Source organism: Leptothrix mechoopdaensis (SeqCode) (assembly GCF_053893855.1).
Map to the genome: position 1 here is coordinate 1,986,197 of NZ_CM132699.1, position 56,630 is coordinate 2,042,826.

General features: G+C 70.4%; 46 protein-coding genes (2 of these 46 running past the window's edge). 25 read left to right on the forward strand and 21 right to left on the reverse strand.

Translation table 11 applies throughout. From position 1 onward, the window contains the following. From ACWA7K_RS08800 to ACWA7K_RS08830, 7 genes are all read left to right on the forward strand, one after another. On the forward strand, window positions 1–1,008 hold the 3' portion of the coding sequence (locus ACWA7K_RS08800; protein ID WP_456167644.1) for an ABC transporter substrate-binding protein. The gene continues 102 nt to the left of window position 1, outside the view; 1,008 of the gene's 1,110 nt are visible here — the last part of the coding sequence; the start codon falls outside the window, past its left edge; its stop codon occupies window positions 1,006–1,008. A 77-nt stretch (window positions 1,009–1,085) separates the two neighbouring features. Next, on the forward strand, window positions 1,086–2,063 hold the full coding sequence (locus ACWA7K_RS08805) for a Bug family tripartite tricarboxylate transporter substrate binding protein (RefSeq protein WP_456167646.1): 978 nt from the start codon (window positions 1,086–1,088) through the stop codon (window positions 2,061–2,063). A 31-nt stretch (window positions 2,064–2,094) separates the two neighbouring features. Continuing rightward, window positions 2,095–3,147: a 4-hydroxythreonine-4-phosphate dehydrogenase PdxA gene (locus ACWA7K_RS08810; RefSeq protein ID WP_456167648.1), complete on the forward strand. Its 1,053-nt coding sequence runs from the start codon at window positions 2,095–2,097 to the stop codon at window positions 3,145–3,147. Window positions 3,148–3,166: 19 nt separating this feature from the next. Continuing rightward, window positions 3,167–4,363 (forward strand): L-rhamnonate dehydratase, encoded by a 1,197-nt coding sequence (locus ACWA7K_RS08815; protein ID WP_456167650.1) that lies wholly within the window; start codon window positions 3,167–3,169, stop codon window positions 4,361–4,363. A 14-nt stretch (window positions 4,364–4,377) separates the two neighbouring features. Next, window positions 4,378–5,295, forward strand: a complete 918-nt coding sequence (locus tag ACWA7K_RS08820) for a dihydrodipicolinate synthase family protein (RefSeq protein WP_456167652.1) — start codon at window positions 4,378–4,380, stop codon at window positions 5,293–5,295. A gap of 32 nt (window positions 5,296–5,327) precedes the next feature. Next, on the forward strand, window positions 5,328–6,935 hold the full coding sequence (locus tag ACWA7K_RS08825) for an aldehyde dehydrogenase (NADP(+)) (RefSeq protein ID WP_456167654.1): 1,608 nt from the start codon (window positions 5,328–5,330) through the stop codon (window positions 6,933–6,935). A 79-nt stretch (window positions 6,936–7,014) separates the two neighbouring features. Continuing rightward, complete coding sequence (locus tag ACWA7K_RS08830; protein WP_456167656.1) at window positions 7,015–8,535, forward strand: GMC oxidoreductase; 1,521 nt, start codon at window positions 7,015–7,017, stop codon at window positions 8,533–8,535. A 13-nt stretch (window positions 8,536–8,548) separates the two neighbouring features. Here ACWA7K_RS08830 and guaA read toward each other — a convergent pair whose 3' ends face one another. The 3 genes from guaA to guaB are packed head-to-tail and all read right to left on the reverse strand — an operon-like array spanning window position 8,549 to window position 12,881. Then, window positions 8,549–10,150 carry a glutamine-hydrolyzing GMP synthase gene (gene guaA, locus ACWA7K_RS08835; protein WP_456167658.1) on the reverse strand — a complete coding sequence of 534 codons (1,602 nt, stop codon included), beginning with the start codon at window positions 10,148–10,150 and terminating at the stop codon, window positions 8,549–8,551. Window positions 10,151–10,158: 8 nt separating this feature from the next. After that, a complete protein-coding gene (locus tag ACWA7K_RS08840) occupies window positions 10,159–11,406 on the reverse strand; it encodes an MFS transporter (protein ID WP_456167660.1) in 1,248 nt (415 codons plus the stop codon). Window positions 11,407–11,408: 2 nt separating this feature from the next. Continuing rightward, the gene (gene guaB / locus ACWA7K_RS08845; protein WP_456167661.1) at window positions 11,409–12,881 is read right to left on the reverse strand and encodes an IMP dehydrogenase; all 1,473 of its coding nucleotides are present in this window, start codon (window positions 12,879–12,881) and stop codon (window positions 11,409–11,411) included. 68 nt (window positions 12,882–12,949) lie between these two features. Here guaB and ACWA7K_RS08850 point away from each other — a divergent pair, with 68 nt between their 5' ends. Then, complete coding sequence (locus ACWA7K_RS08850) at window positions 12,950–13,489, forward strand: DUF4124 domain-containing protein (protein ID WP_456167663.1); 540 nt, start codon at window positions 12,950–12,952, stop codon at window positions 13,487–13,489. 16 nt (window positions 13,490–13,505) lie between these two features. Here the strand turns inward: ACWA7K_RS08850 and ACWA7K_RS08855 are convergent, their stop codons facing one another. Both ACWA7K_RS08855 and ACWA7K_RS08860 read right to left on the reverse strand, forming a co-directional pair. Continuing rightward, window positions 13,506–13,877: an RnfH family protein gene (locus ACWA7K_RS08855; RefSeq protein ID WP_456167665.1), complete on the reverse strand. Its 372-nt coding sequence runs from the start codon at window positions 13,875–13,877 to the stop codon at window positions 13,506–13,508. Next, window positions 13,864–14,331 (reverse strand): type II toxin-antitoxin system RatA family toxin, encoded by a 468-nt coding sequence (locus ACWA7K_RS08860; RefSeq protein WP_456167667.1) that lies wholly within the window; start codon window positions 14,329–14,331, stop codon window positions 13,864–13,866. The genes ACWA7K_RS08855 and ACWA7K_RS08860 overlap by 14 nt, the downstream gene beginning before the upstream one ends. Before the next feature lie 57 nt (window positions 14,332–14,388). On the opposite strand from ACWA7K_RS08860, the gene smpB reads away from it, so the two are divergent. Continuing rightward, window positions 14,389–14,856, forward strand: coding sequence for an SsrA-binding protein SmpB (gene smpB, locus ACWA7K_RS08865; protein WP_456167669.1), 468 nt, complete (start codon window positions 14,389–14,391; stop codon window positions 14,854–14,856). Between the two features lie 30 nt (window positions 14,857–14,886). Here smpB and ACWA7K_RS08870 read toward each other — a convergent pair whose 3' ends face one another. Together ACWA7K_RS08870 and rimO are read right to left on the reverse strand one after the other, a co-directional pair. Beyond that, complete coding sequence (locus ACWA7K_RS08870) at window positions 14,887–16,140, reverse strand: trans-sulfuration enzyme family protein (protein WP_456167671.1); 1,254 nt, start codon at window positions 16,138–16,140, stop codon at window positions 14,887–14,889. 19 nt (window positions 16,141–16,159) lie between these two features. Beyond that, window positions 16,160–17,536 (reverse strand): 30S ribosomal protein S12 methylthiotransferase RimO, encoded by a 1,377-nt coding sequence (gene rimO / locus ACWA7K_RS08875; RefSeq protein WP_456167673.1) that lies wholly within the window; start codon window positions 17,534–17,536, stop codon window positions 16,160–16,162. A gap of 56 nt (window positions 17,537–17,592) precedes the next feature. On the opposite strand from rimO, the gene ACWA7K_RS08880 reads away from it, so the two are divergent. Genes ACWA7K_RS08880 through mnmC form a run of 3 tightly spaced genes read left to right on the forward strand, consistent with a single transcriptional unit; the run spans window position 17,593 to window position 20,281 of the window. Then, a complete protein-coding gene (locus ACWA7K_RS08880) occupies window positions 17,593–17,913 on the forward strand; it encodes a nucleotidyltransferase family protein (protein WP_456167675.1) in 321 nt (106 codons plus the stop codon). Next, entirely contained in the window at window positions 17,906–18,262 is a 357-nt protein-coding gene (locus ACWA7K_RS08885; protein ID WP_456167677.1) for a HepT-like ribonuclease domain-containing protein, read from the forward strand. The genes ACWA7K_RS08880 and ACWA7K_RS08885 overlap by 8 nt, the downstream gene beginning before the upstream one ends. A 24-nt stretch (window positions 18,263–18,286) precedes the next feature. Next, window positions 18,287–20,281 (forward strand): FAD-dependent 5-carboxymethylaminomethyl-2-thiouridine(34) oxidoreductase MnmC, encoded by a 1,995-nt coding sequence (mnmC, locus tag ACWA7K_RS08890; protein ID WP_456167679.1) that lies wholly within the window; start codon window positions 18,287–18,289, stop codon window positions 20,279–20,281. On the opposite strand, the gene ACWA7K_RS08895 is transcribed toward mnmC, so the two are convergent. The 6 genes from ACWA7K_RS08895 to ACWA7K_RS08920 all read right to left on the reverse strand — a co-directional run bounded on the left by ACWA7K_RS08895 (window position 20,282) and on the right by ACWA7K_RS08920 (window position 27,291). Beyond that, complete coding sequence (locus ACWA7K_RS08895; RefSeq protein ID WP_456167681.1) at window positions 20,282–21,640, reverse strand: MFS transporter; 1,359 nt, start codon at window positions 21,638–21,640, stop codon at window positions 20,282–20,284. Beyond that, the gene (locus ACWA7K_RS08900; RefSeq protein ID WP_456167683.1) at window positions 21,637–22,953 is read right to left on the reverse strand and encodes a DNA recombination protein RmuC; all 1,317 of its coding nucleotides are present in this window, start codon (window positions 22,951–22,953) and stop codon (window positions 21,637–21,639) included. The genes ACWA7K_RS08895 and ACWA7K_RS08900 overlap by 4 nt, the downstream gene beginning before the upstream one ends. 81 nt (window positions 22,954–23,034) lie before the next feature. Then, complete coding sequence (locus tag ACWA7K_RS08905) at window positions 23,035–23,463, reverse strand: acyl-CoA thioesterase (protein WP_456167685.1); 429 nt, start codon at window positions 23,461–23,463, stop codon at window positions 23,035–23,037. A 30-nt stretch (window positions 23,464–23,493) separates the two neighbouring features. Further along, window positions 23,494–24,192 (reverse strand): YceH family protein, encoded by a 699-nt coding sequence (locus ACWA7K_RS08910; RefSeq protein WP_456210423.1) that lies wholly within the window; start codon window positions 24,190–24,192, stop codon window positions 23,494–23,496. 2 nt (window positions 24,193–24,194) lie between these two features. After that, window positions 24,195–24,977: an SDR family oxidoreductase gene (locus tag ACWA7K_RS08915; RefSeq protein ID WP_456167689.1), complete on the reverse strand. Its 783-nt coding sequence runs from the start codon at window positions 24,975–24,977 to the stop codon at window positions 24,195–24,197. Between the two features lie 157 nt (window positions 24,978–25,134). Beyond that, on the reverse strand, window positions 25,135–27,291 hold the full coding sequence (locus ACWA7K_RS08920; protein WP_456167691.1) for a putative bifunctional diguanylate cyclase/phosphodiesterase: 2,157 nt from the start codon (window positions 27,289–27,291) through the stop codon (window positions 25,135–25,137). A 262-nt stretch (window positions 27,292–27,553) separates the two neighbouring features. On the opposite strand from ACWA7K_RS08920, the gene ACWA7K_RS08925 reads away from it, so the two are divergent. From ACWA7K_RS08925 to ACWA7K_RS08940, 4 genes are all read left to right on the forward strand, one after another. Beyond that, window positions 27,554–29,224, forward strand: coding sequence for an electron transfer flavoprotein-ubiquinone oxidoreductase (locus ACWA7K_RS08925; RefSeq protein WP_456167693.1), 1,671 nt, complete (start codon window positions 27,554–27,556; stop codon window positions 29,222–29,224). A 400-nt stretch (window positions 29,225–29,624) separates the two neighbouring features. Continuing rightward, window positions 29,625–31,913: a cellulose biosynthesis cyclic di-GMP-binding regulatory protein BcsB gene (gene bcsB / locus ACWA7K_RS08930; protein WP_456210425.1), complete on the forward strand. Its 2,289-nt coding sequence runs from the start codon at window positions 29,625–29,627 to the stop codon at window positions 31,911–31,913. Window positions 31,914–31,916: 3 nt separating this feature from the next. Continuing rightward, the gene (gene bcsZ / locus ACWA7K_RS08935) at window positions 31,917–33,074 is read left to right on the forward strand and encodes a cellulose synthase complex periplasmic endoglucanase BcsZ (RefSeq protein WP_456167697.1); all 1,158 of its coding nucleotides are present in this window, start codon (window positions 31,917–31,919) and stop codon (window positions 33,072–33,074) included. After that, on the forward strand, window positions 33,062–36,883 hold the full coding sequence (locus ACWA7K_RS08940) for a cellulose synthase subunit BcsC-related outer membrane protein (protein WP_456167699.1): 3,822 nt from the start codon (window positions 33,062–33,064) through the stop codon (window positions 36,881–36,883). Before bcsZ ends, ACWA7K_RS08940 begins: the two co-directional genes overlap by 13 nt. 40 nt (window positions 36,884–36,923) lie before the next feature. Here the strand turns inward: ACWA7K_RS08940 and bcsG are convergent, their stop codons facing one another. The 4 genes from bcsG to ACWA7K_RS08960 form a co-directional block, all read right to left on the reverse strand. Continuing rightward, entirely contained in the window at window positions 36,924–38,489 is a 1,566-nt protein-coding gene (bcsG, locus tag ACWA7K_RS08945) for a cellulose biosynthesis protein BcsG (RefSeq protein WP_456167701.1), read from the reverse strand. Window positions 38,490–38,491: 2 nt separating this feature from the next. After that, window positions 38,492–41,155, reverse strand: coding sequence for a UDP-forming cellulose synthase catalytic subunit (bcsA, locus tag ACWA7K_RS08950; protein ID WP_456167703.1), 2,664 nt, complete (start codon window positions 41,153–41,155; stop codon window positions 38,492–38,494). Between the two features lie 179 nt (window positions 41,156–41,334). Next, window positions 41,335–42,117, reverse strand: a complete 783-nt coding sequence (locus ACWA7K_RS08955) for an enoyl-CoA hydratase (protein ID WP_456167705.1) — start codon at window positions 42,115–42,117, stop codon at window positions 41,335–41,337. Between the two features lie 40 nt (window positions 42,118–42,157). Then, window positions 42,158–43,840, reverse strand: a complete 1,683-nt coding sequence (locus ACWA7K_RS08960; protein ID WP_456167707.1) for an acyl-CoA synthetase — start codon at window positions 43,838–43,840, stop codon at window positions 42,158–42,160. 121 nt (window positions 43,841–43,961) lie between these two features. Here ACWA7K_RS08960 and mltB point away from each other — a divergent pair, with 121 nt between their 5' ends. From mltB to ACWA7K_RS08985, 5 genes are all read left to right on the forward strand, one after another. After that, window positions 43,962–45,044 (forward strand): lytic murein transglycosylase B, encoded by a 1,083-nt coding sequence (gene mltB / locus ACWA7K_RS08965; protein ID WP_456167709.1) that lies wholly within the window; start codon window positions 43,962–43,964, stop codon window positions 45,042–45,044. A gap of 74 nt (window positions 45,045–45,118) precedes the next feature. After that, a complete protein-coding gene (locus ACWA7K_RS08970) occupies window positions 45,119–47,098 on the forward strand; it encodes an ATP-binding cassette domain-containing protein (RefSeq protein ID WP_456167711.1) in 1,980 nt (659 codons plus the stop codon). 66 nt (window positions 47,099–47,164) lie between these two features. Next, complete coding sequence (locus ACWA7K_RS08975; RefSeq protein ID WP_456167713.1) at window positions 47,165–48,310, forward strand: hypothetical protein; 1,146 nt, start codon at window positions 47,165–47,167, stop codon at window positions 48,308–48,310. 87 nt (window positions 48,311–48,397) lie between these two features. Further along, a complete protein-coding gene (locus tag ACWA7K_RS08980; protein ID WP_456167715.1) occupies window positions 48,398–48,868 on the forward strand; it encodes a MarR family winged helix-turn-helix transcriptional regulator in 471 nt (156 codons plus the stop codon). A gap of 110 nt (window positions 48,869–48,978) precedes the next feature. Further along, on the forward strand, window positions 48,979–49,407 hold the full coding sequence (locus ACWA7K_RS08985) for an organic hydroperoxide resistance protein (RefSeq protein WP_456167717.1): 429 nt from the start codon (window positions 48,979–48,981) through the stop codon (window positions 49,405–49,407). A gap of 16 nt (window positions 49,408–49,423) precedes the next feature. On the opposite strand, the gene ACWA7K_RS08990 is transcribed toward ACWA7K_RS08985, so the two are convergent. Beyond that, the gene (locus ACWA7K_RS08990; RefSeq protein WP_456167719.1) at window positions 49,424–50,434 is read right to left on the reverse strand and encodes an asparaginase; all 1,011 of its coding nucleotides are present in this window, start codon (window positions 50,432–50,434) and stop codon (window positions 49,424–49,426) included. A gap of 88 nt (window positions 50,435–50,522) precedes the next feature. On the opposite strand from ACWA7K_RS08990, the gene lexA reads away from it, so the two are divergent. The 3 genes from lexA (at window position 50,523) to mnmH (ending at window position 52,960) form a co-directional block, all read left to right on the forward strand. Next, on the forward strand, window positions 50,523–51,212 hold the full coding sequence (gene lexA / locus ACWA7K_RS08995) for a transcriptional repressor LexA (protein ID WP_456167721.1): 690 nt from the start codon (window positions 50,523–50,525) through the stop codon (window positions 51,210–51,212). A gap of 249 nt (window positions 51,213–51,461) precedes the next feature. Beyond that, window positions 51,462–51,848 carry a hypothetical protein gene (locus ACWA7K_RS09000; protein WP_456167723.1) on the forward strand — a complete coding sequence of 129 codons (387 nt, stop codon included), beginning with the start codon at window positions 51,462–51,464 and terminating at the stop codon, window positions 51,846–51,848. A 47-nt stretch (window positions 51,849–51,895) separates the two neighbouring features. Further along, on the forward strand, window positions 51,896–52,960 hold the full coding sequence (mnmH, locus tag ACWA7K_RS09005; protein ID WP_456167725.1) for a tRNA 2-selenouridine(34) synthase MnmH: 1,065 nt from the start codon (window positions 51,896–51,898) through the stop codon (window positions 52,958–52,960). A 167-nt stretch (window positions 52,961–53,127) separates the two neighbouring features. On the opposite strand, the gene phbB is transcribed toward mnmH, so the two are convergent. Further along, window positions 53,128–53,865, reverse strand: coding sequence for an acetoacetyl-CoA reductase (phbB, locus tag ACWA7K_RS09010; RefSeq protein WP_456167727.1), 738 nt, complete (start codon window positions 53,863–53,865; stop codon window positions 53,128–53,130). 173 nt (window positions 53,866–54,038) lie between these two features. Beyond that, window positions 54,039–55,796: a class I poly(R)-hydroxyalkanoic acid synthase gene (gene phaC, locus ACWA7K_RS09015; protein WP_456167729.1), complete on the reverse strand. Its 1,758-nt coding sequence runs from the start codon at window positions 55,794–55,796 to the stop codon at window positions 54,039–54,041. Window positions 55,797–55,937: 141 nt separating this feature from the next. On the opposite strand from phaC, the gene ACWA7K_RS09020 reads away from it, so the two are divergent. After that, entirely contained in the window at window positions 55,938–56,213 is a 276-nt protein-coding gene (locus tag ACWA7K_RS09020; RefSeq protein WP_456167730.1) for a hypothetical protein, read from the forward strand. On the opposite strand, the gene pgeF is transcribed toward ACWA7K_RS09020, so the two are convergent. Next, window positions 56,136–56,630, reverse strand: partial view of a peptidoglycan editing factor PgeF gene (gene pgeF, locus ACWA7K_RS09025; RefSeq protein WP_456167732.1) — the 3' portion only. It continues 246 nt past the right edge of the window; 495 of the gene's 741 nt are visible here — the last part of the coding sequence; its start codon lies off the right edge, out of view; the stop codon is at window positions 56,136–56,138. The genes ACWA7K_RS09020 and pgeF overlap by 78 nt on opposite strands.

The window sequence follows — 56,630 nt, forward strand, 5'->3', positions numbered from 1 at the left end:
CAGAAGGTCGCCATCGCGACGATGACCAAGGAGAAGTGGGACGGCCCCACCACCGGCCCCAAGGCCGTCGCCGGCAAGACCATCGTGTTCGTCGCAGCCGACCTGAAGAACGGCGGCATCCTGGGCGTCTCGCAAGGCGTCGAGGAAGCCGGCAAGGCGATCGGCTGGAACGTCCGCGTGATCGACGGCCAGGGTTCCGTCAGCGGCCGCACCGCCGCGCTGAACCAGGCGCTGGCGCTCAAGCCGGCCGGCATCGTGGTCGGCGGCTTCGACGTCACCGAGCAGAAGGTCGCCTTCGAGAACGCCGCCAAGTCCGGCATCCCGCTGGTCGGCTGGCATGCCGGCGAGAAGCCCGGCCCGAACGCGGCTGCCGGCCTGTTCGCCAACGTCACGACCGTCACCGACGACGTCGCCGACGTGGCCGCTTCCTGGGCCGTGGTCGACTCCGGCGGCAAGGCCGGCGTGGTCATCTTCACCGACTCGCAATACGCGATTGCCGTCTACAAGGCCCGCGCGATGGAAGCCGTCATCAAGAAGTGCGGCGGCTGCACGGTGCTGAGCTTCGAGGACAGCCCGATCGCGGAAAGCTCGACCCGCATGCCGCAGCTGACCGCCTCGCTGCTGCAGCGCTTCGGCGACAAGTGGACCCACTCGCTGGCCATCAACGACCTGTACTTCGACTTCATGGGCAGCGCCCTGACGGCGGCCGGCAAGAAGGGTGACGGCAACCCGAAGGCGGTGTCCGCCGGTGACGGCTCGGAAGCCGCCTACCAGCGCATCCGCACCAAGCGCTTCCAGGCCGGCACGGTGCCCGAGCCGCTGAACATGCAGGGCTGGCAGATCGTCGACGAGTTCAACCGCGCCTTCAGCAAGGTGGCGTGGTCGGGCTATGTGCCCAAGGTCCATCTGGTCACGCCGGAGAACGTCGGCAAGGACGGCGGCCCGAAGAACATCTTCGATCCGGACAACGGCTATCGCACGCAATACAAGGCGATCTGGGGCAAGTGATCCCAGGACCGGGCCAGCGATCCGGCAACGGTCGCCGGCCCGGCACATCCAGCTGAACCCATGCCGGGAGCCCTGCCATGAAACGATCCGCCCGCGACCTTCTGGCGCTGTCGACCTGCCTGCTGGCCAGCCTGTTCACGGCGCCCCCGGTCCTTTCCCAGACCTGGCCGAGCCAGTCCATCCGCATGATGGTGGGCTCCAGCCCCGGCGGCGGCACCGACGCCATGGCGCGTGCGGTGGCCGACAAGCTCGGCCCGGCGCTCAAGACCACGGTCGTGGTGGAGAACCGACCCGGCGCCTCCAACACGCTGGCCGCCGACGTGGTCGCCAAGTCGACCGATGGCCACACGATGGTGATGGGTGTGTCGACCGCGCACGCGATTGCGCCGCACCTGATCAAGCTGGCCTACGACAACGACCGTGACCTCGTTCCGGTGGCCTACGTCGGCGCCGTGCCCAATGTGCTCGTGGTCAGCGCAGCTTCACCATTCAGGACCGTGGCCGACCTGGTGGCCCAGGTGCGACGCCAGCCCGGCCAGGTCAACTACGCCTCCTCGGGCAACGGCAGCACGCAGCACATCGCCGGCGAGCTGTTCGAGGACGCCGTCGGCGCCGCCATGGTCCACATTCCCTACCGCGGCTCCGGCCCGGCACTGGTCGACCTGATGGCCGGCCAGGTGCAGATGAGCTTCGACACGCTGGCCTCGGTGATGCCGCACATCCGCAGCGGCAAGCTGCGGCCGCTGGCGGTCTGCGCCAGCGCGCGCAACCCCGAGCTGCCCGACGTGCCGACACTGGCCGAAAGCGGCATCAAGGGCGTCGAGATGAGTGCCTGGTACGGCATCTACATGCCGGCCGCGACACCCCGGGCGGTCCAGCAGCGGGTTGCCGACGAGGTCGCCCGAATCCTGGTGCAGCCCGAGACCCGTGCCCGGCTGGCGAACATCGGCGCGGACCTGACGCCCCTGAGCCCGACGCAGTTCCAGGCCTTCCACACCGCAGAGAACCGGCGTTACGCCGAGCTCATCCGCAAGCGCGGCATCAAGGCCGACTGAACCCGGCCAGTTGGCCTGAAGGAGGACACACATGAACGAAGCACAGGCACCGGTCGTCGCCCTGACCCTGGGCGACCCCGCCGGCATCGGCCCGGAGCTGATCGCCCGGCTGATGGCCCGCACCGACCTGATGGTGCAGGCCCGCGTGGTGCTGGTCGGCGACGACTGGCTCTGGCAGGACGGCCAGGCCATCGCCGGTGTCCGGGTCGAGACGCAGCCCGTGGCCTCGCTGGCCGATGTGCGGTCACGGCCGGCCGATGCCCCGCCGGCCTTCCTGGCGGTCGACACGGTGCTGTCGCAACAGGTCCGGCGAGGCCAGGCCGATGCGGCCGGCGGCCACTCGGTCCTGCAGGTGCTGGACCGCTGCATGGACGCCGCGCTGCGCCGAGAGATCGACGCGATCTGCTTCGCGCCGCTCAACAAGTTCGCGATGAAGCAAGGCGGCCTGCGCCACGAGGACGAGCTGCACCACTTCGCCGAACACCTCGGCGTGACCGGCTACTTCTGCGAATTCAACACCTTGGGCCACCTGTGGACCTCGCGGGTGTCCTCGCATGTGCCGCTGAAGGACGCGGCCGGCTTCCTGAGCATCGAACGCATCGCCGATGCCTCGCGCCTGATCTACCGCTCGCTGCAGGCCAACGGCGTGGCCTCGCCACGTGTGGCGGTCGCGGGCTTCAATCCGCACAACGGCGACGGCGGCACCTGCGGGCGCGAGGAGATCGACGTGATCGCCCCGGCCGTGCAGGCGCTGCAGGCCGAAGGCATCCCCGTCACGGGGCCCTTCCCGGCCGACACCATCTTCCTGAAGGCCCGCGATGGCGAGCTCGATGCGGTCGTCACGATGTATCACGACCAGGGCCAGATCGCGATCAAGCTGATGGGCTTCTCCAAGGGCGTGACCGTCCAGGGCGGCCTGCCGATCCCGATCACCACGCCGGCCCACGGCACCGCCTACGACATCGCCGGCGCCGGCCGCGCCAGCGTCGAGGCCACCGCCAACGCCTTCCAGATCGCCTGCCGCATGGGCCTGTCCTATCAACAGGGCCGTTCGCTGTTCGGCTCCTCGTCCAACCACCGCTGAGAGCATTGAGAGCATCACCATGAAAATCAAGTCCGTCCGCGCCCGCGTCTTCGAATGGAAGGGCAAGACCGTCCCGCCGCAGGGCAACTTCTGCTCCAACGCGATGGACCTCGTGTACGACAACCGTGCCAACGCCCATGCGGCCGGCACCGACACGATGAACACCTTCCGCTTCCACGGCTGGACCCTCGTCGAGATCGAGACCGATGACGGCATCGTCGGCCTGGGCAACGTCGCGCTGGCACCCAAGATCGCCAAGGCCATCATCGACGAGTACCTGACGCCGCTGGTGATCGGCCAGGACCCGTGGGACTACGAATACCTGTGGCAGCGCATGTACCGCGCCACCCACGCCTGGGGCCGCAAGGGCGTGACGATGGCCGCGATCTCGGCGGTCGACCTGGCGATCTGGGACATCCTCGGCAAGAGCGTCAACAAGCCGGTCTTCAAGCTGCTGGGCGGTCGCACCAAGGAGAAGATCCCCTGCTACTACAGCAAGCTCTACCGCACCGACCTGAAGGCCATGCAGGACGAGGCGCAGAAGTTCAAGGACCAGGGCTTCAAGGCCTTCAAGATGCGCTTCGGCTACGGCCCCGCGCATGGCCAGCAGGGCGTGACCGAGAACCTGAAGTCGGTCGAGGCGGTGCGCGAGGTCATCGGCTACGAGAACGACCTGATGCTCGAGTGCTACATGGGCTGGAACCTCGAATACGCCAAGCGCGTGCTGCCCAAGCTGGAGAAGTTCGAGCCGCGCTGGCTGGAAGAACCGGTGATCGCCGATGACATCGACGGCTACGCGGAACTGAACCAGCTGACCAGCATCCCGATCTCGGGCGGCGAACACGAGTTCAGCCTCTACGGCTTCAAGCAGCTGCTCGACAAGAAGGCCGTCAGCGTCGTGCAGTACGACACCAACCGGGTCGGCGGCATCACGGCCGCGCACAAGATCAACGCGCTGTGCGAGGCCTACAGCGTGCCGGTCATCCCGCACGCCGGCCAGATGCACAACTACCACCTGACGATGAGCACGCTGGCCTCGCCGATGGCCGAGTACTTCCCGATCTTCGACGTCGAGGTCGGCAACGAGCTGTTCTGGTACCTCTTCGACGGCGAGCCGATCGCCGAGAACGGCTTCCTGCAACTGCGCGACGACGTGCCGGGCCTGGGCCTGACGCTCAAGCGCGACTATCTCGACCAGTTCGAGATCATCGAATGACGCAGGGGCACACCATGACCCGTCGATACCAGGGCCTGTTCCCGGTCGTGCCCACGCCGTTCACCGACAGCGGCGAGCTCGATCTGGCGAGCCAGAAGCGCTGCGTCGACTTCATGATCGACGCGGGTTCGAACGGCCTGTGCATCCTGGCCAACTTCTCCGAGCAGTTCCTGCTGGCCGACGACGAGCGCGAGGTGCTGACCCGCACGGTGCTCGAACACGTCGCCGGCCGCGTGCCGGTGATCGTCACCACGACCCACTTCAGCTCGAAGGTCTGCGCCGAACGCAGCCGCCGGGCCCAGGACCTGGGCGCGGCGATGGTGATGGTGATGCCGCCCTATCACGGCGCCACCTTCCGGGTGCCCGAGACGCAGATCTTCGAGTTCTACCAACAGGTCTCGGACGCGATCGACATCCCCATCATGGTCCAGGACGCCCCGGCCAGCGGAACGGTGCTGTCGCCCGCCTTCCTGGCCCGCATGGCGCGCGAGATCGAGCAGCTGTCCTACTTCAAGATCGAGACGGCCGGTGCGGCCGCCAAGCTGCGCGAGCTGATCCGGCTGGGCGGCGACGCCGTCGAAGGCCCGTGGGACGGCGAGGAGGCGATCACGCTGATCCCCGACCTCGACGCCGGTGCGACCGGCGCGATGACCGGCGGCGGCTTCCCGGACGGCCTGCGGCCGATCCTCGACGCCTGGCGCGAGGGCCGGCGCGACGACGCCATCGCCGGCTATGAGCGCTGGCTCCCGCTCATCAACATCGAGAACCGCCAGTGCGGCCCGCTCGCCGCCAAGGCACTGATGAAGGCCGGCGGCGTGATCGCCTGCGAAGCCCCGCGCCACCCCTACGCACCGCTGAACCCCGATGCCCGCCGCCTGCTGCTGGAGACCGCCCGGCGGCTCGATGCGCTGGTGCTGCGCTGGGCCGCCTGAGCTCGGACTTCCATCGCCCCGAAAGACACGACATGAACGACATCACCGGCGCCCTGCTGGTCGGCGCGCACGACCTCGTCACCGACGAGGCGCGCTTCCAGGCGGTCGACCCGAGCACCGGCGAACGCTTCGGCATCGGCTTTGCCAAGGCCACGGCGGCCGAGGTCGAACAGGCCTGCGCGCTGGCCGAAGCCGCCTTCGACCCGTACCGCGAGACCAGCGCCGAGGCCCGCGCCGTCTTCCTCGACCGCATCGCCCGCGAGATCGAGGCGATCGGTGCGGCGCTGATCGACACCGCGATGCGCGAGACCGGCCTGCCACGCGCCCGCCTTGAAGGCGAACGCGGTCGCACCTGCGGCCAGATGCGCCTGTTCGCCCAGGTGCTGCGGCAAGGTCACTGGATGGGCCTGACGCTGGACTCGCCCTTGCCCGCGCGCCAGCCGCTGCCACGTTCGGACCTGCGCCAGCGCCAGGTGCCGCTGGGGCCGGTCGCGGTGTTCGGCGCCAGCAACTTCCCGCTCGCCTTCTCGGTCGCTGGCGGTGACACGGCATCCGCGCTGGCCGCCGGGTGCCCGGTCGTCGTCAAGGGCCATTCGTCGCACCCGGGCACGTCCGAACATGTCGGCCGCGCGGTGCGCCGCGCGGTCCAGGCCTGCGGCCTGCCCGAGGGCGTGTTCTCGCTGCTGAACGGCTCGGGACAGGCGATCGGCCAGGCGCTGGTGGCTCATCCGGTGATCCAGGCGGTCGGCTTCACCGGCTCGCGCAACGGCGGCCTCGCGCTGCTGCAGGTCGCCCAGCAACGGCCCCAGCCCATCCCCGTCTACGCCGAGATGAGCTCGATCAACCCGGTCGTGCTGCTGGGCGCTGCATTGGCCGACCGCGCCGAGCGCATCGCCGCCGGCTTCGTCGATTCACTGACGCTGGGCACCGGCCAGTTCTGCACCAACCCCGGCCTGGTGCTGGGCGTCGCCGGGCCTGGCTGGGACCGCTTCGTCGCGGGCGTCGCCACGTCCCTGGGCGCCAAGCCGGCGGGGCTGATGCTCAACCCTGGCATTCACCAGGCCTACCAGCGTGGCACCGCCCATCTGGCCGATCAGGTCAATGTCCGCGCGATGGCCGAAGGCCAGCCCGCCGCAGCCGATGCACCCGCCGCGGCCTGCCTTGCACAGGCCCGCGTGTTCGAGACCCGCGCCGTCGACTGGCTCGCCAACCCGTCACTCGAGGACGAGGTCTTCGGCCCCTGCGCGACGCTGGTGCGCTGCGATGACCTCGGCCAGCTGCAGGCGCTGCTGCAGCGCCTCGGCGGCCAGCTGACCGCCACGCTGCACCTGCAACCCGACGACGAGACCGACGTGGCCGCCGCGCGCCGCCTGCTGCCGCTGCTCGAACGCAAGGCCGGCCGCATCCTCGTCAACGGCTTCCCGACCGGCGTCGAGGTCGGCCAGGCGATGGTCCACGGCGGCCCGTATCCGGCCACGTCCGACAGCCGCACCACCTCGGTCGGCGCCCGCGCGATCGAACGTTTCCTGCGACCGGTCTGCTACCAGGACCTGCCGCAGGCGCTGTTGCCGCCAGCGCTGCAGGATGCTGCCCTGGCAGGCGCACCGCATCGGGTCGACGGGGTCATGCGCGGGGGGTAGGTCAGGCACGAACAGTCGACCCCGGCTGCGATCAGGCCCGGGCCGCCACATCGTCTCCACCACTTCCAGGACTCGCCCCATGCCATCACAACTCTCGAACGACGCCGACGTCGTCATCATCGGCTCCGGCGTCGGCGGCGGCTCGGTCGCGCTGCAGCTGGCCGACAGCGGCGCGCGCGTGCTGGTGCTGGAACGCGGTCCGGTCCTGCCGCGCGAGAAGCAGAACGGCGACGTCGAGGCCGTCTTCTGTGATCACCGCTACCGCACCACCGACACCTGGTTTGCCGATGGACGCCCGTTCCGGCCGGGCATGTTCTATTTCGTCGGCGGGCACACCAAGTTCTACGGCACGGCCATGTTCCGCTTCCGCGAACAGGACTTCGAGGCGTTGCAGCACGAGGAAGGCATCTCTCCTGCCTGGCCGATCCGCTATGCCGATCTGGAGCCCTGGTACGGGCATGCCGAGCAGCTCTTCGGCGTGCGCGGCGAAGGCGGGCTCGACCCGACCGATCCGCCGCGCTCGCAGCCCTACGCCCATGCGCCGGTGCCGCACGAGCCGCTGCTGGCCACGATCGAGTCACGCCTGAAGGCGCAAGGCCTGAAGCCCTTCCCGATGCCCAGCGCGGTCGACTTCGGCCCCGGTGGCAGTTGCCGCCGCTGCGCCAACTGCGATGCCATGCCTTGCCGCTTCGACGCCAAGGGCGATGCCGAGATGCGCCTGATCCGGCCGGCGCAGGCACGAGGCAATGTCGAGGTGCGGCCGGGCGTGTTCGTCGAGCGCCTGATCACCGATGCGACCGGCCGGCGCATCGTCGAGGCCGAGGTCATCGCCGACGGCCAGCGCCAGCGCATCCGGGGCGACCTGTTCGTGCTGAGCGCCGGCGCGATCAACTCGGCCGCGCTGCTGCTGCGTTCGGCCAACGAGAGGCACCCACGTGGCTTGGCCAACAGCAGCGACGTGGTCGGGCGCCACTACATGACCCACAACACGACCGCGCTGATGGCCGTGCACCCGTTCAAGAAGAACACCACGCGCTTCCCGAAGACGCTGGCGGTGCACGACTTCTATTTCGGCGACGGCCCCGGCACCACACCGCTGGGCAGCCTGCAACTGCTCGGCAAGATCCGCGAGCCGATGCTGCGCGGCCCGCTCGGCAAGGTGCCGACCTTCATCCGCAGCGCACTGGCCGAGCACAGCGTCGACTGGTACGCGCAGAGCGAGGACCTGCCCCACCCCGACAGCCGCGTCACGCTGCGCCCGGACGGCCACATCAACCTGCACTGGCACCGCACCAACCTGAAGGCGCACCAGCGCTGGGTCGAACGTTGCCGACAGATCCTGCGCGACACCGGCTACCCGATCGTGCTGGCCAAGGGCTTCGGCACCGAGGTCGTCTCGCACCAGTGCGGCACGGTCCGCTTCGGCGACGACCCGGCCACGTCAGCGCTGGACAGCCACTGCAAGGCCTGGGACCACGACAACCTCCACGTCGTCGACTCGGGCTTCTTCCCGTCGTCAGCGGCGGTCAACCCGGCGTTGACGGTGGCGGCGCAGGGCTTGCGGGTCGGTGCGCATCTGCGGGATGCGTGGGGTCGGTAGGGAGCTGATCAGCTCACTCCCACTCGATCGTCGCCGGCGGCTTGCTGCTCACGTCGTAGGTCACGCGGTTGATGCCGCGGACCTCGTTGATGATGCGGCTGGAGACGCGCTTGAGCAGGCTGTAGGGCAGCTCGGCCCAGTCGGCGGTCATGAAGTCGCTGGTCTGGACGGCGCGCAGCGCGACGACGTAGTCGTAGGTGCGGCCGTCGCCCATCACGCCGACGCTCTTGACCGGCAGGAAGACGGTGAAGGCCTGGCTGGTCAGGTCGTACCAGGTCTTGCCGGTGGCCTCGTCGACGGTCTTGCGCAGTTCCTCGATGAAGATGTGGTCGGCGCGTTGCAGCAGCGAGGCGAACTCGGGCTTGACCTCGCCGAGGATGCGCACGCCCAGGCCGGGGCCCGGGAAGGGGTGGCGGTAGACCATGTCGTGCGGCAGGCCGAGGGCGACGCCGAGGGCGCGGACCTCGTCCTTGAACAGCTCGCGCAGCGGCTCCAGCAGCTTCAGGCCGAGCTGTTCGGGCAGGCCGCCGACGTTGTGGTGGCTCTTGATCGTGGCCTTCTTGGTCTTGGTGCCGCCGCTCTCGACGACGTCCGGGTAGATCGTCCCCTGGGCCAGCCACTTGGCGCCCTTGGCGCTGCTGTCGGCGGCCTTGAGCTTGGCGGCTTCTGCCTTGAAGACCTCGACGAATTCGCGGCCGATGATCTTGCGCTTCTGCTCGGGGTCGGTGACGCCCTTCAGGTGGCCCATGAACTGGTCGGCGGCCTGCACGTGCACGACCTTGGCGTGCAGCCGGCCGGCGAACATCTCCATGACCATCGCGCCTTCGTTGAGGCGCAGCAGGCCGTGGTCGACGAAGACGCAGGTGAGCTGGTCGCCGATGGCGCGGTGGATCAGCGCGGCGGCCACGCTGGAGTCGACGCCGCCAGACAGGCCGAGGATGACCTCCTCGTCACCGACCTGCTCGCGGATGCGCGCGACGGCTTCGGCGATGTAGTCGCCCATGATCCAGTCGCCCTTGCAGGCGCAGATCTCGCGCACGAAGCGGGTCAGCATCGCCTGGCCCTGCAGCGTGTGCGTGACCTCGGGGTGGAACTGGACGGCGTAGTAGCGGCGTGCCTCGTCGGCCATGCCGGCGATCGGGCAGCTGGGGGTGCTGGCCATCAGCTTGAAGCCCGGCGGCAGCGCGGTGACCTTGTCGCCGTGGCTCATCCAGACCTTCAGCATGCCGTGGCCCTCGACGGTGCGGAAATCCTCGATGGCATCGAAGAGTTTCGTGTGGCCGTGGGCGCGGACCTCGGCGTAGCCGAACTCGCGGTGATCACTCCATTCGACCGTGCCGCCGAGCTGCACTGCCATCGTCTGCATGCCGTAGCAGATGCCCAGCACGGGCACGCCCAGGTCCCAGACGAGCTGCGGGGCGCGCAGCTGGTGGTCCTCGTAGGTGCTGGCGTGGCTGCCGCTCAGGATGATCCCGCGCGGGTTGAAGGCGCGGATGAAGTCCTCGGAGACGTCGTTCGGATGGATCTCGCAGTAGACCTGCGCCTCGCGCACGCGCCGGGCGATCAGCTGGGTGACCTGCGAGCCGAAGTCGAGGATGAGGATCTTGTCGTGCATGGTGTGCGTCAGACCGCCGGTGCGGGTTGCAGCGCCTTCTGGCGCCGGAAGTGGAGGAAGGCGATCGTCGCGCCGATGGCCTGCAGCGAGGCGCAGAAGAAGAACGGCAGGCCGATGCCGACGTCACCCCTGGGCAGGTGCGAGACGATGCCCAGCAGCGGCGCGGCGATGACCGGCGCCAGCACCGCCATCAGGCTGGTCAGCGAGGCGACCGATCCAGCCGTCTGGCCCTGCGTCTGCGGGTCGGCCGCATTCGAGACCAGGCTCTGAATCGCCGCCTGGGCCCCGCCGCCCAGCAGCGTGCCGACGACGATGACGACGTAGATCATCCAACCCTGCGTCGACAGGCCGAAGCCGAGATAGGTCAGGGCCGAGCCGACCAGGCCGACGCTGGCGATGGCCTGCGGACTGAAGCGCTTGAGCAGCGGTCGCAGCAGCACGCCCTGCACCAGGAAGGACATCAGGCCGACGACGAACAGCGACCAGCCGTTCTCCGCCGGTCCCCAGCCGAACTTGAAGGTGTTGTGCAGCACCCAGCTCGAGTGCAGCGTGAACTGCGCCAGCGTGGCCAGGCCGATCACGGCGATCAGCGGCCCGACGCCTTCGAGCCGACCGAGCTGGCGCAGCGCCGAGAACGGATGCGCGCGGCGCCAGACGAACCCCCTGCGCTTGTCGGCCGGCAGCGATTCAGGCAGCACGAAGAAACCGTACAGCCAGTTGACGATCGCCAGACCGCCCGCGGCGAAGAAAGGCAGGTGCAGGTCGATCGCGCCGAGCAGGCCGCCCATCATCGGACCGAGGATGAAGCCCAGGCCGAACATCGCACCGAGCAGGCCGAAGCGCCGGGCCCTGTCGGCCGGCGCGGTGATGTCGGCGACGTAGGCATTGGCGACCGCCGCATTGGCCTGCATCGCGCCGCTGAACAGCCGCACCACGATCAGCATCCACAGCGCAGTGGCCAGGCCGGTGACGATGAAGCTGAGCGCCAGGCCACTCATGCCCAGCAGCAGGACAGGCCTGCGGCCGAACCGGTCCGACAGCGCACCGAGTACCGGCGCGGCGAAGAAGTTGGCCAGGCCGAAGGTGAAGGTGACGGCGCCGAACCAGAAGGTCTGCTCCGCAGGAGAGGCCGTGAAGCGGCCGACGATCAGCGGCAACACGGGCACGATCAGACCGATCGCGACCATGTCGAGCAGCACCGTGACGAGGATGAAGGGCATGGCGGCCTGACGGCCGCTGCCCGGCTGGTCTGCCACGCTCATTCCAGCCGGTAGTTCGGCGCTTCCTTGGTGATCTGCACGTCGTGGACGTGGCTCTCGCGGATGCCCGCCGACGTGATCTCGACGAACTCGGCGCGACTGCGCATCTCGTCGGTCGTGGCACAGCCGCAGTAGCCCATCGAGGCGCGGACGCCGCCGGCCATCTGGAACAGGATCGCCACCACCGAGCCCTTGTAGGGCACGCGACCCTCGATGCCTTCGGGCACGAGCTTGTCGGCGTTGGGGTTGGCGTTCTCGTCGTTCTCCTGGAAGTAGCGGTCGGCCGAGCCGGCCTTCATCGCGCCGATCGAGCCCATGCCGCGGTAGCTCTTGTAGCTGCGGCCCTGGTAGAGGATGACCTCGCCCGGTGCTTCCTCGGTGCCGGCGAACATGCCGCCCATCATGACGGTGCTGGCACCGGCGGCGATGGCCTTGGCGATGTCGCCCGAGTAGCGGATGCCGCCGTCGGCGATCAGCGGCACGCCGGTGCCCTGCAGGGCGGTGGCGACGTTGTCGATCGCGGTGATCTGCGGCACGCCCACGCCGGCGACGATGCGGGTGGTGCAGATCGAGCCGGGGCCGATGCCGACCTTGACGCCGTCGGCGCCGGCCTCGACCAGCGCCAGCGCGGCCGCGCCGGTGGCGATGTTGCCGCCGATGACGTCGACCTGCGGGAAGTTGCGCTTGACCCAGCGCACGCGCTCGATGACGCCGGCGCTGTGGCCGTGGGCGGTGTCGACCACGATGGCGTCGACGCCGGCGCGGGCGAGAAGCTCGACACGTTCCTCGGTGCCGTCACCGACGCCGACGGCCGCGCCGACACGCAGCTTGCCGTGGGCATCGCGGGCGGCGTTCGGGAAGTTGGTCTGCTTGGTGATGTCCTTGACGGTGAACAGGCCGCGCAGCTCGCTCTGGTCGTTCAGGACCAGCACGCGTTCGAGCTTGTGCTGGTGCATCAGCGCCTTGGCCTCGGCCAGCGTGGCGCCTTCGCGCACGGTGATCAGGCGCTCGCGCGGGGTCATGATCTCGCGCACGGGGGCGTCGAGGCGGGCCTCGAAACGCAGGTCGCGGCCGGTCACGATGCCCACCACGCGGCCTTCGTCGACGACCGGGAAGCCCGAGATGCCATGCTGGCGCGACAGCTCGATGACGTGGCGCACCGGCACGCCGGGCGAGATGGTGATCGGGTCCTTCAGCAGACCGGATTCGTAGCGCTTGACGCGGGCCACTTCGGCGGCCTGCTGCTTCGGGCTGAGGTTCTTGTGGACGATGCCGATGCCGCCCTCCTGCGCGATCGCGATCGCCAGGCGTGCCTCCGTCACGGTGTCCATCGCCGCCGACACGAGCGGCAGGTTCAGCATGATGTTGCGGGACAGCGGGGTCGCGAGGCTGGTGTCGCGCGGCAGGACCTGCGAGTAGGCTGGCACGAGCAGCACGTCGTCGAAGGTGAGCGCTTTGCCTAGAAGGCGCATGAGGAAAGCTCCAGACGCAAAAGGAGATTATAGAAAACCCGCAACGGCACGGCCGGTACACTCGATTCATGGCCTGCACATACCGCCCCGACGCACTCCGTCTGCTGTTCTGCACCGTCCTGATCAGCACCTTGGCGAGCCTCGCCGCACCGGCGATGGCCCAGTGGAAATGGCGCGATGCCGATGGTCGCGTCCAGTACAGCGACCGCCCGCCGCCACCGGGCATCCCGGCGCGCGACGTGCTGTCGCGGCCGGCTGCAGCGCCGCCTGCCAGCACCCAGCCCCGCAACGCTCCGGCGACCGACCCGGCCGCTTCCGCCGCCACGGCCGCGTCCGCATCGGAGACGTCCGGCACCCGCAACGTCGACCCCGAACTGGCTGCCCGCAAGCGCGCTGCGGAAGCCGCCGAACGCAAGGCCGACGAGGAGCGCCAGGCCCGCGAGCGGCAGGCCAACTGCAGCCGGGCGCGCGACTACCAGCGTGCGCTGGAGAACGGCGTGCCGCTGGCGCGTGTCAACGAGCGCGGCGAGCGCGAGACCGTGCCCGCCGCCGAGCGCGACGCCGAACTGCGCCGGGCGCGCGAGGTCGTCGCGTCGGACTGCCGCTGAGGCGTCCTCGCGGGACTCAGGCCTTCAGCGAGCCCACCTTGCGGCGCACCCGGCCGCGGTCGCCCTGGACCTCGTAACGCAGCCGGCGCGCTTCCTTCGGATCGACCTTCAGCGGGCGCACGATCTCGACGCGGTCGCCGTCGTCGAGCAGGCGATCCGGTGCCGCCGCCCGGCCCCACACCGCGATGGTCAACGCGCCCATCACGCCACTCTCGCCGGACGGCTGCAGCGCCAGTTCGCGCAAGCCCGGATGGGTGACCAGCAGTTCGCTGGCCCGGACCGCATCGGCCACCGTCGAGCCGCTCGGCAAGGCCAGCGTCACCGAGATCGTCTCGCGCGGTGCCGGGCTGGCGACGACGTGGACGGTGATGGTCTCAGCGCTTGCCATGGACCTGCTCGGCCCGGGCCACGAAGGCGTCGACGAAGGTGTTGGCGATGCGGTCGAACACGGGACTGACGACCAGTTCGAGCGGCCGGCTGGAGAAGGCATAACGCAGTTCGAACTCGACCCGGCAGGCCTGCGCGCCGCCACCGGGCGTGGCCGATGCGGGCGTGCCGATCGGCACGAAGCGCCATGCGCCTTCGAGGCTGGAGAACGGCCCGTCGACCAGCGCCATGCCGACCTGTTCGCCCGGCACGTGCGTGTTGCGGGTCGTGAAGGCATGGCGCACGCCGCCGAACGACAGGTGCAGGCGGGCGGTGACACCGTCCTCGGCCTGGCTCAGGACCTCGGCCTTCTGGCACCAGGGCAGGAACTGCGGGTAGGCCGGGACATCGACGACCAGGTCGTACATCTCGCGCGGCGAGTACCAGAGGAGGACGGACTTCTTGACGTGCTTCATACAATCCGCCGATTCTAAGAACGACCCGACCAGAGCCGACGCATCGGCAGGACCGCCATGAGCATCGCCGAGAACAAGAAGGCCTTTTTCAACTACCACATCGAGGAACGCTTCGAGGCCGGCATCGTGTTGTCCGGCTGGGAGATCAAGGCGATCCGATCGGGCCAGGTCCAGCTGACCGACGGCTACGTGGTGATCAAGGACGGCGAGCTGTTCCTGATCGGCGCGCGCATCAACGCGCTGCGCAGCGCGTCGACCCACGTCAAGCCCGAGCCCGACCGGACCAAGAAGCTGCTGATGCACAAGGCCGAGATCCGCCGGCTGATCGGCAAGGTCGAGCAGAAGGGCCACACCCTCGTGCCGCTGAACCTGCACTACAAGGGCGGCCGCGTGAAGGTCGATGTCGCGCTGGCCAAGGGCAAGGCCGAACACGACAAGCGCAACACCATCAAGGATCGCGAGTGGGAGCGCGAGAAGGGTCGCCTGATGCGCTCGAAGGTCTCGTCCAGCGGCAACAAGGACTGAGCCTGATCGGCCGGCTTGGCGGCCGCCGCGTCAGCGCAGCGCGGCCAGCGCCTGCGTCAGGTCGGCGATCAGGTCGTCGACGTTCTCCAGCCCGATGCACAGCCGCACCAGCTGGCCCTTGAAAAGGCTCGGACGCTGGCGCAGCGTCGCCGGGTTGTAGGGCGCCACCAGGCTGACCGGGCCGGCCCAGGACCAGCCGATGCGGAACAGCCTCAGGGCATCGACGAAGGCGTCGACCCGCGCCGAGCCGATCGCCGCATCCACCTCCACCGTCACCAGTCCGGCCGCCTGCGTGCACAACGCGGCCCAGTGGGCATGGCCGGGCGACGTCGGCAGGCTCGGGTGCAGCACCCGCACGAACTCGGGCCGCGTCTGCGCCCAGGCGGCGATGCGGCGCGCGGCCAGGTCCTGCGCGCGGTAGCGCAGTTCCAGCGTCGGCAGGCCACGCAGCACGGCCGAGACATCGTCCGCGCCGACGCCGTAGCCAAGCCGGCTGTGGGTCCACGCCAGCGTGTCGCGCAGCTTCTCGTCGCGGCAGGCGACCGAGCCCATCAGCACGTCACCGCCACCGGACGGGTACTTGGTCAGCGCATGCACGGCGATGTCGACGCCGAAGCCCGGCGCATCCACGCCCGCCTCGCCCAGCTCGAACGGGTTGAACGCCAGGCCCGATCCCCACGTGTGGTCGATCGCGATGCGGGCCTGCGGCGCCTTCGCCCGGGCGGTGCGGATCAGGCCACGCAGATCGGGGAATTCCATCGTCACCGAGCCGGCCGCTTCCAGCCAGACCAGCTTCGTGGCCGGCGTCAGGGCCGATGCCAGCGAAGCCGCATCGAGGGGGTCGTAGAAGCGGTAGGTGATGCCCCAGCGCGCCAGCTCGTGCTGGGCCAGCGACAGGCTCGGGCCGTAGACGTTGTCGGGCAGCAGCAGCTCGTCGCCCGACTTCAGCAAGGCCAGGTCGACCAGCGTGATCGCCGCCAGCCCGCTGGGCACCAGCATGACGTGTTCGGCGCCTTCGATCGTGGCCAGACGCGCCTCCAGCGTGAAGCTGGTCGGCGTGCCCTTCAGGCCGTAGGTGTAGCCGCTCTTGTCGACCCAGCGCCGCTCTCGCAACGCCTTGACGTTCGGGAAGAAGACGGTCGAGGCCTTGTGCACGCCCACCGGGATCGCGTCCCACTCGGCCGGGGCGCGGTAGGGGTGATGGATCAGCGCGGTGCTGAGCGGTGAGGTGGGAAGGTCGCCAGGAACGTCGGGAACGTCCGGAACATCGTGTGGATCGGCCATCGCGCTCGCCTCGCCCGCTTCAGAGCAGTTCGCCGATCAGGTCGTGCCCGGAGGTGCCGACGATCTGCACGCGGGCGAACTCGCCGACCTTCATCGTCTTGGACGCCTTGCTCGGCGGCTGGATCTGCACCGTGCCGTCGATCTCGGGCGCGTCCGCATAGGTGCGGGCAACACCGCCCTTGCGGCCCATCGCCGGCGCGCGGTCGACCAGCACCTGCATGGTCGCGCCGACGCGGCGGGCCAGGCGTTCGGTCGACACCGCCTCGGCCACCGCCATGAAGCGGGCGCGGCGTTCCTCGCGGACCTCGTCGGGCAAGGCGCCGGGCAGTTCGTTGGCCGCCGCGCCGGTCACCGGCGAATACGCGAAACAGCCGGCGCGGTCGATCTGCGCTTCCTGCACGAAGTCCAGCAGCGTCTGGAACTCGGCCTCTGTCTCGCCGGGGAAGCCGGCGATGAAGGTCGATCGCACGACCAGCTCGGGGCAGGCCTCGCGCCACTTCAGCAGCCGCTCCAGGTTGCGCTCGCCGCTGGCCGGGCGCTTCATGCGCTTGAGCACGTCCGGATGGGCATGCTGGAAAGGCACGTCGAGATACGGCAGCACGAGGCCCTCGGCCATCAGCGGCAGCACCTCGTCGACATGCGGGTAGGGATAGACGTAGTGCAGCCGCACCCAGGCGCCGAAGGGCTTGGCGATCTCGCCGAGCTTGGCCACCAGGTCGAGCATGCGGGTCTTGACCGGCTGGCCGTTCCAGAAGCCGGTGCGGTACTTGACGTCGACGCCGTAGGCCGACGTGTCCTGGCTGACCACCAGCAGCTCCTTGACACCGCCCTCGAACAGCCGCTGCGCCTCGGTCAGCACGTCACCGACCGGGCGCGAGACCAGGTCGCCGCGCATGCTGGGGATGATGCAGAAGGTGCAGCGGTGATTGCAGCCCTCGCTGATCTTCAGGTAGGCGTAGTGGCGCGGCGTGAGCTTGATGCCGGCCGGCGGCACCAGGTCGACGAAGGGGTCGTGCGGCTTGGGGACATGCGCGTGCACCGCGTCCATCACCTCCTGCGTCGCATGCGGGCCGGTCACGGCCAGCACCTTCGGATGGACCTTCTGCACCAGGTTCTCGCCACTGTCGGCCGTCTTGGCACCCAGGCAACCGGTGACGATCACCTTGCCGTTCTCGGCCAGTGCCTCGCCGATGGTGTCCAGGCTTTCCTTGACGGCATCGTCGATGAAGCCGCAGGTGTTGACGATCACCAGGTCGGCACCCTGGAAGGTCTTGCTGGTCGTGTAGCCCTCGGCGCTGAGCTGGGTCAGGATCAGCTCGGAGTCCGTCAGGGCCTTCGGGCATCCCAGGCTGACGAAGCCGATCTTGGGGGGGGCGGAAGTCGCGGTGTCACTCATGGGGCGGATTGTCTCAGCCTTGCCGCAAGGGGCGCAGGCGTCGCGATAATCTGGCGATGGACACCGTGACCTTGCCCGAATCGCTCAAGCGGCACCAGCCGGCCATCGCCGCGTTGTGTCGCCAGCACGGGGTCGCGAGCCTCGAATTGTTCGGCTCGGCGGCCATCGGGACCGATGTCGAAGGTCGCAGCGACTACGACTTCCTGGTCCGCTTGGACCCGGATGCGCCAGGCTCACGCGCCATGCGGCTGATCGATCTGGCTGAAGCGCTGGAGACCCTGCTCGGCCGCAGCGTGGATCTCGTCGATCCCGGGTCGATCCGCAACCCTTACTTCGCCGCCGAGGTCGCGCGCACCCGGATCCCGGTCCATGCCTGACCGCCGCCCCGCCCTGTTGTTCGATGCCTTGCAGGCGATCCGGGCAGCACGCCAGTTCACTCAGGACATGGCGTTGGACGGGTACCTGCGGGACCTTCTGGTCAGATCCGCCGTCGAACGACAGCTCGAGATCCTCGGCGAGGCATGCACCAGACTGCAGCGGGAAGACGCCGAGCTGGTCGCCACGATTCCGGGAGCACGACTCGCGATCGGGCTTCGCAACCGGATCATCCATGGCTACGACACCGTCGACGACGTAACCGTGTTCGATACCGTTCGACATGACTTGCCAGATCTGGAGTCCCGATTGGCCGAGGTGCTCGCCAAGCTCGATGCGTCCTCCATCTGAGTTCGAATCGCGCTCGCGTACCCGATGACCGGCCCGTCACGCTCCACCCCCATCACCCCCGCCCGCATCCGCCGCAACGACGCCGGCCTGCCGTTTGCCGATGACTACGGCGATCTCTATCACCCGGCGATCGGTGCGCAGGTGCAGGCGCGGCATGTGTTCCTGGCGGGCAACCAGTTGCCACAGCGCTGGGCCGGGCAGGCGCGACATGTCGTGCTGGAAACCGGTTTCGGGCTGGGCAACAACTTCCTGGCGACCTGGGACACCTGGCGGCGCGATCCGCAGCGCTGCGAACGGCTGGTCTATGTCGCGCTGGACAAGCACCCGCCTTCTGCCGCCGACATGCTGACCTGGCACCGTGACAGCCCGACGCCGGAGCTGGCTGCGGAGTTGGCCGCCGTCTGGCCACCGGCCTCGCCGGACCTGCACGGCATCGACCTGGACGACGGCCGGGTGCAGCTGCTGCTGGCCTGGGGCGACATCGCCGATGTGCTGGACGGCCTGCAGCTGCGCTTCGACACGCTCTGCCTCGACGGCTTCGCGCCGGCCCGCAACCCGGCGATGTGGGACGAGGACGTCTGCCGCCGCGTTGCCCGGCTGGCCGCGCCCGACGCCCGGCTGGCGACCTGGAGCGCCGCCAGCGGCCTGCGCGAGAACCTGTCGCGGCACGGCTTCGAGGTCGGCCTGCAGCCCGGCACCGGTGGCAAGCGCGAGATCGCCGTCGGCCGCTACCACCCCCGCTTCGTGCCGCCCGCACCGCGCGGCTGGGTCACGCCCGATCGCGCAACGCGACGGGCGCTGGTGATCGGTGCCGGCCTGGCCGGTGCGGCCGCCGCCTGGGGCCTGGCGCGGGTCGGCTGGCAGGCGACCGTGCTGGACCGCCACGCGCAGCCGGCGCAGGAAGCCTCGGGCAATGCCGGCGGGCTGGTGCACGCGATCTTCAATGCACCGGACAGCTTGCACGCGCGCTGGTTCCGGGCCGCCGCGCTGGCCACTGCCCGCGCCGCCGCGCTGCCCTTGTCGCGTGGCGACGTGGCCGGCGCGCTCGATGGGTTCCTGCGCCTGGAACCCCGTCTCGACGCGGCCAGGGCCCTGGCGCAGCGCGATGCCGTCGGCCTGCCGCATGGGCTGGTCGACTGGCGGGACGCGCCCGCTGCCGCCGCAATGGCCGGTCTGCCGCTGGCGGCCGGCGCGTGGCTGTTCGAACACGCCGCCGGCTGGCTGGACCCGGCCGGCTGGACGCGCTGGATGCTGGCGCAGGCGGGGGTGGACGCGGCCAGCGGCACGCGCTGGCTCGGCGGTCGTGCCGTCGACCGGCTGGTGCCGCCCGCATCCGATGACGACGTCTGGACCGCCCTGGACGCCGACGGCGCGGTGATCGCCCGCGCCCCGGTCGTCGTGCTGGCCAATGCGCTGGACGCGAACCGGCTGCTGCCCGAAGGCGCGATGCGGCCGAGGCTCTCGGCGGTGCGCGGCCAGGTCACGCGCCTGCCCGGCGACCTGCCCGGCCTGCGTCGACCGGCGCTGCCGCTGTCGGGCCAGGGCTACGGCCTGACCTTGCCGAATGGCGAGGTGCTGGTCGGCGCGACGACGCAACACGAGCCGACCGACGCGGCCGGTCGCGCCTTGCGTCTCGACGACCAGCGCCACAACCTGCAGCGCGCCGCGCAGCTGGGCATCGTGCCGGCCGGTCTCGCGGACGGCGACACGCTGCTGCCGGGCCGCGCCGGCTGGCGGGCGGTGACGCCGGACCGGCTGCCGCTGGTCGGGCCGGTGGTCGACGGGGTCGAGCGGCAACGCCTGCTGGACGGAGGCCGGGCCCGGCTGGACGGCCCGCGTCACCAGCCCCGCCGGGTCGCGGCCGGCAACGGGATCTACCTCTGCACGGGACTGGGGTCGCGTGGCATCACGTCCGCCGTGCTGGCCGGGCGGGTGCTGGCGGCCTGGGTGGCGGCTGAGCCGATGCCGGTCGAGGCGGCCTTGCGCGACGCGCTGGACCCGGCCCGCGACCTGGGCTGATCAGGCCGCCTTGCGGGCCGGCGCCAACCGCTGCGGCAGCCAGGCGCCGAGCCACAGCAGCGTGCCCATCACCCGGAACAGCAACGCCGGCCCGAGCGCGCCGCCCAGCACGCCGAAGACCAGCGGCAACAGCGAGCTAGACAGGTTGATGACGGCCGAACGCAGCGCGATCACCTCGCCTTCCTGGTCCGGCGGCGCGAGCTGGTGCAACGTGCTGAGGATCATCGGCTGCACGATGCCCTGCGCCAGGCCCAGCACGACCGCGCAGCAGGCCATCGCGGCGGCCGTGGTGGCCAGCGGGTAGATCAGGAACACCGCGCCGATCACGACCATCGAGGTGCTCATGACGTGGCGCTCGGTCAGGCGTTCGGCCACCAGCGGGACGATCAGCCGGATGCCCGTCACCGCCATCGCGAACACGCCCAGCACGGTGCCGATGGCCGAGGCACTGAGGCCGTTCTGGTGGCCCATCAGCGGGACGAGAAAGGTGTGCAGGTCCCAGGCGGTCGAGAAGAACCAGTTGGCCAGCAGGATGCCGCCGACGCCCGGCAGCGACAGCAGCGCCAGCACGCCGTGACGGGGCCGGACGACCGGCGGGGGCGAGCGCCCGACCGCCGTCAAGGCTTGGGCCTGGGACTGCGAGCCCGGCGCCAGCGCCACCGGCACCCGGGTCGCGCACAGCAGCGTGCCCAGCGGCAGCAGCGCCATCACCGCGCTGGCACCGGCGAAGCCGATCGCGTCGATCAGGAAGCCGGCCAGCATCGGCCCCAGCACGTTGCTGAGCGACGGCGCCACGCCCAGCCAGCTGAACACGCGCTTGAGCTCGGCGCGGGTCGCCTCGTCGGCCTCGTGCGTGCCGGTCACGCCCGGCGCCCGCCCATACCCGGCCAGCCGCCCGGCGCTGCGCTGGATCGAGATCAGGCCCAGGTTGCTGCCGGTCCCGGCCAGGCTGGCGACCAGACCCAGCAACAGCAGCTGCGCCAGCCCCAGCGCACCGGCCGGATGTGCCTCGCCCCACAGCTGCGGCCACAGCGCCGCCGGCACCGCCAGCAGCCCGCCCAGCATCACCAGCACGACGGCACTGCGCACCGGGCGGTGGTAGCCGCGCCGATCGGCCCAGCGCCCGGCGCGCACGGCGGTCACCACCGGCACGACCGAGAACAGGCCCAGCAGCAGGCCGGCCGCCGCCTCGCCCTGCAGCCACGCCAGGCCGCCCTGGCGCAGCAGCATCAGCGGCAGCGCCATGCGCAGGCCGGCCATCGCGGCGTGCAGGCAGACCTGCCCGATCACCAGCGCGACCAGGATCGGACGGCGGTCCACCGCAGCCTCGGCGGTGGCGGGGCCGGGCAGCGTGTTCATCCCGCCGTGTCCTCCGCGCCCGCGTGGATCGGCTCGTCCAGCCCGTCCATTCCTTGCAGTCCTTCAAGCCCGATCAGCGCCTGCGCCGCGCCGTCCGGCAGGGCCTCGACGCCCTTGAGCCGCCGGCCCATCGCCCGCGTGCGGACCTCCGCCTGATCGAGCGTGTGGTGGGCCTCCTCCAGCTTCTTGCGGGCCTTGGCCAGCACGTCGCCGAACTTGCCGAACTCGGTCTTGACGGCGCCCAGCACGGTCCAGACCTCGGCGCTGCGGCGTTCGATCGCCAGCGTGCGGAAGCCCATCTGCAGGCTGTTGAGCAGCGCCAGCAAGGTGGTCGGACCGGCCAGCGTGACGTGGTGGTCGCGCATCAGCGCCTCGACCAGGCCGGGCCGGCGCAGCAGCTCGGCGTAGAGGCCCTCGGTCGGCACGAACAGCAGCGCGAAGTCGGTCGTGTGCGGCGGGCTGACGTACTTGGCGCGGATGCTGCGCGCCTCGTCGCGGATGCGCCCTTCCAGCGCCCGCGATGCCGCCTCGGCCGCGTCGCGGTCGGCGCGGTCCTGGGCATCGAGCAGGCGCTCGTAGTCCTCGCGCGGGAACTTGGCGTCGATCGGCAGCCAGACCGGCGCCGCGTCGCGCTCGGCCCCGTTGGCGCCCCGGCCGGGCAGGCGCAATGCGAACTCGACCCGCTCGCCGCTGCCCGGCACGGTGGCGACGTTGACGGCGTATTGCTCGGGCGTGAAGACCTGTTCCAGCAGGGCGGCCAGCTGCACCTCGCCGAACACGCCACGGGTCTTGACGTTGCCCAGCACGCGCTTGAGGTCGCCGACACCCTGCGCCAGCGTCTGCATCTCGCCCAGGCCGCGGTGGACCTGCTCCAGCCGCTCGGCGACCTGCCGGAAGCTCTCGCCCAGGCGCTGTTCCAGCGTCGCCTGCAGCTTCTCGTCGACCGTCGCCCGCATCTGTTCGAGCTTGCGTTCGTTGTCGGCCTGCAGCGAAGCCAGCCGCTGCTCCACGCCCGTCTGCATCGCCTGCACGCGGCGGTCCAGGCTGGCACGCAGCTCGCCCAGGCTGGCGACGAGTTCGAGCCGGGTGTCGCGGGCAGAACCCTGCACGGCCTCGCGCAGCTCGCGTTCAAGCCGCTGCTGGCCGTCGGACAGGTCGCGTTGCAGCCGGTCGAGATCGGACTCGATGCGCTGGGCCCAGTCGCTGTCGGACGGGTCGGGCGGCGCGCGCAGCAGCAAGGCCAGCAGCACGGCCAGGTTGGTCGCGCCCAGCAGGGCCAGCAGCAGCCAGGGGAGGGTCAGCAGGTCGGTCATCGTGGGTCTCGTCGGCTCGCAAGGTGGGCGAGCTTGACGTCGCAGTGGCTCAGCACGTGAGCCACCGATGGCCGACCCGGGTCATGCCGCCGGCATCGCCATGGCGCGCAGCGCGTCGGGCAAGGGCACCGACTGGCGCACGCGCTGGTCGACCCACACCAGCCTCGCGCCGCCGCTGGCGTAGACCACGCCGGGCTCGTCGGCCTTCTCCAGCGTCGTGTAGGTCTCCAGGCTGCTGCGGCCGGGGTTGCGCACGTACATGCGGGCGACCACCTCGGCCGGGAATTCGAGCTGCAGGTGGAAGTTGCAGAAGGCGTTGACGATCACCGGGCCGATGCCGTGCGGCTCGACCTGCAGCCCGGTCGACGCGAGCCAGTCGAGCCGGGCGATCTCCAGGTAGCGGAAGTAGACGGTGTTGTTGACATGGCCCATCGCGTCCATGTCGCCCCAGCGCACCGGGAAGCGGCTGGTGTGGACGAGGACCTTGTCCTCGGGAAGGTCGAATCGCATCGGTCTTGACGTCGGGAGCACAGGGAAGGTTCAGGCGTCGTCCAGCGACACGCCCAGCTCGGCCGCCAGCTTGGCGACCTGCGCCCGCAGCCGGGTCAGCTCGGCCTGCATCTGGCGCTGTTCGGCGCGCAGCAGCGCGAGTTCCTCGTCGGCGGCGGCCGAGGATGTTCCGGATGACCCGCCGCCCGCCGCCTGCACCAGCAGCGCCGGGTCGACCGGACCGCACAGCAGATGGGTCCAGCGCGACTCGCGGGCGCCCGGCGCGCGCGCCAGCTTGATGACACGCGGCGGCGTCTTCTCGGCCAGCTCCTCCAGGAAGCCCTCGACCGAGGAGACATCGGCGAAGCGGTGCAGCCGCTCGGCATTGGCACGCAGCTCGGCGGCCGTCTGCGGGCCGCGCAGCATCAGCGTGGCCAGCAGCGCGGCGGCCGCACCGGGCACGCCCAGGCCGCGCGGCAGGTTGTGGTCGTAGCGGACCACGCGGCTGCCGCTGACCTCGCCGACGAGGCTGAGCGACTTCAGCTCGTCCAGCGCGGCCAGGATCTGCGGCTCGGTCAGCGCCATGACCGGCTCGCGCGCGGTCTTCTGGTTGCAGCCCGACTGCAGCGCGTTGAGCGACATCGGGTAGGTGTCGGGCACCGTCGCCTGTTTCTCGACCAGCACGGCCAGCACGCGGGCCTCGACCGGCGTGAGGTCGCGCACCTCGCGTGCGCCGCCTGGCATCGCCATGCTCACAGCCCGAACCCGTCGTCGGCCTGGATCACCGCGCCGTTGACGAAATGGCTTTCGTTGGCGCAGAGCATCAGCAGGCTGGTGTCGAGGTCGGATGGCTTGCCCAGGCGCTTGCGCGGCAGCATGTTGACCAGCTTCTGGCCACCGTCGGTTTCCCAGTGGTGGTGGTTGATCTCGGTGTCGATGTAGCCCGGGCAGATCGCGTTGACGTTGACGCCGAACTTGCCCCATTCCAGCGCCATCGCGCGGGTCATGTGGATCACGGCCGCCTTGCTCATCGCGTAGACGCCGATCTGGCTGATGACGCGCAGGCCGGCCATCGACGCGATGTTGACGATGCGCCCGCCGGTGTAGGTGCCCGGGGCCGCGCCACGGGCCCGAGCCACCATGCGCCGGCCGACTTCCTGGGCGACGAAGAAGGCGCCGCGCACGTTGGTGTCGAACACGAAGTCGAAGTCCTCGGGGCCGACGTCCAGCAGCTTCTGCGTCGTGCTGACGCCGGAGTTGTTGATCAGGATGTCGAGCGTGCCGACCTCGGTCTCGGCATGGGCGACGGCCGAGGCGATGCTCTCGGTGTCGGTCACGTCGAGTTCGACCACGTGGGCATCGCCGCCCTGCCCCTCGATCTCGGCGCGCAAGGTCTTCAGGCGTTCGGTCCGGCGACCGGCCAGGACGACGGCCGCGCCGGCCTTGGCAAGGGTGCGGGCGAACTGTTCGCCCAGGCCGCTGGAGGCGCCGGTGACGAGGGCGACGCGGCCCGACAGGTCGATGCTGTAGCTCATGGTGTGGGTCTGGTGGGAACGACGGAAGGTGCTCGCGGGCGGGGCGGACGGCAGCGCCTGGAAGGGGCTGCCAGCCCCTCGCGAGGGGTCGCGTCACGATAGCAGAAGGCCCCTGTCGGAGGCCTGTCGGAGGCGTGCCGGACGACGCGCCGGACGCTCAGGCCGACGGGTCTGCCGCGACCGTTTCCAGCTGCGCCAGCCACTGGTCGACCGGCATCGGCCGGGCGAAGTGGTAGCCCTGGAATTCCTGCACGCCCAGCTCGCGCAGGGCCTCGAACTGGGCCTGCGTCTCGACCCCCTCGGCCACCGTCGACATGCCCAGTGCCGCGCACAGCTGGACCATGTGCGCCAGCAGCCTGGCCGCACGGCTGTCGTGGTCGATGTCCATCACGAAGCTGCGGTCGATCTTGATCTTGTTGAACGGCAGGTGGCGCAGGTAGCTCAGCGACGAGTAGCCGGTGCCGAAGTCGTCCAGCGCGAGCGTGAAGCCGATCTCGCGCAGGCGCCGCAGCAGCGGCTCGACCACCGCCATGTTGTCGACCAGGGCCGACTCGGTGATCTCCAGCTCGATCTGGTCGGGCGCGATGCCGGCGCGCTGGCAGGCCACCATCAGCTGCTGTTCCAGGCCGCGTTGCAGCAGCTGCTTGGGCGACAGGTTGACGGCGACGGTGAAGCGGTGGCCGCCCTCCTGGCCACGCTTGACCAGCTGCGCGGCGGCGTGCAGCGCGTGGCGGCCCATCAGGCCGATCAGGCCGGTCTTCTCGGCCATCGGGATGAACTCGACCGGCGAGACATTGCCGAAGGCCGGTGTCGACCAGCGCATCAGCAGCTCGACGCCGACCGCCTGACCGTCCCGGTCGACCTTGGGCTGGGCCACGAAGGTGAAGCCGTTGCGCTCGGCATCGGTGCGCAGTGCCGACTGCATGCGCACGCGGCGCTGCACGTCGGTGTCGAGCTCGGGGTCGTAGAAGGCCAGGCCGTTGCGGCCACGTTCCTTGGCGACATACATGGCCGCATCGGCCTTGCGCAGCAGCGTGCCCGGGTCGGCACCGTCGCGTGGCGCCAGCGCGGCGCCGATGCTGGGCGTCACCGTGACCTCATGGCCTTCCAGCGCCACCGGCTGGTTCAAGGCGGCCAGCACGACCTGCGCGACCGCCCGGACTTCGTTGTCGCCCGAACCCGGTCCCAGCACGATCACGAACTCGTCACCGCCCCACCGGCCGACCAGCGCGTCCTGGGGCAGCAACGCGGTCAGGCGCCGCGCCACCGCCCGCAGCAGCTGGTCACCGACGTCATGGCCGAACGAATCGTTGACCTCCTTGAAACCGTCCAGGTCGATGAAGATGACGGCGAAGTTCGACGACGCATCGCCCAGCCGGGCCGCCAGATGCTGCTCGATGGCCGAGCGATTGGGCAGTTCGGTCAGCGCGTCGGCCAGCGCCATGCGGGCCAGCCGGGCCTCGGCGCGGATCTGCTCGCGCAGGTCGGTCAGCGAGACGATGTAGCCGCTGCCGCTGTCGGTGAAGTGCGACAGCGGCGTGATGTTGACCTCGACCGGAATGGCCTCGCCCTGGCGCGACCGCAGTTCGGCCGGGCCGGACCAGCCGCCGCGTTCGAGCAGCTCGGCCTCGACACCGGCCGGCAGTGGCAGCCGGTCACCGACCACCTGGCCCGCCAGTTCGTCGGCGCTCAGGCCGCACAGCGAGCTGTAGGCCTGGTTGGTCTCCTGGATGCGCCAGTCGCCATCGGTCACCGCGATCGCGTCACGGGTGCTGGTGAAGGCCTGGGCCATCAGCCGCAGCGATTCCTCGGCCTCGCGCTGTTCGGTGATGTCCTTGACCGTGCCGGTCACCAGCAGCGCATGGTTCTGGCGGTCACGCTGCACCGCCCGGCCGCGTGCCCGCACCCAGCGCAGGCCTTGCGGCAGGTGCAGCCGGAAGGCGACGTCCAGGTCGTGGCGCAGGCCGCTGGCGTGCATCCGCCAGGTCAGCCGGAAGGTCTCGATGTCCTCGGCATGCACCCGCTCGCCCAGCTCGGTCTTGTTCAGCGCCGGCACCTCGACCCGCGCGCCCTTCTCGTCGACATACGGCTCGATGCGGAACAGCTGGTCGTCCGCCGACCACGACCAGACCGCTTCGCCGCTGGCCCACAAGGCGCGCTGCAGGCGCCGTTCGGACTCGCGACAGCGCTCGATCTCGCCGTGCGCCTGCTCAAGCGCCGCGCGCGCTTCCCGCAGCTGCTCGGCCAACGGGGTCGCGTGCGCTTCCGATCGCAGCGGATCGGGAGACGTCAGCGGTTGGATGCCTGATCGCATGCGGTGAATCGTGAACGTGAGCTGGCGGAAAACCCAAGGGTAGCGGCGCGACGGTCGGATCGATCACACGAAATGCCTCATGAACTGCCAGCTGTCACACCTCGCGGCGCTTTCGGTTCATGCAAAGGCAAGGTCGCGGCAACGCAACCCAAAAAAGCACGACCGTGCTTTTGCTGCACTGCAGCTGATTAGAATCGCGCCGCCGCCGCGTCAACGCAACGCCGCACGCGGTCCCCAGCCCCACCCAGAGACAAGGAAGAACATGCGTCCCGAGGAGATCCTGGCCCAGTTCGGCCCGCGCGAATCGATGGAGTACGACGTCGTGATCGTCGGCGCAGGCCCCGCCGGCCTCGCTGCGGCGATCCGGCTCAAGCAGCGCAACGCCGACCTGTCGGTGGTGGTGCTGGAGAAGGGCTCCGAGCCCGGCGCGCACATCCTGTCGGGTGCGGTGATGGACCCGATCGCGCTCCACGAGCTGATCCCCGACTGGCAGGCCCTCGGTGCGCCGCTGAACCAGCCCGTCACCGGCGACGAGGTGCTGTTCCTCAACGAGAACAGCGCGACGGTGACGCCGCAGGCGCTGATCCCGGACTGCTTCCACAACCACGGCAACTACGTCGTCAGCCTCGCGAACGTCGTGCGCTGGCTGGCCACGCAGGCCGAGGGCCTGGGCGTCGAGATCTTCCCGGGCTTCACCGCCGCCGAGGTCCTGTACGACGCGTCCGGCGCGGTGCGCGGTGTCGCCACCGGCAACATGGGCGTGGGCAAGGACGGCGAACCGACCGACAGCTTCCAGCTCGGCATGGAACTGCTCGGCAAGTACACCTTCTTCGCCGAAGGCGCGCGTGGCCACCTGGGCAAGCAGCTGATCGCGACCTACGCCCTCGACGAGGGCCGCGACCCGCAGAGCTACGGCATCGGCATCAAGGAACTCTGGGAAGTGCCGGCCGACCAGGCGCAGCCCGGCAAGGTGGTGCACACCGCCGGCTGGCCGATGAACGAGCAGACCTATGGCGGCGGCTTCCTCTATCACCTCGAAGGCAACCTGGTGACGCTGGGCTTCGTGGTCGGCCTGGACTACCAGAACCCCTGGCTGAGCCCGTTCGAGGAGATGCAGCGCTGGAAGACCCACCCGGCCATCCGCGCGCACATCGAGGGCGGCAAGCGCATCGGCTACGGCGCCCGCGCGATCGTCGCTGGCGGCCTGCTGAGCCTGCCGAAGCTGACCTTCCCGGGCGGCGCGTTGCTGGGCTGCGACGCCGGCACGCTGAACGCCGCGCGCATCAAGGGCAGCCACGCCGCGATCAAGACCGGCATGCTGGCCGCCGACGCCGCCGCCGACGCGCTGGCCGCCGGCCGCAGCGCCGACGAGCTGGTCGCCTACACCACCGCCTTCGAGTCGAGCTGGCTGCACGCCGAACTGGACCGCAGCCGCAACTTCAAGCAGTGGTTCAAGAAGGGCAACACCATCGGCACCGTGATGACCGGCATCGAGCAGTGGCTGCTGCCCAAGCTGGGCTTCAAGAGCCCGCCGTGGACGATCCACCGCAGCGGTCCGGATCACGCCCGCATGCACGCCGCGTCGGCCTGCGAGCCGATCCGCTACCCGAAGCCGGACGGCAAGCTGACCTTCGACCGCCTCTCCAGCGTCTTCATCAGCAACACCAACCACGAGGAAAACCAGCCGGCGCACCTGACGCTGAAGGACGCCTCGGTGCCGGTGGCGGTGAACCTGGCGAAATACGCCGGCCCGGAAAGCCGGTATTGCCCGGCCGGCGTCTATGAATTCGTCAACCGGGACGGCGCCGACCAGCTGGTGATCAATGCGCAGAACTGCGTGCACTGCAAGACCTGCGACATCAAGGATCCGACCCAGAACATCGTCTGGGTGACGCCCGAAGGTGGCGGCGGACCGAACTACGGCGGCATGTAACGGGATAAGGGGCGCGTCCGTTCGACGGACGTCCCGGCAGGAATCACGGAGGGGACGCGCCACGAGGCCCGTCCCTTCTTCCATTTCAGGGCCACCCAAAATGTGACAAAGGCTCCGACGGGAACTCTGCACGCCGTCGTCAGTACCTCGACTGGGTGATTGCTGGCGTGAAATTGTCAGTTTCGGCGCCGTTTTTCGAGAGATTGATAACCCAAGCCGGCGGGTATCATTCTGTTACGCGGTGGACATTTTGTGGCCGCGATGTGACGCCTGGATTACCGGGCTGGCATGACAGACTCGATCAACCCCCGTTGTAGTGCGATCCATGGCAGATATCCGTCACACCTCCCGAGTTCGACCGCGACGTCTGGCCGCCATCCTGGCCGCCCTGGGCGTGGGAATGGCTCCGCTGCAGGCGACCACGGCCGCCAATGCCGGGCCGTCGCCAATGGTCGGCAACGCGGCGTTGAGCGACATCCAGGTGGCCAACGCGGCCCAGCAGGTGATCGACCAGGCGCTGGCGCAGCCGACCGGCGCCGGAACCCCCGACAGCTCGGTCCGGACCCAGCAGATCCTGCTGCGTGACCTTGGCGTGCAGGCGCCGATCGAGCTGCGCGGCATCGACCAGAGCGTCTACCTGCCACTGTCCGTGCGTCTCGACGAGACGGTCCAGAAGGCCCGTCTGCGGCTGAACTACACCTTCTCGCCCGGCCTGCTGCCGGACCTCTCGCAGATCAAGGTCTTCATCAACGACGAGGTGCTGGGCACCGTGCCGGCCGTCAAGGGCAAGCTTGGCGCGCCGCAGACGATCGACGTCGACCTCGACCCGCGCTACTTCACCGAATACGCCAAGCTGCGGCTGCAGTTCATCGGCCACTACACGCTCGACTGCGAATACCCGTTCCACACCTCGCTGTGGGCCCAGATCAGCAACCAGAGCGTGCTGGAACTGACCACGCGCCGCCTGCCGCTGCGCAACGACCTGTCGCTGCTGCCGACGCCGTTCTTCGACGTGCGCGACTCGTCTCGCCTGCGCCTGCCCTTTGTCATGGCCGGCACGCCGCCGCTGGACGTGGTGCGCAGCGCCGGGGTGCTGAGCAGCTGGTTCGGCGCGATGGCCAGCTACCGCGGCGCCGACTTCCCGGTCTCGGCCAAGCTGCCGTCCGGCCATTCGATCGTGCTGGCGACCAACGAGCACCGCCCCACCGGCATCGACGTGCCGCAGGTCGAGCAGCCGACGCTGAAGATGGTCGACCACCCGGCCGACCCGGGCGCCAAGGTGCTGCTGGTGCTGGGACGCGACGCCGCCCAGCTGGCTCAGGCGGTCGACGCGCTGGTGCTCGGCCAGGCCGCGCTGAGCGGCGAGCAGGCCAGCGTCTCCAAGGTCGAGCTGCCGGCCCGGCTGGCCGCGCACGACGCGCCCAACATCGTCAAGACCGGCGGCCTGGTGAAGCTGGGCCAGCTGGTCGGCGGCGCGCAGTCGCTGCAGGTCACGGGCACCACGCTGCCGGTGATCCGGATGCCGCTGCGCCTGCCGGCCGACACCTTCGCGTGGCGCACCGAGGGCGTGCCCATCGAGCTGCGCTACCGCTACACGCCGCCGGCCCAGCTCGGCACCGCGCGGCTGGCGGTGCAGATCAACGACCAGCTGGTCGAATCGTTCCTGCTGCGCCCGGCCAATGCGCAGAGCTCGCAGTCGCAGCGCATGCTGCTGCCCTTCCTGGAGATCGGCGGCACCTTCGACCGGCAGGAACTGGTCGTGCCGGCGTTCCAGCTGGGCAGTACCAACGAGCTGCAGTTCCGCTTCGAGATCCCGCCGGTCGAGAGCGCACGCTGCCGCGACACCGTGCTGGTGTCGCAGGCCAGCATCGACGCGGACTCGACCATCGACCTGCGCAACCTCGAGCACTACGCGACGCTGCCCAACCTGGCGATGTACGCCAACAGCGGCTTCCCGTTCACCAAGTACGCCGACCTGGCCGAGACCGCGGTGGTGCTGCCCGACCTGCCCGGTCCCGAGGAGATCGAGACCGCGCTGGGCGTGCTGGGCCAGATGGGCGCGGCGACCGGTGTGGCCGGCACGCGGCTGCAGATCGTCGGCGCCAGCCAGGTCAAGACGGTGGCCGACCGCGACCTGCTGGTGATCGCCACCGGCACCGCGCCGGCACCGCTGGACGGCTGGAGCCAGACGCTGCCGACCCACCTCGACGGCGACGCCCGCGGCAACGCGCCGCTGACCCGCTTCAGCGACACCGCCGCCGAGTGGTTCACCGGCGCCCTGCCGCGTCGTTACCCGGGCAAGGCCTGGGCCGAATGGAAGTCGTCCGGCCCGCTGGCCGCGCTGATGGCCTTCGAGTCGCCGCTGTCGGCCGGCCGCAGCGTCGTCGCGCTGCAGGCCACCGATCCGAGCACGCTGGGCGTGATGCGCGCCGCGCTGCTCGACCCCGGCAAGGTCGCGCAGATGCAGGGCGACCTGGTGCTGGTGCGCGGCACGCAGCTCGAATCGTTCCGCGTCGGCGACGTCTACCAGGTCGGCGAGCTGCGCTGGTGGCGCTGGGTCTGGTTCCAGATGCGCGGCCATCCGCTGCTGCTGGTGCTGCTGGTCGGCCTGGTCTCGCTGCTGCTCGCGCTGACCATCTACCGTGCGCTGCGCGCCCGCGCCGAGCGCCGCGTCCAAGGCGAATCCTGAACCGTGTTGCTCCGACGTGACCTGCTGGCCGCGCTGGCGTTCGGGCTGCCCCTGACGTCCTGCGCCCGCCCCTCGACCGGCTGCACCCCTGGCGGTGTGGACGAGTGGACCGACTGGGAAGTGTTCCGGCGCGCGCTGGTGAGCGAGGACGGCCGCGTCATCGACCCGGTCGGCCGCGACGTGACGACCTCCGAAGGCCAGTCCTACGCGCTGTTCTTCGCGCTGGTGGCCGGCCAGCAGGCGGTGTTCGACCGGCTGCTGCGCTGGACCGAGGACAACCTCTGCGGCGGCGACATGGCCAGCCGCCTGCCGGCCTGGCAATGGGGCAGACGCGACGACGGCCGCTGGGACGTGATGGACGCCAACGCCGCCAGCGACGCCGACCTGTGGATCGCCTACACGCTGGCCCAGGCCGGCCGGCTGTGGAAGAACCGCCGCTACGAGGCACTGTCGCAGGTGCTCGGCCGGCGCATCCTGGCCGAGGAGGTGGTCGAGCTCGCAGGGCTCGGTCCGACCCTGCTGCCCGGGCCGAAGGGCTTCCGCCTCGACGAGGACAGCCACAGGCTGAACCCGAGCTACCTGCCGCCGCCGCTGCTGGCGTGGTTCGCCGGCAACCGCCCGGAAGCCGCCTGGAAGGGCCTGCGGGCCTCGTCGCTGCAGATCCTGTCGACCTGCGCGCCGCGCGGGCTGGCGCCGGAATGGACCGTGCACGTGCGCGGCCGTGGCCTGGTGGCAGACCGCCTGCCGGTGGAAGACCGCGTGGGCAGCTACAACGCGATTCGCGTCTACCTGTGGCTGGGCCTGACCCACCCGGACGACCCGGCCCTGCCGGCCCTGCTGCGGCTGTACGCGCCGATGGCAAGGCTGGCCGGCGCGCGTGGCGCCGTGCCCGAGGTGGTCGACCCGGCCACCGGCGAGGCACTGGCGACCAGCCCGGACGGTCCGACCGGCTTCCAGTCGGCGCTGCTGCCGATGCTCGCCCGGCTCGGCGACCGCAGCGTCAGCCAGAAGCTCAAGGCCCGCATCGAGGCGCGGCCGATCCAGGCCCGCCACTACTACGACCAGGTGCTGAACCTGTTCGCGTCGGCCCACCTGGCCGGCCGCTACCAGTTCAGCGCCGGTGGCCACCTGCAGACGAGCTGGGCGCCATGCGACGCCTGAGCTGGCTGCTGCTGGCCCTGGCCTTGCCGGCACCGGTGCTGGCCGCGCCGACACCTGCGCCGGTGTCCGACCCGGCCCGACGCAGCCTCGACGCATTGCTCGACAGCGCCCAGGTCTGGCATGCGCGCAAGCGCCCGGACCTGGCGCGTGGCGTGCTGCAGAAGATGCTGGCGGTGCAGGCCAACGAGCCGCGCGCGCTGCTGATGCTCGGCGAGCTCGACCTGCGCGCGGGCCGCAGCAATGCCGCGCTGGCCCAGCTGGCGCAGTTGCAGTCCAGCCACCCCGACAGCCCCGAGCTGCGCCAGCTGCAGCAGCTTGCGCAGCTGCACACCAACGACCAGCAGCGCCTGACGCGCCTGCTGCAGCTGCGCGAACGTGGCGAGCTGGCCCAGGCCGCCACGCTGGCGCGGCAGATGTTCCCGACCGGCGAGGCGCCCGGCCTGCTGGGCGCCGAGATGGCCGGCCTGATCGCCAGCACGCCTGGCGGCTGGGACATCAGCCGGCGCCAGATCGAGGCCCGCGTCACCCGCAGCGGCACCTCGCTGGACCGGCTCGCGCTGGCCGAGGTGCTGTCGCTGTCGCCGGTCACCCGCAAGCAGGCCTGGGTCCGGCTGCGCGAGCTGGCCGGCGAAGGCGCCTTGCCGCGCGAAACCATCGCCACGAGCTGGCGCCGGGCGATCCGCCTGCAGCCGGACGACGTCGCCGTCGGCCCGCTCTGGGACGACTACCGCCGCGTGATCGGCGAGGCCGGCGATGTCGCCGGCAGCCCGAGCGGCACCGGCCGCGCCGCCGCCGCCGCGGTGCTGACCCCCGTCGACCCGAAGGCGCCTGCAGCCCGGTCGACGCCCACCGAACCGCCCCGAGCCTTGGCAGCGGCCCCTGCGGCGAAGGCCGGTGCGCCGAAATCGGAGCTGAAAGCCGAGCCGAAAGCCGACCCGAAACCCGCACCGGCCCCGGTCCGCACGCCGACACCGGCCGAGCTGGCGATGAACGCCGCCAAGGCCGAGGCCGAGCGCCTGCTCGACCTGAAGACCGACGCGACCGATGCCGAGGCGGCCACGCTGCTGTCGGACGCGCTGGTCCGTCATGGCGACGATGGGCAGGCCTGGGGCCTGTACGGCATCGCCCGCCTGCGCCAGGGCGAACATGCCGCCGCCGTGCCGGCCTTCGACCGCGCCCTGGCGGGCGATCCGGGCGACGCCGCACGCTGGCGCAGCCTGGGCCTGACCGCGCGCTACTGGGCCGGCGTGGCCGAGGCCCGGGCCGCCGCCCAGGCCGGCGACGACGAACGCGTCACCGCCCTGCTCGAACCGCTGCTCGACAGCCAGCCCGAGGCCATCGAGGCGCCGCTGCTGCTGGCCGGCGCCGCCGCCCGGCAAGGCCGCGACGAGGCGGCCCGTCACCTCTATGAACGGGTGCTCGCCCGCTCGCCGGACGAGGCCCGCGCCTGGCGCGGCCTGACCGCGCTGGCGATGCGTCAGGACCCCGAAGGCGCGCTGGCGATGCTGGTGCAGCGCTATGGCGGCAGCGCCGCCACGATCGACCGGCCGGAAGGTGTCAACCCCGGCGTGCCGCTGGCCGATGCCGTCGACACCGGCGCGGTGCGCCGCCATGCCGACCAGCGCCGCGCCGAAGGCCGCCACGGCGCCGCGTTGCGGCTGCTGGAACAGGCCCTCGCCCTGGCGCCGGACGACACCTGGCTGCGCTACGACACGGCACGCCTCTATGCCGACTTCCAGCTGCCGGGCCTGGCCCTGGCGGTGATGGACGAAGGCCTGGCCGGCCCGTCCCGCAACGAACCGGACCTGCTGCAGGCCGCCGCGCTGATCGCGCTGGCCGCCGATGCGCCGCGACGGGCGGTCGAGATCCTCGACGGCCTGCCCGCCGCGCTGGCCGCCGGACCGCAGCGCGACCTGGTCCTGCGAGCCCGCCGCGAACGCGCGCTGACGAGTGCCCGCGAGTCGCTGCTGGCACAGGACATCCCGCACACCCGGGCCTGGCTGGACGAGGCCGAGCAGCTGATCGACCAGCGCGGCCAGGCCCTGCTGGCCAGCAACGCGGGCGCCGCGTCGACCGACGCGGGTCCGGAAACCGCCGCCTTCGACCCCTGGCCCGACCTGCGCGTCGCCCGCATGCGGCTGGCCACCCACGAGACCCGCGCCGCCCGCGACCGCCTGGGTCTGCTGCCGCCGCTGGCCCTGGTGCCGCAGGTGCAGGCGCTGCTCGAATGGGCACGCCTGAACGCCGATGCCGGCCAGCAGGAAACCGCGCTGGACGGGCTGCAGAAGACGCTCGACGCCGCGCCAGCGTCGACCGGCTGGTCGAACGCCGAACGCGCCGAGGTGCTGCTGGCGCACGCCCAGCTGGCGCTCGACCTGGACCTGCCCGGCACCGCCCGGTTCGATGCCGAACGGCTGGCCACGCTGCTGCCCGACGACGCCCGCGATGGCCGCCTGCGCCTGCTGCGCCTGCAACGCCGGATGGGCAACCCGGCGGCGGCACGGACCACGCTGGGCGCCCTGCTGGGGCAGTTGCCGAACGATCCGCTGGTGCGCATCGAGGCGGCCCGCCAGGCCCGTCAGGACGACGACGAGGCCACCGCGCTGGCACATCTGGACGTGGCCCGGCGCCGCGCCCTGCCCGGCAGCGACACGGCGCTGGAAGTCGAACGGGTCCAGGACGCGATCGAGGCCGACAACCAGCCGATCGTCGAGACCGCCCTGCACAGCGGCCGCAACAGCGGCAGCGCCGGCCGGTCCGACCTGGCCAGCCGAGAGCTGACCGCCCGCGTGACGCTGCCGAAGATCGGCCGCGGCCAGTTCTTCGTCCACGTCGACCGGCTGTCGCTGGACGCCGGCACCTTGCCCGCCAACGCCGGCAATGCCGACCTGCTCGGCCGCAGCCGGCTGACCTCGCCAGGCGGACTGGCCGCCGGCTCGCCGCAGTCGTCCGACGGCGCCGCGATCGGCGTCGGCTGGCGCGGCGGCAACCAGGAGATCGACCTCGGTGTCGTCGACCTGCGGGTGCGCAACTGGCTTGGCGGCTGGCGCCTGAGCGGCGAACAGGGCAGCGTGGGCTGGCGCGTCGGCCTGAACCGGCGGCTGGTGACCGGCAGCCTGCTGGCCTGGGGCGGCGCGCGTGACCCGGTCGACGGCCATGTCTGGGGCGGCGTGACGCTGACGGCGGTCAACGCCGCGCTGAGCCGCGACCTCGACGACGCCAACAGCCTCCAGGGCGAACTGCGCGCCGGCGTGCTGCAGGGCAAGGGCGTCGCCAGCAACAGCACCTGGCAGGCCCGTGCCGCCTACACCCATGTGCTGAGCGCCAGCACGACGCAGCGCAGCACGCTGGGCGCCAACCTGAGCGTCTGGTCCTACCGCCGCAACCTGAGCTTCCACACCGATGGCCAGGGCGGCTACTACAGCCCGCAGGCCTATGCCGCGATCGGCGTGCCCTGGGTGTTCGAGGGCATGGACGGCCGGCTGGCCTGGCAGATGCGCCTGAACGCAAGCTACAGCCGCACGCGCGAGGACGACTCGCCCTACTACCCGGCCGACCCGGCCGCCCAGGCCGCCGCCGGCAACCCGATCCATGCGGGCGGGCCGGGTGGCGGCTTCGGCGGCTCGGCACGGGCGATCGTCGAATGGCGCGCGGCACCGAGCTGGGCCGTCGGCACGGCGCTGTCGCTGGAACGGTCGAGCGGCTATTCACCGCACCAGGCCAGCGTCTACCTGCGCCACTGGATGGGCCGCGTGCCGCCGCCGCTGGGCTGGCCGCCGGAGATGCTCGAGTCCTACGTACGCCGCTGAGCGCCGCTGAGCGCCGCTGACCGCCGCCCGGAGCGGCGGTTCAGGGCTGCGCCGGCAGCATCGACCAGCCGCCTTGCGGCGTGCGCAGGTAGGCGTAGGGCCCGCGTTCGAGGTAGATGTGGCCGGCGTTCTCGGCCACCCACTCGACCGGCGGCAGGGCCTGGCCCAGCTCGACCAGGCGCTGCGGCTGCGCCGCTTGCTCGCCCCCGTGGACCAGCGAGGCCACCACCGCGAACAGCGACTGGTAGCTGGCGTTCTGCTGGACGTCGATCGGCGGCGCGTCGGGCGCCCGGGCGGTGCCGAAGTTCAGCAGCATCACGCCGGCCGGCACGTGCGTGATCGTGCGGGTCGGCAGCTCGCGCAGGCCGGACACCTGGCGCGCATCGCCACGCAGCGCGCCGCCGTGTTCGGGCGCCAGCACGACGACGGTCGGGCGGCCGCTCTGCCGGATCAGGTCGACGAAACGGTCGAGGTCGTCGAGCAGCTTGCGGGCCCGCGGCGCATAGGTGTCGAGGCTGGAGACCGAGGCGATGCCCGGCACGCGGTTGCCGTCGTGCAGGCTGATCGTGTTGTAGAGCAGCGCGACGCGACTGGCGCCGGCCGCGCCGGCACGGGCGCGCCACCAGCGCGACAGCACCTCGCCGTCGTCGCGGATCGGGCTGCCGTCGAAGCTGCTCATCGCCACCGGCGCGTCCAGCACCTGTTCGGGCATCGCGGCCAGGCCGCTGTCACGTCGCAGCGTGTCGGTGAAGCTGTCGAAGCGGCCGTCGTGGTTGAGCAGCACGGCCGGCTGGTAGCCGGCCTTTTCGAGCCCGCGCATCAGCAGGCACTCGCCGCGCGCGCCGCCGTACAGCTCGCCCTGCGGCACCAGGCCGCAGTTGCCGTGCAGCAGCCGCAGGACGGCCGGACCGCTGTAGGTCGCGCCGCTGTTGAAGCGGTCGAACACGACGTCGAAGCGGCGCAGGAACGGTGCGTCGCCGAGCTTGACCATGTCGAGGTCGTCCCACGACAGCGAACAGATGCTGAGGATGACCAGGTCGAACGGCGGCGGTCCGCCGTCTTCGGGGAACTTGAGCGTCTTGGCCCGTTCGCCGTCGTGGAACGCGGCCAGCGTGCGGTCGAGCTGGGCCAGCTCGATCGGGCCGTTGCCGCCGCCGTCGCGGGCCGACAGCTGGGCCAGTTCCTCCTGCCGGGCACGCTGGGCCGGCGACGGCCACAGCGCCAGCAGCGCCAGGCCGATGAAGACCCAGACCGACAGGCGCAGCCACGTCGCCAGACCGGCCAGCAACACGCCACAGACCAGCAGCGCGGCCAGCATCGGCGCGTTGATCACGCGCGTGGCCAGCTCGAACAGGTAGGGCAGGCTGAAATCGCTGACCGCCCCCCAGCTGGCCCACAGGCGCGACAGCGGCGGCCAGGGCGACTCGTGGTAGAGCAAGGCCAGCGCCAGCGGCAGGGCCGCCCAGCGCACGACCCGGCGCCAGGTGCCGGTCAGCGGCCAGGCCAGCAGCACGGCCAGTGCCAGGTTGGCCAGCAGCGCCAGCTCGATCAGGCCGGCCATGTGCAGGCCGAACTTCAGCAGGAAATACGTCGCGTAGGCACCCATGATCAGCCCCGCTCCAGCAGCACGCGGCGCAGCCGCGCGGTGCGGTCGCCCAGCCAGTGGCCGGCATCGCTGCGCCAGCCGGCGGCGCCGTCGCGGACATGGCCGATGCCGTTGCGGATCAGCAGCGCGTAGCTGCTCCAGCCGAGCTTGGCGATCTCGATCAGGCCGTGCAGCGCCCGGTCGCTCTCGGGCGCGAGCTGCCAGTTCACCCAGGCGTCCTTGCGGGTGAAGGTGCAGCGGATCAGCGCGGCCTGCTGGTCAAGGTTGAGGCGGCCGAACTTCAGCGCCAGCCGGTCACCCCGGTGGCTCACCACCTGAACCGGCAGCAGCTGCGGGCGGCCCTCGTCGAACAGCCGCAGGCCGAGCGTCTGGCCGGCCGGCAGCGCCAGCTCGCCGGGCACGCCGCGCAGGCCGACGCCCGACAGCGCGTAGTCCTCGGTCTCGCACGGCAGCAGCTCGCCCGACGGCGTCATCAGCTCGGCCCGCAGCCGGCTGTTGACGCGGGTGTTGCGGCGCACCTGGCGACGCTCGCGCGCCACGCCGATCGCCGCACCCAGGGCCAGCAGGTTGTAGACCGTCCAGGCCATGTTCAGCAGGATCGTGCCCCACTCCCACGGGTAGACGATCAGCCGCCCCAGGCCGAACACCAGACCCGCCGCGTTCAGCAGCACCAGCGCGAAGTACGGCCGCGCGATGTGCCAGTCGACATGGGTCTGCTCGATCAGGCCGCCCTTGGCCGTGACGTCGAAGTTGCCGCCACGCGGGTTGATCAGCGCGGCCGTCGTCGGCACCGCGACATACCAGGCCAGCACGGTCTCGTAGAGCTCGGACCAGAAGGTGTGGCGGTGCGGGCCGGCGATGTGGGCGTTGGCGATGTGCGGCAGCACCAGGTGCGGCAGCAGGTACAGCAGCAGCGTGCCGACCTGCGCGTGGATGATGTGGAACTCGAAGAACAGGTAGCCCAGGGGCGCGGTCAGGAAGACCAGCCGGGGCAGCCCGTAGAAGAAGTGCAGCATCGCGTTGGAATAACACAGCCGCTGCATCGGCTTCAGGCCCGGCCCGAGCAGGGGGCAGTCGATCCGGAAGATCTGCGCCATGCCGCGGGCCCAGCGGATGCGCTGGCGCACGTGGCCCGACAGGCTCTCGGTGGCCAGGCCGGCGGCCAGCGTCTCGTTGAGGTAGGCCGTGCGCCAGCCGCGGCGGTGCAGCTTCAGGGCGGTGTGGGCGTCCTCGGTGACGGTCTCCACCGCGATGCCGCCGATCTCGTCGAGCGCCGAACGCCGCAGCACCGCGCAGGAGCCGCAGAAGAAGCTGGCGTTCCAGACGTCGTTGCCGTCCTGCACCAGGCCGTAGAACAGCACGCCCTCGTTGGGCACGCGCCGGAAGGTGTCGAGGTTGCGCTCGAACGGGTCGGGCGAGAAGAAGTGGTGCGGCGTCTGCACCAGCGCGCAGCGCGCGTCGCGCAGCAGCCAGCCCATCGTGTTGACCAGGAAACCGCGCACCGGCATGTGGTCGCAGTCGAAGATGGCGATGTACTCGCCGTCCGTCACCTTCATCGCCGCGTTGAGGTTGCCGGCCTTGGCGTGGCGGTTGTCGCTGCGGGTCAGGTAGTGGACGCCGGCCTCCTCGGCGAAGGCCTTCATCTCGGCGCGGCGGCCGTCGTCGAGCAGGTGGATGCGCAGCCGGTCGGCCGGCCAGTCCATGTCGCGCGCGGCCAGCACGGTCGGGCCGACGACGCTGAGCGGCTCGTTGTAGGTGGGGATGTAGACGTCGACCGTCGGCCACTGGTCGCGCGGCAGCTCGATCGGCACGATCGGCCGCTTCAGCGGTCGCGAGGTCTGCAGGAAGCCCAGCACCATCACCAGCCACGCATAGACCTCGGCCAGCAGCAGGCCGATGCCCAGCACGGTCTCCCAGCCGGGGTTGAAGTCGAGCGATTCGGTGATGCGCCACCAGCCGTAGCGGCACGACGCCAGCATCGCCAGCGAGACCAGCAGCAGCGTCGGCAGGTTGCCGGGGATGCGCCGCACCAGCAGCACCAGCAGCAGCATCGCGACGAAGAACATGAACTGGCTGACGGGGCTCATCGGCGTGCTGGCGGCCAGCCAGAACGCGGCCACGCTGACGAGGCCCAGGCTGATGCGCACCGGCGCGCGGCGCCACACCGGTCGGTCGGACCAGCGTTCGAGCACCTGACCGACCGGCGAGAAGTCGACCCGCTGCCATTGTTCGAGGTAGGCGTCGTACAGACGGCCCGGCGAATACCGGGCCAGGGTCGCGAGCATGCGGCGCCAGCCGGACGGCGGCGGCGAGGCCGTCGGCGTCGCCGGCGTGGCCGCAGCGGGCGCAGCGCCCGGCATCGCCGGCACGGCCGGCCCGGGTTGGCCGAACGACGCGCCGGCGGTGATCTCGGTCCGGCCACCGCTGCCGGAGCGGCGCAGCACGCCGATGCGCTGGCGGCGGATCGGTGCCCCGTCACGGACCTGCGGGGCGGGCGCGGTGTCCGGCACGCGGCGCGCCTGCGTCGGCTGCGGCGTCTGTCGCGTCAGTCGGACCCGGCGACGCTGCGGCGGCAGCACGAACAGGCGCGTGAGCCAGCAGCGCCAGTCATCCGGCCGTTCGACCTGCAGCGCCCGCGCGCATCGTTTGAAGAATCCGACCGTCATCCGCTGTGCCTGGCTCGCCCATGTTGGAAACAAATTGTCACCGAACCTCCAACCCAAGGGTGGCTCATGCGGTGATCCCGAGACGGCCCGAAGGCACGAGGGCCGTCTTCAAGCCATTTTCAAGCCATATTCAAGCGGAAAGCGATAAAACCGAAACGAAGAAAAACGGCCAATCGGGATCAGATGCGCGGCGGACGCTTCTCGATGAAGGCCTGCACACCTTCCAGCGCGGCCTCATCCATCATGTTGCAGGCCATGCTCTGGCCGGCCAGCTGGTAGGCGGCGGCGAGGCCCATCTCGAGCTGGCGGTAGAACTGGTCCTTGCCCATCGCCAGCGCCACGCGCGGCTTGGCGACGATGCGCGCGACCAGCCGCTCGACCTCGGCGTCCAGCGCGTCCATCGGCACGACCCGGTTGACGAGGCCCTGCTCGCGGGCCTCGTCGGCGCTGATGAAGTCGCCGGTGACCAGCATCTCGAACGCCTGCTTGCGGCCGACGTTGCGGCCCAGCGCGACGCTCGGCGTGGCGCAGAACAGGCCCAGGTTGACGCCGCTGACCGCGAAGCGTGCCGTGTCGGCCGCGACGGCCAGGTCGCACTGCGCGACCAGCTGGCAACCGGCCGCCGTGGCGATGCCCTGGACCCGCGCGATCACCGGCACCGGCAGCGCCTGGATCGCCAGCATCACCTTGCTGCAGCGCGCGAACAGCTGCTGGTAATACGCCAGCGACGGCTCGGCGCGCATCTCCTTGAGGTCATGGCCGGCGCAGAAAGCCTTGCCCTGCGCGGCCAGCACGACCACGCGGACCCGTTCGTCGCGGGCGATGGCATCGAACTCGGTCTGCAGCGCGGCCAGCATCGCCTCGCTCAGCGCGTTGAAGGCCTGCGGCCGGTTGAGCGTCAGCGTCAGCACGCCGCGTTCGTCCATCTGGCGCAGCAGCAAGGGGTCGTCGAGGGTCAGCATGGGGATGTCTCCTGTGGGGCCGGCAAGGTGGGCTTGGCGCTCACTCGATCGCCTGGTTCGAGCGCGCCCGCTCGCGCAGCTGGAACTTCTGGATCTTGCCGGTCGACGTCTTCGGGATGGCCTCGAAGCGGATCTCGCGCGGCACCTTGTAGCCCGCCAGCAGCGCCTTGCAATGGGCGATCAGCGCGGCCGCATCGACCTGCGCGCCGGGCGCGAGCTCGACATAGGCCAGCGGCGTCTCGCCCCACTTCGGATCGGGCTTGGCGACGACGGCGGCGGCCATCACGGCGGGGTGGCGGTAGAGGGCGTCCTCGACCTCGATCGAGCTGATGTTCTCGCCGCCCGAGATGATGATGTCCTTGCTGCGGTCCTTGATCTTCACGTAGCGGTCGGGCTCCATGACGGCCAGGTCGCCGGTGTGGAACCAGCCGCCCTCGAAGGCCTTCAGCGTCGCCTTCGGGTTCTTCAGGTAGCCCTTCATGACGATGTTGCCGCGGAACATGATCTCGCCCATCGTCGTGCCGTCGGCCGGCAGCTCGGCCAGCGTCTCGGGGTCGAACACGGCCATGCCTTCCTGCAGCTCGTAGCGCACGCCCTGGCGGCCGTTCAGGCGGGTCTGCTCGGACAGGTCGGCAGCGGCCCATTCAGGCGCCTTGACCGCCACGGACGCGGGGCCGTAGACCTCGGTCAGGCCGTAGACATGGGTGATGTCGAAGCCCAGCCGGGCCATGCCCTCGATCATCGCGGCCGGCGGCGCGGCACCGGCCACCAGGCCACGCACCTTGCCGAGTCCGACACGCAGTTCGGCCGGTGCGTTGATCAGCAGGCTGTGCACGATCGGCGCGGCGCAGTAGTGGTCGACGCCGTGGTCGCGCATCGCCGCCAGGATCGCGCCGGCCTCGACCTTGCGCAGGCAGACATGCGTGCCGCCCAGCAGCGCCACGGTCCACGGGAAGCACCAGCCGTTGCAATGGAACATCGGCAGCGTCCACAGGTAGACCGGGAAGTGCGGCATGGTCCAGGTCACGCTGTTGCTGACCGCGTTCAGGTAGGCGCCGCGGTGGTGCGTGACGACGCCCTTGGGGTCGCCGGTGGTGCCGCTGGTGTAGCTGACCGCGATGGCGTCCCACTCGTCGGCCGGGCCGTCCAGCCGGGCCAAGGGCGCATGCGCCGCCAGCAGAGCTTCGTACTCGTGCGCGCCCAGGCGTTCGTGCGGGCCGGCGAACTCGCTGTCGCAGACATCGATGACGACGATCTCGCGGCCGTGCGTGGCCTTCAGCAGCGCCAGCGTCTTGTCGATCAGCGGCGCGAACTCGCTGTCGGTGATCAGCACCATCGCCTCGCAGTGGTTCATCTGCCAGGCCAGCAGTGGCGCATCCAGCCGCGTGTTCAGGGTGTTCAGCACGGCGCCCAGGGCCGGCACGGCGTAGTGGGCCTCGACCATCTCGGGCGTGTTGGGCAGCATCGCGCTGACGGTGCAACCCTTGCCGACACCCAGCGCCTGCAGCGCGGCGGCCAGCCGGGCGCTGCGCTCGCGCACCTGGCCCCAGGTGTAGCGGCGCGCTCCGTGGATCACGGCGGGCCGGTCGCGGTAGACCTCGGCGCTGCGTTCGACGAAGCTGACGGGGCTCAGCGGCACGTGGTTGGCAGCGTTGCGCGGCAGGTCCTGGTCGTAGATGCCAGGGGTCGTCTTGGCAAGATTCGATTGCGTGACGGTGTTCACCGGTAGCCTCCTGAAACTGAGGCTTGCACTCTACCCAAGCCGCCTGTCCCGAGGCTGTCCGCCCCGCACGTACACTGCCGCGCCGCCCGGGCCTGCCGCCCTTTTCCTGCCGTTCCCACCGATGTCCGTTCCCCCTGCCGCGTCGAAACCCGTCCTGACGCGGGCCCTGGTCATGGGCCTGCTGGTCAGTCTGGCCCCGACGCTGGCCGATGCCGCCAGCCACCGCAAGCCGCCCGCCCGCGCCGCCGTCCAGACACCGCCCTACGGGCTGCGCGACGACGTGCAGGCCTACATCCGCGAGGTCCAGGCCGCTCACCCGGAATGGCCGGCCGACTGGGTCGCCCGCACGATCGGGCAGGCCCGCCACCTCCCCCAGGTGCCGCAGCTGATCATGCCGCCGCCGGCCGGCGCGGCGAAGAACTGGGCCGCCTACCGGGCCCGCTTCGTCGAGCCGCGCCGCATCGCCGCCGGTGTCGCGTTCTGGCGTGAACATGGCTCGGCACTGGCCCGCGCCGAAGCCCGCTGGGGCGTACCGGCCGAGGTCATCGTCGGCGTCATCGGCGTCGAGACGCTCTACGGCCAGCACATGGGCCGCATGAAGACGGTCGACGCGCTGGCCACGCTGGCGTTCGACTTCCCCACCGGCCGCAGCGACCGCAGCGCCTTCTTCCGCAGCGAGCTGACCGCCCTGCTCGAACTCGCGATGCGCGACGGCATCGAGCTCGACACGCTGCGCGGCAGCTATGCCGGCGCGCTCGGCTGGCCGCAGTTCATGCCCAGTTCGTGGCTGCGCCATGCGGTCGACTTCGACAGCGACGGCCGCATCGCGCTGCACGAGAGCCCCGTCGACGCGATCGGCAGCGTCGCGAACTTCCTGGCCGCCCACGGCTGGCAGGCCGGCATGCCCAGCACCTACGGCATCACGCCGCCCAGCCAGGCCGATGCGCTGGCCACGCTGATGGCGCCCGACATCAAGCCCAGCTTCGCGCCGCTGGCGATGGCCCAGCTCGGCGCCGCGCTCGACGAGGCCGCGCTCGAACATGGCGGGCCGCTGGCGCTGATCCGGCTCGAGAACGGTGACACGGCCGAGCCCACCTTCATGGCCGGCACGCAGAATTTCTGGGTGCTGACCCGCTACAACTGGTCGGCCTACTACGCCAGCGCCGTGCTCGAACTGGGCCGGGCCATCGCCCAGTCCCGCTGAGGGCGGCCGCGCCTCAGCCGTCACCCGCTCGCCACCACGCCTCGCCGCCCCGTCTCCTTCCTTTCCCGGTCCCCATGCTCCAACTCAAGAACATCACGCTGCGACGCGGCACCAAGGTCGTGCTCGACAGCACCGGCTTCACGCTGCAGCCGGGCGAGAAGGCCAGCCTGGTCGGCCGCAACGGCGCGGGCAAGTCCAGCCTGTTCGCGCTGCTGACCGACCGGCTGCAGGCCGATGCCGGCGAGGTCGAGATGCCGCCGCGCTGGCGCCTGGCCGAGGTCGCGCAGAACATGCCCGAGACCGACATGCCGGCGACCGACTTCGTGCTGGAAGGCGACACGCCGCTGATGGCCGCCCGCGCCGCGCTGGCCGCCGCCGAGGCCGCCGAGGACGGCCACGCGATCGCCGATGCCCACGTCGCGCTGGCCGAGGCCGGCGACTTCGACGCCCGCTCGCGCGGCCAGTCGCTGCTGATGGGCCTGGGCTTCACGATGGCGCAGGTCGACGCGCCGGTGAACAGCTTCTCCGGCGGCTGGCGCATGCGCCTGCAGCTGGCCCGCGCGCTGATGTGCCCGAGCGACCTGCTGCTGCTCGACGAGCCGACCAACCACCTGGACCTCGACGCGCTGGTCTGGCTCGAAGCCTGGCTGCAGCGCTATGAAGGCACGATGCTGGTGATCAGCCACGACCGCGAGTTCCTCGACGCGATCACCCGCGTGACGCTGCATCTGGACGAGTCGAAGCTGACCCGCTACGGCGGCAACTACAGCAGCTTCGAGGTCATGCGCGCCGAGCGCATGGAGCAGCAGCAGTCGGCCTTCTCGCGCCAGCAGGAGAAGGTGGCGCAGCTGCAGCGCTTCATCGACCGCTTCAAGGCCAAGGCCAGCAAGGCCAAGCAGGCGCAGAGCCGCGTCAAGGCCCTGGCCCGGATGGAGAAGCTCGCGCCCATCCTCACCAGCGCCGACTTCGAGTTCGAGTTCCGCGAGCCCGCCAGCCTGCCCAACCCGATGCTCGTGCTGAGCGACCTGCAGGTCGGCTATCGCGGCAGCGACGGCGCGCCGGACGTGCCCATCGTCCACCGCATCAACAAGAGCGTGCTGCCGGGCCAGCGCATCGGCATCCTCGGCGCCAACGGCCAGGGCAAGTCGACGCTGGTCAAGACGCTGGCGCGCACGCTGCCGGCGCTGGACGGCCACATCCAGGAAGGCAAGGGCCTGGCGATCGGCTACTTCGCGCAGCAGGAGATGGACGTGCTGCGGCCGGACGAAGGCCCGCTGCAGCACATGATCCGGCTGGCTCGCGACGTGAGCCCGCAGGCGCGCGAACAGGAGCTGCGCGACTTCCTCGGCCGCTTCCGCTTCGTCGGTGACATGGTCGCCCAGGCGGTCGGCAGCCTGTCGGGTGGCGAGAAGGCGCGGCTGGTGCTGGCGATGCTGGTCTGGCAGCGCCCCAACCTGCTGCTGCTGGACGAACCGACCAACCACCTGGACCTGACCACCCGCGAGGCGCTGAGCCTGGCGCTCAACGAATACGAGGGTTCGGTGATGCTGGTCAGCCACGACCGCGCGCTGCTGCGCGAGGTCTGCGACGAGTTCTGGCTGGTCGCGCACGGCAAGGTCGAACCGTTCGACGGCGATCTGGACGACTACCAGAAGTGGCTGCTCGAACAGAGCCGCGAGACCCAGCGTGCCGCGCGCGAGGCGCAGAACGCCGGCAAGTCCGCCAGCGTCGTGACCGGCAAGACCGCATCGGCCCCGAGCCCGGCACCGACCTCCGCCAACCGCGAGGACCGCAAGGCGGCGGCCGAGGCGCGCCAGAAGCGCGCCGAGCGGGTCCGGCCGATCAAGAAGGAACAGACCGCCGTCGAGGCCCGACTGGCCAAGGCGCAGGCCGAACACGACCAGTTGCTGGCCGGCCTGGGCGACGCCGGCCTGAGCCCGGCCGACCGCGCCGAACAGGGTCGCCGCGTCAAGGCGCTGGCCGACGAGATCGAGACGCTGGAGATGCGCTGGCTGGAACTCGGCGAGGCGCTGGAAGCGATCGACGCCAGCTGATCCGGTGCGGTCGGCATCACAAAAGACTGGATGTTCATACAGTCTTTTGTGGCAGACTGGCACGCCATGAGCCGAGCCAGCCCCCGCCGTGTCCAGCGCGCCCCGGAGCGACGCGCCCCGCGTGTCACCTTGCCGGAGGTGCCGGTCCCAGGGCCAGCGTTGACGCTGTTCGATCTGCCCGAGGCGGGCGCCCCGCCCCGGCGCCGAGGTCGCCCGCCGCAGCACGGTTCGGTCGATGCCGCGGCCGGTGCGGCCGACACGCTGCGCGAACAACCCTGGCCTTTGGCGCGCCGCCGGAGTCCGACCGCAGCTGACGATGACGTCGTGCCGGCCGTCGTCGTCCCCGAGACCTGCCAGAGCCTGCTGCGCGCCAACGATCACCACGACCTGCCCTGCCCGCTGGTCGCCAACGCCTACCGCGTCGAGCCCGCATCGGGCGACAACCCGGCGCGCATCCACGCCAAGGTCAACGCCCCGCAGCGCCTGCGCGAGGCCTTGCGCCGCCCCGGTCTGGTGGCCCGGCCGATCCAGCTCGGCACGCTGGTCGACCCTTACCTGGCCGTCGAACGCGAACAGCGCCTGACCCGCGCGCTGCTCGAAGTGCTGGCCGAGGCGCGTCACCCGGTCGGTCTGGTCAGCGCGTCGCCCGCCATCGTGCGCGACCTGGATCTGCTGGCCGACCTCGCCAGCCGCGATCAGGCCCTGGTGCTGATGCGCATCGCGCCGCAGATCTGCCCGCTCGGACTGGTGACCGACCCGGCCACATCCGAATCCGCGCCGGTGGCCGGTGCGCCCTTGGCAAGAAGGCGCGGACGCAAGCCCGTGGCAGCCGCGCCCGGTGCCACCCAGCGCGAACAGCTGGCGGCCAGCGCCTGGCTGCAGTCGCTGAAGAAGCTGGCGGCGGCCGGTGTCCGGGTCGGCGTGCTGCTCGATCTCGCGGGCGAAGGACACGACCCTGCCGAGCTTCTGGCGCCCGACGCGGATCCGGATCGGCGCGCCGCCTGGCTGGCGCTGTTCGCCCTGCTGCAAGCGGCGGGTGCCCGGCTGTGGCGCTGCACGCTGCCCGGCGATCGCCTGGACGACCGGCTGGCCTTGGCCGATCTGGCCGCGCAGGCAGGCCTGTCCGGCGACCTGCCCGCGCTGGATGCCCGTCCCTTCGTGCCACCCGCACCCTTGCCTGCACCCGCGCCCCGGCAGGTCACGCTGTTCTGACGGGGCTGCGCCGATGTGGCGACCCGGGCACGCAGCGAAAGACCATATTGCGAACGATTAGATTGTGCGCAATGTAAAGTGCGCCACATGACGTCCAGCCCGCAGCAATCGATCGAACCCGCCTTGCCCGACGACGGCCTGCGGCTGGATCAGCAGCTGTGTTTTGCGCTGTATTCCGCCTCGCTGGCGATGACCAAGGTCTACCGCCCGCTGCTGGATGCGATGGGCCTGACCTACCCGCAGTACCTCGTGATGCTGGTGCTCTGGGAACGCGAGGTCGTCTCGGTGGGCGAACTGGGCGAACACCTGAACCTCGATTCCGGCACCTTGACGCCCTTGCTCAAGCGCCTGGAAGCACAGGGTCGCCTGGTCCGCAACCGCAGCGCGAGTGACGAGCGGCGGGTCGAGGTCAGCCTGACCGACGACGGCCGCGCGCTGCGAGCGCAGGCCCGCGAGATCCCGCCGCGCATCCTCGGCGGCCTCGGCTGCACGCTCGACGAACTGGGTTCGCTGACACGCCGGTTGCAGTCGCTGAGACAGACGCTGCAGGACCGCTGACCACCCGCGACAGCCGCGCGCCACCCGAACGAATTCCCGCCCGCCCGTATTCCCACCCGCCCATATTCCCACCCGCCCATGTCCGGGCATTCCACCGAAAGGACCTTCCGATGGCTCTCCAGCAAGTTCTCTACACCGCCCACGCCACCTCGACCGGCGGCCGTGACGGCAGCTCGCAGTCCGACGACGGCCGCCTGTCGGTCAAGCTGTCCGTGCCCAAGGGCCTGGGCGGCGACGACGGCGCCGGCACCAACCCCGAGCAGCTGTTCGCCGCCGGCTATTCGGCCTGCTTCCTGGGCGCGCTGAAGTTCGTCGCCGGTCAGAAGAAGGTCGCCCTGCCGTCGAACGTGACCATCAGCGCCGACATCGGCATCGGCCCGATCCCGAACGGCTTCGGCATCCAGGCCGCGCTGCAGGTCTCGATCCCCGGCATGGACCGTGGCCAGGCCGAAGAGCTGGTGCAGGCCGCCCACATCGTCTGCCCCTACTCGAACGCGACGCGCGGCAACATCGACGTCAACCTGACGACGGTGGTCTGACGCGACACCGGGCTGCTCAGCTGCGCTGCCGGGCGACCAGCAGCTGCAGCAGCAGCTCGACCCGAGCCTGTGCCGGCGTCAGCCCGCCCGCGCTCGGCAGCGTCTCGGCGGCGGCCGGCAGGATCACGCCGGCGCCGTGACGCAAGGCGCGCAGCACCGCGACGCCCTCGCGGCTGGCGCGCATCAGGCTGGACCGCAGTTCCTCGTGCAGCGTGCCGTTGCCGGTGCAGGCCACCACGATGCCCTGCACACCGGCATCGAGCAGCAGGTCGACGATGCGGCCATCGGCACCGCCGTGGCTGACGACGATCTGCACCTCCGGCCAGATCTCGGCCGACAGGACCCCCAGGCCCAAGGCCTCGCCGACCGGCCAGTCACGCAGCTGACGCAGCCGGCCTTCCTCGACAAAGCCGATCGCTCCGGCATCGCCGGCACTGAACGCGTCGGTCCGATAGGGATGCACCTTGCGGACCTCGAGGCCGCTCCACACCGTGCCCGCCACCATCGCCACGACCCCGCGTGCGTTCGGCTGGCGAGCCAGGCCGATCGCCTGACGCAGGTTGGCGGGCCCGTCGGCCTCGGATGAACTCGCCGGCCGCATCGCGGCGGTCAGAACGACCGGCTTGCCAGGCGCCAGCACCCGCTGCAGCAGATAGGCGGTTTCCTCCAGCGTGTCGGTGCCGTGCGTGATGACGACGCCGGCCACCTCGTCACGGGCCAGATGGCTGGCAACCCGCTCGGCGATGCGGCGCCAGACGGCATGGCTCATGTCCTTGCTGTCGATCTGGGCGACCTGTTCGGCCTCCAGCCGCAGGCCGCTGGCCACCCCATCGTCCAGTCCGGGTACGCCGTCGAGCAGGTCCGCCACGCTCACCACCCCGGCGCTGTAGCCGACGTTGTCGCGTGCATGGCCGGCCTTGCCGGAGATGGTGCCGCCGGTGCCGAGCACGACGACCGTTCGCGCCAGCCCCGGTTCGGCCGGCTCGGTGACATTCGCTTGGGTTACTTCGTTCGGATGGCTTGTCATGTCCTGGGAACTGGATAAAAATACAGATACTGGATGAACAGCCAGTGCCCACGCCAACCGGCGCCGGGCGTCCAGCCGGCGAGGCCACGTGAACGACAGCCCCAAATTGACCGCGCGACAGCAGCAGGTGCTCGACCTGATCCAGAGCAGCATCGAGCGCACCGGCGCCCCGCCCACGCGGGCCGAGATCGCCGCCGAACTTGGCTTCAAGTCCGCCAACGCTGCCGAGGAACACCTGCAGGCGCTGGCCCGCAAGGGCGTCATCGAACTGCTGGGCGGCACCTCGCGAGGCATCCGTTTGCAGTCTGACACACTGCGTTCGATCCATGAATCACGCCTGCGCGGCATCGGCCAGCAGTTCAACCTGCCGCTCGCGTCGCTGGCGCAGCTGACCTTGCCGCTGGTCGGTCGCGTCGCCGCCGGTCACCCGATCCTGGCCCAGGAACACGTCGACCAGACCTACACGGTCGAGGCCCACCTGTTCGCCCGCAAGCCCGATTTCCTGCTGAAGGTGCGCGGCATGAGCATGCGCGATGCCGGCATCCTCGATGGCGACCTGCTCGCCGTGCAGCGCGCCAGCGAGGCCAAGAACGGCCAGATCGTCGTGGCGCGGCTGGGTGACGAGGTCACCGTCAAGCGCTTCCGCCGCAGCAAGTCGGGCATCGAGCTGATCCCCGAGAACCCCGACTTCGACATCATCCACGTCGGTGACGGCAGCCCCGAGTTCACGCTCGAGGGCCTGGCCGTCGGGCTGATCCGCAACACGATGCTGATGTAGCCAGGCCCTGCGCCGAAGGAAACCGAGTCCTTCGGCGCAACACGAGGCTTCCCCCGTGACGCAATGCCAGCGACCGGCCCCCGAGCTCAAGGGAGCGAGCTGCGCCGCGCGATCGGATTGCCGATACAACCGACAGACGCGTTCAACAGACGCAACCGACGGCAGCCTGCTGGCAAGCCGCGTGGCAACACGCGGGCGCATGACTTCCGTCCCTCGAGAAACACCCGAGACACCCGACCGGAGTTCGTGATGCAACGTTGGCTACAGCAGTGGATTCTTGACCTGGGCGCCGGCTTCATGCCGCAAGCCGCCCTTCCCGCCATCGACCCGCGTGCGCCCAGCGCCATGGCGGCCCGGGGCCTCGTGCCCCATGCCGCACCGCGCCGCGGCCGGGCCAGGCGTGCGGTCGTCGTGACCAACCGCCCGGCCACCACCGGCATCGGCCGATCGCTCGACCCCGCAGCCGATGCCGACAAGGGCCACCGGGTGCGCCTGAGCGTCGACCCGGCCGATGCCAGCCGCACGCGCATCTGCGGCCGCATGGCAGACGTCTGCGACGCGCTGGACGCGCTGATCGACCGGGAAGCCGCCCAGGCGGCAGCTCTGGCGGTCCGGGCCACCGGCTGGAGCGACTGAGATCGGCTGACCACGCCCGAGGGCACCGGCCGCACGACAATCGCGGCATGAGTCTTCAACGAGTTGCCGTGCCGGACGCCCTCCAGGCATTGGAAAGCTACAGCGCCATCATCGATGTGCGCTCTCCCGCCGAATATGCCGAGGATCACCTGCCCGGCGCCGTCAACTGGCCGGTGCTGGACGACGAGGAGCGCCGCATCGTCGGCACGCTCTACAAGCAGGTCTCGGCCTTCGAGGCCCGCAAGCGCGGCGCGGCGCTGGTGGCCCGCCGGATCGCCGATCACCTCGACCAGTGGGTCGCGCCGGTCGACAAGCACTGGCGTCCGCTGGTGTACTGCTGGCGCGGCGGGGATCGTTCCGGGACGATGTCGTGGTTTCTCGACCGGGTCGGCTTTCGCGCGCAGGTGATCGATGGTGGCTACAAGGCCTATCGCAACCAGGTCCGTGAAGACCTCGAAACCTGGCCCGATCGATTCGAGTGGCGCGTGCTCTGCGGCAAGACCGGCTCGGGCAAGACGCGCCTGCTGCACGAGCTGGCCCGACAGGGCGCCCAGGTGCTCGACCTGGAAGGCCTGGCCGTTCACCGCGGTTCGGTCCTCGGCTTGCCACCGGGCGAGACGCAGCCCAGCCAGAAGATGCTCGACAGCCGGATCTGGCAGGCCCTGCGCGGCTTCGATCCGTCCCGGCCGGTCCACGTCGAGAGCGAGAGCAAGAAGCTCGGCCAGCGCTGGTTGCCCGAGGCCCTGATCGCCCGCATGCGCGCGCACGGTCGCTGCGTGCTGGTCGAGATGTCGGACGACGCGCGACTTCAGCTGCTGCTGGAGGACTACGACCACCTGCACCGTGACCCGGAGAACTTCTGCCGCTTGCTCGACGGACTGGTCGAACTGCGGGGCCGCGAACGGGTCAAGCAGTGGCAGGCCCAGGCCCGCGCCGGCGAGACCGCTGCCGTGTTCCGGGACCTGATGCAGCAGCACTACGACCCGGGCTACATGAGCTCGCTGGCCCAGCACTTCGAGGGCCTGAAGGCGGCTCGGACACTCGTGCTGGCCGATGGCGGCGCGGCGAGCCTGGCGGCTGCGGCGGCGGAGCTGATCGCTGCCGAGGGCTGAAGCAGCCCTGGAACGACAAACGGCGCTGTCCGAGGGCAGCGCCGTTTGTTCTTGATGGATGAGAGCAGTGAAGTCCGTTGACTGCCACCGCCCCCCACGACCGGCCCTGCAGGGCCGGTCGCTTCGTCAGGCAGGAAAGGGTCCTCAGGACCCTTTCCGGTCCTGACTCAGCCCATGTGCAGGCCGCCGTTGCAGCTGAAGTCCGCACCGGTCGTGAAGCCCGAATCGTCGCCGGCCAGCCAGCCAACGATCGAGGCGATCTCCTCCGGCGTACCCAGGCGCTTGACCGGGATCGTCGCGACGATCTTCTCGAGCACTTCCGGCTTGATCGCGCGGACCATGTCGGTGCCGATGTAGCCCGGGCTGACGGTGTTCACGGTGACACCCTTGGCGGCCAGTTCCTGCGCCAGGGCCATCGTGAAGCCGTGCATGCCGGCCTTGGCGGCCGAGTAGTTGGTCTGACCGGCCTGACCCTTCTCGCCGTTGACCGACGAGATCTGGATGATGCGACCGAAGCCGCGCTCGGCCATGTCCGCCACCACCTGCTTGGTGACGTTGAACATCGACGTCAGGTTGGTGCTGATGACGGCTTCCCAGTCTTCCTTGCTCATCTTCAGGAACATGCGGTCGCGCGTGATGCCGGCGTTGTTGACCAGCACGTCGATCGGACCGTGTTCGGCCTTGGCCTTGGCGAACGCCTCGACGGTCGAGTCCCAGTCGGCGACGTTGCCGGCCGATGCGTAGAAGGTGTAGCCAAGGACGCGCTGTTCCTCGATCCACTTGACGTGGTCACGGCTCGGGCCGCAGCCGGCGATGACCTTGAAACCGTCCTTCGCCAGACGCTGGCAGATGGCGGTACCAATGCCACCCATGCCACCCGTCACATACGCCACTTTCTGTGCCATTGCTCTGCTCCTCTGTGCAAGTCGATCCTGGACGGCCGCATCATCGCGCGGCCGGATCGGTTCACGGGTCCGTACTCACCCCGTATCGTTCGCGGCCCGCCTCGTGATGAGGAACAGGCCGGTCTCCTGTCCGGCGCTCGACGGTCAGCGCCGGATTGCTCACGTCGTGGTCCTCAGACCTTCTGCTTCACGTAGCGGCCCGGTGCCGGCTCGATCGCCTTGTACTTGCGGTTGCCCGGCGTCTTCGGTGCGGCCTTGAGCTTGCCGCCGTTGGCCTTGAGCCAGTCGGACCAGTCCGGCCACCAGCTGCCGGCGTTGTCGGTGGCGCCTTCGAGCCACTGGTCGGCGGTCTTGGGCAGCTTGTCGTTGGTCCAGAAGTTGCGCTTCTTCTTGGCCGGCGGGTTGATCACGCCGGCGATGTGGCCGGAGGCACCCAGCACGAACCGCAGCTTGCCCTTGAGGACCTTGGTGTTGAGGTAGGCGGAGTCCCACGGAACGATGTGGTCCTCGCGCGAGGCGTAGATGTAGAACGGCGCCTCGATCTTGCCGAGGTCGACCTTCTCGCCGCAGACCGTGGCGGCGCCTGGCACCTTGAGCTTGTCCTCGAGGTAGGTGTTGCGCAGGTACCAGCAGTACATCGGACCCGGCAGGTTGGTGCTGTCGGAGTTCCAGTACAGCAGGTCGAACGGCGGCGGCGTCTCGCCCTTGAGGTAGTTGCCGACGACGTAGTTCCAGACCAGGTCGTTCGGGCGCAGGAAGCTGAAGGTGGCCGACAGTTCCTTGCCCTTGAGCAAGGCCGGACCCTTCGGGGCCTTCTCGCCGATGGTCATCTCGCGGACCTTGACCATCGCCTCGTCGATGAACAGGTCCAGCACGCCGGTGGCGCTGAAGTCGAGGAAGGTGGTCAGCAGCGTGACGCTGGCCGCCGGTTGTTCGCCGCGCGCGGCCAGCACGGCCAGGGCGGTGCTCAGCAGCGTGCCGCCGACGCAGAAGCCCAGCATGTTGAACTTCTCGCTGCCAGTGATCTCGCCGACCACCGAGATCGCCTTGATGACGGCGTGCTCGATGTAGTCGTCCCAGGTCTTGGCGGCCAGGCTCTCGTCCGGATTGCGCCAGCTGACGACGAACACGCGATGGCCCTGCGCGACCGTGTACCGGATCAGCGAGTTGTCCGGCTGCAAGTCCATGATGTAGAACTTGTTGATGCAGGGCGGCACGAACAGCATCGGGCGCTCATGCACCTGCTCGGTCAGCGGCTTGTATTCGAGCAGCTGGAACAGCTCGTTCTCGAACACCACCGAGCCCTCGGTCGTGGCGACGTTGCGGCCGACCTCGAACAGGCTCTCGTCGGTCTGCGACACATGGCCCTGGCGGATGTCGTTGAGCAGGTGCTGCATGCCCAGCGCGATGCTCTCGCCCTTGGTCTCGATGGCCTTCTTCTGGGCCTCGGGATTGAGTGCCAGATAGTTCGACGGCGCGGCCGCATCGATCCACTGCTGGACCGCGAAACGCACGCGGGCACGGGTCTTGGCGTCACCTTCGACGGCATCGGCCAGCGACATCATCGTGCGGGCGTTCAACAAGTAGACGGCGGCCGAGAAACTCGACAGCGGGTTGCTCTTCCACGCCTCGTTCGAGAAGCGGCGGTCGCCGGCCATGGCCTGGAACGAGCCCGAGATCGCGCCGTTCCACAGTTCGGCGGCGGCGGCCATGTACTCGGTCTGGATGCGGTTGAGATCGCCCGGTGCGATCTTCAGCTGCGAGAAGCCCTTGAGCGAATCACCGAGGCTGGCACCCAGTTCACCCAGTTGCGCACCGGCTTCGCCAAACTGTGGCGCACCGGCCATGGAGAACGCCTGCTTGAGGCTCTCTTCGAGGTTCAGGCCCATCGACCCACCCAAGCCGGGCATCTGCCCGAGGAATCCACTCATCGTCTCCTCCATTGCGACACGAGGCACGGGCCGACCAGGGCCGATGCAGAGAAAATGATTATGGGTCGTGAGCCTTGCATGAAACTGTAGCTGTCGCGCCCGCGACACCCTGCGACACCCTGTAACCCACTGGAAACGCCGATGTATCTCGTTGCCATCGCCTGGCTGTATGTGGCGCTGATGATGGCCGTGGCCGAGGCCATGCACCCCGGCGGCACGCTGCTGGGCGCCTTCTTCACGCTGATGCTCTACGGCATCGGGCCGATCGCGCTGGTGCTCTACCTGCTGGGCACGCCGATGCGGCGCAAGGCACGGCGGCAGGCGGAACAGGCTGCTGCCTCAACGGTTGCCGCGCAACCAGACGAAGCCGGCCATGCGGCCGGTCCGGCGGTCGCGCCGGAACGAGAAGTACCGTGACGGGTCGCCGACGGTGCACCAGCCGGTGCTGCCGTCGTTCCCGCCGATCGCGGTCACGCCCGCCGCAGCCAGCCGCACCCGGGCCAGCCCGGCCAGGTCCGCCCACCACTTGCCGGGATGACCGCCGCGCGGCCTGAAGAACCGGCCAGGCTCATCGGCTGAGCCACCGAAGGCGCGCAGCACGTCCTCGCCGACCTCGAAGGCATCGGGCCCGATGCAGGGTCCGAGCCAGGCCTCGATGCGGTCGGGCGGCACGCCGTGACCGTGCTGAAGTGCCGCCAGCGTCGCCTCCAGCACACCACCGGCCAGGCCGCGCCAGCCCGCGTGTGCGGCGCCGACGGCCTTCCCTTCGCGGTCGGCGAACAGCACCGGCAGGCAATCGGCCACCTGGACCTCGCAGGCGAGCCCCGGGCGGGC

What these genes read in the sequence shown, in the direction of transcription:
- ACWA7K_RS08805 (WP_456167646.1), top strand. Translation starts at nt 1,086, where the DNA reads ATGAAACGATCCGCCCGCGACCTTCTGGCGCTGTCGACCTGCCTGCTG.
- ACWA7K_RS08810 (WP_456167648.1), top strand. Translation starts at nt 2,095, where the DNA reads ATGAACGAAGCACAGGCACCGGTCGTCGCCCTGACCCTGGGCGACCCC.
- ACWA7K_RS08815 (WP_456167650.1), top strand. Translation starts at nt 3,167, where the DNA reads ATGAAAATCAAGTCCGTCCGCGCCCGCGTCTTCGAATGGAAGGGCAAG.
- ACWA7K_RS08820 (WP_456167652.1), top strand. Translation starts at nt 4,378, where the DNA reads ATGACCCGTCGATACCAGGGCCTGTTCCCGGTCGTGCCCACGCCGTTC.
- ACWA7K_RS08825 (WP_456167654.1), top strand. Translation starts at nt 5,328, where the DNA reads ATGAACGACATCACCGGCGCCCTGCTGGTCGGCGCGCACGACCTCGTC.
- ACWA7K_RS08830 (WP_456167656.1), top strand. Translation starts at nt 7,015, where the DNA reads ATGCCATCACAACTCTCGAACGACGCCGACGTCGTCATCATCGGCTCC.
- guaA (WP_456167658.1), bottom strand. Translation starts at nt 10,150, where the DNA reads ATGCACGACAAGATCCTCATCCTCGACTTCGGCTCGCAGGTCACCCAG.
- guaB (WP_456167661.1), bottom strand. Translation starts at nt 12,881, where the DNA reads ATGCGCCTTCTAGGCAAAGCGCTCACCTTCGACGACGTGCTGCTCGTG.
- ACWA7K_RS08850 (WP_456167663.1), top strand. Translation starts at nt 12,950, where the DNA reads ATGGCCTGCACATACCGCCCCGACGCACTCCGTCTGCTGTTCTGCACC.
- ACWA7K_RS08855 (WP_456167665.1), bottom strand. Translation starts at nt 13,877, where the DNA reads ATGGCAAGCGCTGAGACCATCACCGTCCACGTCGTCGCCAGCCCGGCA.
- ACWA7K_RS08860 (WP_456167667.1), bottom strand. Translation starts at nt 14,331, where the DNA reads ATGAAGCACGTCAAGAAGTCCGTCCTCCTCTGGTACTCGCCGCGCGAG.
- smpB (WP_456167669.1), top strand. Translation starts at nt 14,389, where the DNA reads ATGAGCATCGCCGAGAACAAGAAGGCCTTTTTCAACTACCACATCGAG.
- ACWA7K_RS08870 (WP_456167671.1), bottom strand. Translation starts at nt 16,140, where the DNA reads ATGGCCGATCCACACGATGTTCCGGACGTTCCCGACGTTCCTGGCGAC.
- rimO (WP_456167673.1), bottom strand. Translation starts at nt 17,536, where the DNA reads ATGAGTGACACCGCGACTTCCGCCCCCCCCAAGATCGGCTTCGTCAGC.
- ACWA7K_RS08880 (WP_456167675.1), top strand. Translation starts at nt 17,593, where the DNA reads ATGGACACCGTGACCTTGCCCGAATCGCTCAAGCGGCACCAGCCGGCC.
- ACWA7K_RS08885 (WP_456167677.1), top strand. Translation starts at nt 17,906, where the DNA reads ATGCCTGACCGCCGCCCCGCCCTGTTGTTCGATGCCTTGCAGGCGATC.
- mnmC (WP_456167679.1), top strand. Translation starts at nt 18,287, where the DNA reads ATGACCGGCCCGTCACGCTCCACCCCCATCACCCCCGCCCGCATCCGC.
- ACWA7K_RS08895 (WP_456167681.1), bottom strand. Translation starts at nt 21,640, where the DNA reads ATGAACACGCTGCCCGGCCCCGCCACCGCCGAGGCTGCGGTGGACCGC.
- ACWA7K_RS08900 (WP_456167683.1), bottom strand. Translation starts at nt 22,953, where the DNA reads ATGACCGACCTGCTGACCCTCCCCTGGCTGCTGCTGGCCCTGCTGGGC.
- ACWA7K_RS08905 (WP_456167685.1), bottom strand. Translation starts at nt 23,463, where the DNA reads ATGCGATTCGACCTTCCCGAGGACAAGGTCCTCGTCCACACCAGCCGC.
- ACWA7K_RS08910 (WP_456210423.1), bottom strand. Translation starts at nt 24,192, where the DNA reads ATGGCGATGCCAGGCGGCGCACGCGAGGTGCGCGACCTCACGCCGGTC.
- ACWA7K_RS08915 (WP_456167689.1), bottom strand. Translation starts at nt 24,977, where the DNA reads ATGAGCTACAGCATCGACCTGTCGGGCCGCGTCGCCCTCGTCACCGGC.
- ACWA7K_RS08920 (WP_456167691.1), bottom strand. Translation starts at nt 27,291, where the DNA reads ATGCGATCAGGCATCCAACCGCTGACGTCTCCCGATCCGCTGCGATCG.
- ACWA7K_RS08925 (WP_456167693.1), top strand. Translation starts at nt 27,554, where the DNA reads ATGCGTCCCGAGGAGATCCTGGCCCAGTTCGGCCCGCGCGAATCGATG.
- bcsB (WP_456210425.1), top strand. Translation starts at nt 29,625, where the DNA reads ATGGCTCCGCTGCAGGCGACCACGGCCGCCAATGCCGGGCCGTCGCCA.
- ACWA7K_RS08940 (WP_456167699.1), top strand. Translation starts at nt 33,062, where the DNA reads ATGCGACGCCTGAGCTGGCTGCTGCTGGCCCTGGCCTTGCCGGCACCG.
- bcsG (WP_456167701.1), bottom strand. Translation starts at nt 38,489, where the DNA reads ATGGGTGCCTACGCGACGTATTTCCTGCTGAAGTTCGGCCTGCACATG.
- bcsA (WP_456167703.1), bottom strand. Translation starts at nt 41,155, where the DNA reads ATGACGGTCGGATTCTTCAAACGATGCGCGCGGGCGCTGCAGGTCGAA.
- ACWA7K_RS08955 (WP_456167705.1), bottom strand. Translation starts at nt 42,117, where the DNA reads ATGCTGACCCTCGACGACCCCTTGCTGCTGCGCCAGATGGACGAACGC.
- mltB (WP_456167709.1), top strand. Translation starts at nt 43,962, where the DNA reads ATGTCCGTTCCCCCTGCCGCGTCGAAACCCGTCCTGACGCGGGCCCTG.
- ACWA7K_RS08970 (WP_456167711.1), top strand. Translation starts at nt 45,119, where the DNA reads ATGCTCCAACTCAAGAACATCACGCTGCGACGCGGCACCAAGGTCGTG.
- ACWA7K_RS08975 (WP_456167713.1), top strand. Translation starts at nt 47,165, where the DNA reads ATGAGCCGAGCCAGCCCCCGCCGTGTCCAGCGCGCCCCGGAGCGACGC.
- ACWA7K_RS08980 (WP_456167715.1), top strand. Translation starts at nt 48,398, where the DNA reads ATGACGTCCAGCCCGCAGCAATCGATCGAACCCGCCTTGCCCGACGAC.
- ACWA7K_RS08985 (WP_456167717.1), top strand. Translation starts at nt 48,979, where the DNA reads ATGGCTCTCCAGCAAGTTCTCTACACCGCCCACGCCACCTCGACCGGC.
- ACWA7K_RS08990 (WP_456167719.1), bottom strand. Translation starts at nt 50,434, where the DNA reads ATGACAAGCCATCCGAACGAAGTAACCCAAGCGAATGTCACCGAGCCG.
- ACWA7K_RS09000 (WP_456167723.1), top strand. Translation starts at nt 51,462, where the DNA reads ATGCAACGTTGGCTACAGCAGTGGATTCTTGACCTGGGCGCCGGCTTC.
- mnmH (WP_456167725.1), top strand. Translation starts at nt 51,896, where the DNA reads ATGAGTCTTCAACGAGTTGCCGTGCCGGACGCCCTCCAGGCATTGGAA.
- phbB (WP_456167727.1), bottom strand. Translation starts at nt 53,865, where the DNA reads ATGGCACAGAAAGTGGCGTATGTGACGGGTGGCATGGGTGGCATTGGT.
- phaC (WP_456167729.1), bottom strand. Translation starts at nt 55,796, where the DNA reads ATGAGTGGATTCCTCGGGCAGATGCCCGGCTTGGGTGGGTCGATGGGC.
- ACWA7K_RS09020 (WP_456167730.1), top strand. Translation starts at nt 55,938, where the DNA reads ATGTATCTCGTTGCCATCGCCTGGCTGTATGTGGCGCTGATGATGGCC.